We start from the raw sequence: 56,249 nt of genomic DNA on the forward strand, positions 1-56,249 counted from the left end.
AATTTGACCATCAAACCCGCCACCACGCCGCTGATCCGCTGGCTGGGCTTTCGCCGACTGCTGTTGATCAACGGTGCACTGAACGTCTGTTCACTGCTGGCCTGTGCGCTGCTCACGCCGCAGACGCCGGTCTGGGCCATCATGTTAATCCTTTATCTCGGCGGGGTATTTCGCTCGATCCAGTTTACGGGCGTAAGCACGCTGGCCTTTGCCGATGTCCCCGCCGCGCAGATGAGTGATGCCAATACGCTGTTCAGTACCGCGTCGCAGCTGGCGGTGGGGCTGGGGATCACGCTCGGGGCGATTGGCATTCGCCTGGGCGAGCAGGTCGGCGACTGGCTGCACCTTTCCACGCTGCCGGGGATCAGCTTTCGTCTGTCGTTTGTCTTTATCGCGGTGATCTGTCTGGTAGGGATGATCGACAGCCTGCATCTGGCCAAAACGGCCGGCAGCAGCGTGTCGGAGAAGAAGAAATAATGATGGAAGGGCCAGCGGCGCTGGCCCTGATGACTGTTAACCGACGATCTGGCGAACGAAGGCTTCGATGGCTTTATCCTGACAGTTTTCGAAGAAGCACTGCTGGAAGCGTGGGCCGGATACCGCGGTTTTCACCAGCTCCGGATCGATGGCGCGCAGGGTGTCGAGATAGTTTTCTTTTACCACTGCCGCTTTAACCTGGTTGAGGATCCCGGCATTTCGCACCTGCGGCTCTTTGCGCTCCGGCGGATAACCTTCGCCGTTGCGGCCGGTAAACGCTTTTTCAAAGATAAAGCGTACATTCAGCTCCGCGCCCCAGCCGAAACCTTTGGCAAACGGTAGGGACAGCGCATTACCATTGTTGATCTGAGCAAACAGGAACGCGTCCGCCGGATCGATACAGTAGCCGCAGACCACGCCCGGGTGAATATTCAGCGACATCAGCGCCCCCTGACCGGTACCGCAGCCGGTGACCACGAAGTCGACCGCTTTCGAATTCAGCAGGATGCTGGCCATGATCCCGAGGTGAATGTAGGTCAGATGATGATCGTGCTCATCGCTCATGCCGACGTTGAACACCGGGAATCCTTTTTCGTCAGCAACGGCGCTAAGCTCCTTAAGGATGATGGCGTTTTTGTTCGCCTGGCTGTTCTCCATCATCAGTGCAATCTTCATGGTTTACTCTCCTGAATGCTGTGCGGGCCTGCCCGCAGAATGTCATTGGCGTTGACTGCACTCTACTACCTGGAAAACAAACTTTCAAATTTTATGAAAAGTTGTTTTAAAAATTACGCAGCGCTTCACACTTTCGCCCTCTCCGCCAGTCCAGTCGCCAGGTCCCCGCCCCCAGGCATGCCCCCCTCACCTCGCGCGCTCTACCTCGCAGCCCGTTGGCCGGTCATACCATTTTCCACCACAATTAATAATAAATTAAAACCATTCTCATTTATTATTAAATTGCCAATGCGTGTTATTCCCATTAGCATTTTAAATAAAACATTTTTAAATTTACTTTTTGCAAATAATTAAATAACAAATTATAGTGGCAGCCGATAACATCTATTTTTTAATTCCAGGAGCGCGACAATGCTGAAAACGGAAATGATCGACAAACTGAATGAACAGATGAATCTTGAACTTTATTCTTCTCTTCTTTATCAGCAGATGAGCGCCTGGTGCAGTTACCACAGTTTTGAAGGGGCTGCGGCCTTCCTGCGTCGCCATGCCCAGGAAGAGATGACCCATATGCAGCGCCTGTTCGACTACCTGACCGACACCGGTAGCCTGCCGCGCATCAACGCGATCGCCTCCCCGTTTGCCGAATATGCCTCACTGGACGAGCTGTTCCGCCAGACCTATGAGCACGAGCAGCTGATCACGCAAAAAATTAATGAACTGGCGCACGCCGCCATGACCAGTCAGGATTACCCGACCTTTAATTTCCTGCAGTGGTATGTCGCTGAACAGCACGAAGAAGAGAAATTATTTAAATCGGTGATTGATAAACTGACCCTCGTTGGAAAAAGTGGCGAAGGTCTGTACTTTATCGATAAAGAACTGGCGACCCTCGACACACAGAATTAATCTTCCGCGCCGCGACACCCCCGTGTCGCGGCCATTTTAATGCCGGCAAATCTTATTTTCTGCGGTAGTAAAACCTTCCTCTCTGGCAATAAATTTGCCTTTTTTCTCTAAAAACGCCACCAGCTCTGCGGCGCTTAGATGCTCTGCTGAACAGGTGTGAAACCGCGCCTCTTCGCCAAAGCGGCGGCGAATGGCGGCCTCCAGCGAGGCGACCGTCCAGGACTCACCCGAGGCGAGCATCATCTGTAAAACTTCATGACCATGAATAGAAGACATAACCCCTCCTGAAAACCACCAGCTTAGGCCAGCCATGCCATCGGCGCCTTGCGCCAGCGCAGGCTTTCGCACCCTTAAATGCGTAAAGATAAAATTACAGTACTTGTAACCCTCATTTGACGAATGCTGTAATATCCCCTACTCTGCGCGGCATAATTTATTGTTATTAGCTGTAGGGATAGCGAAAAGCGTGAAAAACCGCACTCTGGGCAGTATTTTAATCGTAGCTGGCACCACTATCGGTGCAGGAATGTTGGCGATGCCCTTGGCCGCCGCCGGCGTCGGGTTTGCCGTCACGCTGGGTTTACTTTTCACCTTGTGGGCGTTGATGTGCTATACCGCCCTGTTGCTGCTGGAAGTCTACCAGCACGTGCCTGCCGACATGGGGCTCGGTTCCCTGGCCGCACGCTATCTGGGCCGTTACGGGCAGTGGGTTACCGGGTTCTGCATGCTGTTTCTGCTGTATGCCCTCACGGCGGCCTATATCAGTGGCGCCGGTGAATTGCTCGCCTCCAGCCTCAACCAGTGGCTGGACTGGCAGCTGCCGCCGGCGGCCGGCGTACTTTTGTTTACGGCGCTGGGCGGGGCGGTGGTGTGCATCGGTACCTCGCTGGTCGACTTATTCAATCGCTTCCTGTTCAGCGCCAAAATCATCTTTCTGGTGATTATGCTGGCGCTACTGATGCCGCATATTCATCAGGTCAATCTGTTGACGCTGCCGGTTGAGCAAGGCCTGGCCCTGTCCGCCATTCCGGTGATCTTTACCTCCTTTGGTTTTCACGGCAGTGTGCCGAGCATCGTCAGCTATCTTGGCGGCGATATCCGTAAACTGCGCCGGGTATTTATTATCGGCAGCTTTATTCCGCTGGTGGCTTATATTTTCTGGCAGCTGGCGACGCTGGGGAGTATCAACCCTCCCGCTTTTACCGCGCTGCTGGCCAAAAACGCCGGTCTGAACGGTCTGCTGGAGGCGATCCGCGAAGTGGTGGCGTCGCCGCACGTGGAGCTGGCCGTACACCTGTTTGCCGACCTCGCGCTGGCGACCTCATTCCTCGGCGTCTCGCTCGGCTTGTTTGATTACCTGGCCGATGTGTTTCAACGCAAAAACAGCGTCAGCGGACGTCTGCAGAGCGGCGCGATCACCTTCCTGCCGCCGGTGGCGTTCGCCCTGTTCTATCCCCGCGGTTTTGTTATGGCCCTGGGCTACGCCGGGGTGGCACTCGCCGTGCTGGCCCTGATGTTGCCTGCCCTGCTGGCAATGAAGAGCCGCCGACAACATCCGCAGGCTGCCTGGCGGGTGGTCGGCGGCGCGCCGGCGCTGTGGCTGGTTCTGCTGTGCGGGATCGGTATTGTGGCGATTCAGTTCAGTATCGTCGCCGGACTGCTGCCTGCGGTGGGATAAAAAAGGGGCCGGCTGGCCCCCAGGTTTTATTTTGCTAAGCAGCACTGCTTATACTTTTTTCCGCTCCCGCACGGGCAGGGATCGTTGCGTCCGACCTTCGCCTCATTTCTGACCGGCTGCGGAACCACCACCGGCTGGGGATTCGCCATCCAGTACTGGTAAAGCGCCAGCGCCGCCGGCGTGATACGCTCGATGCTGTCGATAAACTCATCCGCCGTCAGATTATCCAGCGCGGTAAACTGCGCTTCGCTGCCGTGGAGCGCGATAGCGTCCAGCGCCGGCTGAAGTTCAGCGGGCAGCATCGACCAGTCGCTCAGCGCTACGCCGCGCAGGTAGCCAAAGCACCACTCTTCGACGATCGTCAGCTCCTGACCTTCCGCTTCGCGGGTGCCAAACAGCGGTTCGAACTGATCGGGATAGGACTCCAGGCGTTCAGCGATGTCGCTCATATGCTGCAGCGTCAGATCGACAAAGCGATCGCGCTCGCGGTCGTTGGCCCAGCGCGGCACATTATCCGCCCCGCCCCAGATCGCCACCAGCCACTGAGCTGGTTCGATATCGGTCGGCGCAGAGAGAATAGCCGTCAGCAGGCCATCCAGTTCAGACACATCCAGAATAGCGCCTTCGGTGGCGTATTTCGCCAGCGTCTCGTCCAGCCATTCCAGTTCGTTTTCGTTTAAAGGTCCGGTATTCATTCACAGGCTCGCATGGTAAAAATCGGGCCTACAGTAGCCGAATTGCCGACAGAAAGCCACCAGGCGCTGCACGGCCCATGCCCATCAGGCCAGGCCGTGCAGCGCCGCCGCCACGTCGCGAATGGCCTCCTCCCCTAACGGCAGCAAGGGGCGGGGAAGGCAGTCAGGGTCGCACAGCCCCAGAATGGCCGCCGCGCTGGCGATTACCCGCAGGCTGCCGCCATAGCGGTCAAAGCATCGCCAGAGAGGGGCCAGCTGCGCATTCAGCGCCGCAACCCGTGCCGCGTCACCAGAACGAATCGCCCTTACCAGCGCCCCTGAAAGCTGGGGAAAGAGCCCGCCGCAAACCGAGTACCAGACTTGGCAACAGGCCTGCAATCCCGCCGTCGCCAGGGCATCGCCGCTGGCGCCAAGCGTAACGCGGGCAGGAAGATGACGGCGTAGCGTTGCCACCCGCTCACTCGCCTGCGGCTCAGGCAAGCCGGGAATTTTAATCGAGGCGATGGCCGGCAAGGCAGCGATGCGCCCCTGCAGCTCATCCGCCAGCGTGACGTGAGTGGTGCGGGGATTGTCATACAGGCAAACCGGAACCGAGACGTGCCGACAGACCTCTTCGTAGAAGGCAAAGATCTCCTCCGCAGAAAGCGGCTGATAGGACATCATCGGCAGTAATAACGCATCCGCCCCGGCCTGCTGGGCATCCTCCACCAGGCGCAGCACCTCGCTGGTAGCGATGGCGCCGACGCCAACCATCATCGGGATCGACCCAACATGCGCTTTCGCCACCTGCACCACCCGCTTGCGCTGCTCACGATTCAGATACGCGTAGCTGCCGGTCGAGCCTAAGATGCCCAGAGAGTCGACTCCGGTATCGGTAAGACGAGAGAGAATACGGATAAACGCCTTTTCATCAAGATGCTGCTGATGCAGCGGCGTCAACGGAAATGCGCAAAGCCCTGTGAACATGATGCCTCCGGCAGGCTGGGATAAAAGTCCGGTTGATAGTAGCAAGGAGAGATCGTTTTGTCCTGGGACAAATGAACGATCGCCGCTGAGCGTGATGTATTCATTCGCCTGCGTGCGATGCTCTCCTCCGGGATATTTTCCCTGTCAGTTCAGGCATCAGGATCCGTAGATTCTGGCGAGCGTCTTCAATAACCGCGTCCTCTGTAGCCGCCCGTATTTCCTCGATTGCCAATATCCTGTCTATTTGACATAATCCCATACAATTTGTATGCCTACCTGTTTTAGCAGCAATAAAATAAAGAAAGACTACAGCTTCAATTGGATAAAAAATGAGATATGACATTAAAGAAAAATACCTAAAAATACATCTAATAAAAACAACCTATAAAATGCTACTCGGTCGACCGGCAGATAGCGATGGTCTGAAAAACTACCTCAACGCCATTGCTAATAAGTCACTTGCAGAATCAGCAGAACTTCTTAACTCATCGCTGATGCATAGCGACGAGTTTATTGCTTTCACGAAATCCAGAATGTCATCTGATAAATTCAGTTACACACCACAAGCGTTAACAGAGAGTGCTCCTGATGATTCAATGCACGTCAAACATATTGTCTCCCTGGGCAGCCATTGTTTAACTTCATGGACATTGAAAAAATTCAACCTGAAAAAGATATCACTGCCTTTTGACTGGCTATTTTCCTGTCCGGCGATGATTATCGACTGCCTGAGGGATGATTTTACCTCATTTTTAGATAAAAATGAGTACAGCTCATTACGTCGCCAGTCGCGAGAACCCGGAGCACACCACAATAAATACAAAGAAAAATATCGTCTGAATGATATATTCACGCATCGCGACCCAAATACTCCTGCTGATTATGAGTATTACGTCCGCGCGGTTAAAAGATTCAGAAACATATTAAAAAGCAAAGAAGGGAAGCTTTTTGTGATTTGCTGTAGAGAGGAAATAGATATAGCAAAGCAACTCCCTGAATTAGTCACTGAACTTTCTCACCACACGACTAATTTCTATCTGTTGGCTTTTGCCTTGCAGAAACCCGCCTATCTTCAACTGGAGCGTATATCTTCGGGTGAAAATTATTCACTATATAGTTTGACACCTGAGTCTGAAGAAAGATTTACCGGAAAATTCTCCTCGCTTACGGATGAGATGGTAATTATATCTAAAGTCCTTTCGTTCAACCTCGAACTCTAGAGACGGTTTCACCTCCGGCCTCTGGCACGCAGAGTATCGATTTGCCTCCCCCTGCCGGTTTGGGGGAGCGAAATCATCCCAACGACATTATTCCACGAGGCGCGACGGTTTAGCCGGGTGCGGTTATCCTGGGGGAAGAGCAAGGTGGACAAGAAAACTAGTATGAAGTGATATTATGAAATGGGTGGTTTTGAAACAAAAAAACCACCCGTAGGTGGTTTCACGACACTGCTTATTGCTTTGATTATTCTGCTTTTATCCCAATGGTACCCGGAGTGGGACTTGAACCCACACAGCGCGAACGCCGAGGGATTTTAAATCCCTTGTGTCTACCGATTCCACCATCCGGGCTCGGGATAGAAAGTGGAGGCGCGTTCCGGAGTCGAACCGGACTAGACGGATTTGCAATCCGCTACATAACCGCTTTGCTAACGCGCCTTTAATACTGAAGCACCCGCTACTGCCGATGCTGTTAATCTGGAGCGGGAAACGAGACTCGAACTCGCGACCCCGACCTTGGCAAGGTCGTGCTCTACCAACTGAGCTATTCCCGCATTATCAAGTTATTTGCTAATCACTTGATTTTGTTATCGTCTGGAAGACTGTGCCGCCGTTCGATGCGTTGCATTCTACTTATCTCTCGCGGTGAGTCAACGGTATTTTTCGCAACTTTGCATCGTTTGCTGAAAATAACGGCGAAACGATCACTGATCAAGCAAATCGCCGCGCGCCGCGTTCAGATACTGCAGCATCGACCACAGCGTCAGCACCGCCGCCACGAGGAAAAGCGCGATCCCGGCCCACTCTACCCATGGATAAGGACGCCACAGCATCCATACCAGGGCGGCCATCTGTGCGGTCGTTTTAACTTTGCCAATCCACGAGACCGCCACGCTGCTGCGTTTCCCCAGCTCAGCCATCCATTCGCGCAGTGCCGAAATAATAATTTCACGCGCGATCATGGTCGCCGCCGGCAGCGTGACCCACCAGGTGTGATAGTGCTCGGCAACCAGCACCATGGCGATAGCCACCATGACTTTATCCGCCACCGGGTCCAGGAAGGCGCCAAACCGGGTGCTCTGATTCCAGCGACGAGCCAGAAAACCATCAAACCAGTCGGTCACGGCGGCGACAAAGAAAATTAACGCGCAGGCAAACGGCGCCCAGCTAAAGGGGAGATAAAACGCCAGCACAAAGAACGGGATGAGGATGACGCGAAACAGAGTAAGCAACGTAGGGATATTAAATTGCATAGTGACGGGTAACTATCTGTTGTAAGTAAAAATTAGCCCTATGTTGCTACAGAGCCCCTAATGTTTCAACGAGTAGAAGATCTTTTCTGCCAGACCGTGAGAGATGCCCGGTACTTTAGCAATTTCCTCGACGCTGGCCTGCTGCAGCCCCTGCAGCCCACCCATATACTTCAGCAGCATCTGGCGACGCTTCGGCCCTACTCCCTCGATAGTCTCAAGCGAGCTGGTGCTCTTCACTTTCGCCCGTTTTTTACGATGTCCGGAAATCGCATGATCGTGCGATTCATCGCGGATGTGCTGGATTACGTGCAGAGCGGGCGAATCCGGCGGCAGGCTAAACCCCTCGCCTTCCGGTTCAAAGAATAACGTTTCCAGGCCGGCTTTACGATCGCTGCCTTTCGCCACGCCCAACAGCAGCGGATGATGTTTATCCCAGGGAACATCCAGTTCGGCAAACACCGCTTTCGCCTGCGCCAGCTGCCCCTTTCCGCCATCTATCAGGATCACATCCGGAATTTTATTATCATCAATCGCTTTACCATAGCGACGGCGCAGGACCTGATTCATCGCCGCATAGTCATCGCCCGGGGTGATGCCGGTGATATTATAGCGCCGGTACTCCGCACGCAGCGGACCATTGCTGTCAAACACCACGCAGGACGCCACGGTCTGCTCGCCCATGGTGTGGCTGATGTCAAAGCACTCCATTCGCTTCACGGCCGGCAGTTCCAGCACGGTGGCCAGCGCCTGCAGGCGCTGATGAATGGTCGACTGCTGAGCCAACTTAGTGGTTAACGCCGTCGCGGCGTTGGTGCGCGCCAGCTTAAGGTAACGCGCTCTGTCGCCGCGCGGTTTAGTCTGTACATTGATTCGACGTCCCGCCAGCTCCGACAGCGACTCGGCCAGCAGCGTCTTATCACCAAGGCTGAAGTCGAGCAAAATCTCCCCCGGCAGGGTACGCATCTGGCTACCCTGCAGGTAGAACTGACCGACAAACGTCTCTACGACCTCTCCCAGCTCAGTGCCGCCCGGCACTTTCGGGAAGTAGCTCCGGCTGCCCAGCACTTTGCCCTGGCGGATAAACAGCACATGGACGCAGGCCATTCCGGCCTCAAAGGCGACGCCGATAACGTCAAGATCGTCGCCGGTATTAGAAACAAACTGTTTCTCCGTCACCCGGCGGACCGCCTGAATCTGGTCGCGAATGCGCGCGGCCTCTTCAAACTCCAGACTTTGGCTCGCTTTCTCCATTCTGGCGATGAGCTGGGTCAGGACCTGATCGTCCTTGCCGGCAAGGAACAGCCGTACATACTCAACCTGCTGAGCATACTCTTCTTCGCTGACCAGCCCCGCCACGCACGGCCCCAGACAGCGGCCAATCTGATACTGCAGGCAGGGACGCGAGCGGTTGCGATAGACGCTATTTTCGCACTGGCGAACAGGAAAAATTTTCTGCAGCAGCGCCAGGGTCTCCCGCACGGCATAGCCGTTGGGGAAAGGACCAAAGTACTCGCCTTTCGCATGTTTGGCGCCGCGATGCATCGCCAGACGTGGATGAGTATCACCGCTGAGGAAAATAAAAGGATAAGACTTATCATCGCGCAACAGCACGTTGTAACGCGGCTGGTACAGCTTGATATAGTTGTGCTCCAGCAGCAGCGCTTCCGTCTCGGTGTGAGTGACGGTCACGTCAATCTGCGCAATCAGCGCCACCAGCGCTTCGGTTTTACGCGACGCGAGATTGCTGCGGAAATAGCTGCTGAGCCGCTTTTTCAGATCTTTGGCTTTGCCAACATAGATGACGGTCCCGCCAGCATCATACATCCGATACACACCGGGCTGGCTGGTCACCGTTTTCAGGAAAGCTTTTGCGTCAAAAACATCACTCACTGGCTTGCTAACGACTCCGCATTACACAGGCCATGGCGAATTGCCAGGTGGGTCAGCTCCACATCGCCATGAATGTTTAATTTGCTGAACATTCGGTAGCGATAGCTGTTAACCGTTTTGGGACTCAGATTGAGCTGCTCTGAGATCTCATTCACCTTCTGACCTTTGGTGATCATCAGCATAATCTGCAATTCGCGTTCAGACAAACTGGCAAACGGCGATTCCGTTTTTTCCGGTTCAATCTGACTTAGCGCCATTTGCTGAGCAATATCGGAAGCAATGTAACGTTGTCCGGACGCCACGCAGCGGATCGCATTCACCACTTCCTGCGGTGCAGCACCCTTGCTAAGATAGCCCGCCGCCCCCGCCTGCATGACCTTGGCAGGTAGAGGATTCTCGGTATGCACGGTGAGCATGATCACTTTCGTGCCCGCCACGGAGCGCGCGATTTTGCGCGTGGCTTCAAGACCACCGATCCCGGGCATGTTCATGTCCATCAGGACGACATCTGCGGAATTAGCCCGGCACCACTTCACGGCGTCCTCGCCGCAACAGGCTTCGCCAGCGACTTTAATCCCTTTTATATCTTCCAGAATGCGTCGTATCCCTGCGCGCACCAGTTCGTGGTCATCAACAAGAAGAACGTTGATCAAAGGAATAATCTCCAGAATGAGGGATAACGCTACTGATACTTTATCTCCCACATATTACCGGGTTTTATTGCTAATTTAAAAGGCAAAAAAATGCCCTCACCTCGATTTGCCGCTCATTTATGGCAATGTCTGTGCACACATAGTGGAAAGTCATTGAGAACAGTCAGTTGCCGTCGTCTTATTTTTTAACAATCCTCATACAGAAAGCACAAAAAACACAACAGATTACGTAGCGCATAAATACGCAGCAAAATATGTAACAAATATTAACGTGCTAAATAGATGGAATAAATTAATGGCGGCCTGGCGGCTATTACGTATTATCCGAAGCACTGAATCATTCACAGCTCAGATGAGAGAACAGAAATTAAGCACTCCTTTTTTTCCCGTCGCTTGTGGTATACTGCGCGGCCTTCACATTGGGTAAGGCGCATTAGCGCAGCGAGTAAACGAGGATATCGATGAGCACACCAGATTTTTCCACTGCAGAAAATAATCAAGAACTGGCGCAGGAAGTCTCCTGCCTGAAAGCGATGATAACGCTGATGCTGCAGGCGATGGGCCAGGCGGATGCGGGTCGCGTGATTATTAAAATGGAAAAGCAGATCGCGCAGATGGAAGATGAGGCTCAGGCTGCCGTATTCTCCAGCACCGTTAAGCAAATTAAACAAGCTTACCGTCAGTAATCCTGTACCGGCTGAAAGTATCCCTGACAGCCGGTGTCACGTCTGGCACGCAGAACGACAGGCGCTCTCAGATTAACCCTGTCGCCACCGCGTAACAGGCTATCTGCGTTTTGTTCGGCGCATTGAATTTCCGTTGCATATTCTTCTGGTGGAAATTCACCGTATTTTCCGAAATAGAAAGAATCATCGCCACCTCCGCCGAGGTCTTCCCTTCCGCGGTCCATTTCAGAATTTCCAGTTCACGGCGGCTGAACTTCATCTCCGGCGGCATGACCATCTCATCTTCCAGACGCAGGAGCGCCAACAAGCTTAGCTCCGTCAGCATGCGCAGGCGCATCTCCAGTTCATCATCAGGATAAGAGCCCGGTAAACGGTTATTCGCGGAGACGGAGAGAAAACCCTGCGCATGGTTGGGCAACGTCAGGCACTGGGTCACCCCTTTTTTCAGACCATGATCGCGGGCGCCGTCCCATAATGCCGCCGCATCGCGAAACAGCCCATCCTCCCATGGCAGATGGCCACGCATAAAATTCTCCGGGCGTAATACCGGATCTATCGCGAAATAATTCTCGGCCTGGTAGTGCGACATCCATGCGCGGGGATAAGTCGACTGGAAGGTGACGCGGGGGCGAGTGAAAGGCACCGGGTGGCGTACACAAAGCGTGTAGTAATCATATTCCAGCGCTTCGGTTTCTCGTTGCAGGAGATTATAAACCTCCTCACCAGCGGCCACGGACTGAAATTGATGCAGCATATCCCGCCGCCAGCTGAAAAAATCATTGTCCCTCATAGCTGTGCAAATAACTCCTGATTGATAATCATTATTATAAATACAGAAAACTAACACATAAATCTTATTTATATGTATAAAATATTGTCGGTGTCGCATTTATTAGTCTGAAGGCTTGCCTTTTTCCCGTTCTCAGCGCAGAACCTCGTGCTCACTTTCCCGTCATTTTCTACACCCTACAAGGGGGGATGGGAAGCGGTGTATACGGCCACAGGGAGAAATAGCACAAAGAGGTGACGAGGAGCGTGGCGCGCCGCAGGGAAGACAGGCTGTACGCGGCGGCCCTCCCCCGGGAAAGCCGCCACGTCAGCGCATGGTTTACTGCATCAGAAATTTTTCGAGGAACTGGCGAGTACGCGGCTGCTGCGGGGAGGCGAACAATGCTTTCGCTTCTCCCTGCTCGACAATGCGTCCTTGATCCATAAAGATGGCCCGATCGGCAACGTCGCGGGCGAAACTCATTTCATGGGTCACGATAACCATCGTGCGTTTTTCCTGCGCCAGCTGGCGGATGGTGTTGAGCACTTCCCCCACCAGCTCAGGATCGAGGGCCGAGGTTGGCTCATCAAACAGGATCACGTCCGGACGCATGGCCAGCGCGCGAGCAATAGCCACCCGCTGCTGCTGACCGCCGGAGAGGCGACGAGGATAGCTATTCTCTTTACCGCTGAGACCCACTTTCGCCAGCAGATCGCGCGCCCGCACAATCGACTCCTGCTTATCTTCACCTTTTACGATGACCGGCCCCTCAATAATGTTCTCCAGCACCGTACGGTGGGGAAACAGATTAAAGTTCTGGAAGACAAAGCCGACATGCTGGCGCAGCTGGCGAATGAGTCCTTTCTGCGGCCCCAGGCTGCGACCGGCGTCGATGGTCACATCGCCAACGCGGATGGTGCCGCTCTCCGGTTGCTCCAGCAAGTTGATGCTGCGCAGCAGAGTGGTTTTACCCGAGCCGCTGGGGCCGATGATCGCCACGACTTCCCCTTTCTGTACCTCCAGGTCGATACCGTGGAGCACCGTCTGGCCATGGAATTTCTTCACCAGGCTTTTCACTTCTATCGCACTCATTTCGGATCACGCTCCTGGCGGTTCAGCTGGTTTTCAAAATAGTTCTGCAGCGAGGAGAGGACGGTCGCCATCACCCAGTAGATCAACGAGGCCGCGAGATACATGGTGAAGACCTCAAGGGTTCGCGAGGTGATAAGCTGCGCCTGACGGAACAGCTCTGGCACTTGGATCGTCGCCGCCAGCGAGGTATCTTTAACCAGGCTGATAAAACTGTTGGACAGCGGCGGCAAAGCGACCCGTGCCGCCTGGGGTAAGATGGCCCGGCGCATCGTCTGCCACGGCGTCATGCCGATACTGGCCGCCGCTTCCCATTGCCCTTTGTCGATCGAGGCGATGGCCGCGCGCAGGGTTTCCGCCGCGTAGGCCGCCGTATTGAGCGACAGGCCGATCATCGCCGCCGGAATCGGGTCAAGCTCGATGCCAAACTGCGGCAAGCCGTAGTAGATCATAAACAGCTGGGCGATAAGCGGCGTGCCGCGAAAAATGGAAATATACATGCGCGCCAGCCATTTTACCGGCCAGAGGGGCGACATGCGCATCAGCGCCAGGATAAAGCCCAGCACCAGGCCGAAAAACATCCCGCCAATGCTCAGCTGCAGCGTAAAGACGGCCCCTTTGAGCAGAAAAGGAGCGGAATCGATGACCAGTTGGATACTTTCTTGCATGCTGTCGTTTCTGTATTAAAGGTGAGGATGATAGGCAAACAGCGCCGGCGCCCCGCCGGTATGGACGAACAAAATCGGTCCTTCATCCTTAAAACGCTTCTGCGTAATGCCGTCGATAAGCCCGGCCATCGCTTTGCCGGTATAGACCGGATCGAGCAAAATACCTTCCAGTTGCGCCAGTAGCTTCACGGCGGCCATGCCTTCCTCGTTCGGCGTACCGTAGCCCGGGGCTAAGTAATCATCCCAGAGGGTGATGTCGGCTTTCGCCTGCAGCTCGAGGCTGTTGGCCACGGCCTGCTGCAGCGCCACCACTTTTGGCAGCTGGTCAGCGACGGAGCGCGATACCGTCACGCCAATCAGTTCCGCCTGCGGCATCAGCTGTTCGAGTCCCACTGCCAGCCCGGCATGCGTACCGGCGCTACCGGAAGCCACCACCACCGATGAGATCTCCACCGCGCCTTCACACTGCTGGGCGATTTCCAGCGCGCTTTCCACATAGCCTAACGCCCCGAGCGCATTGGATCCGCCGACCGGGATGACGTAGGGGCGATAGCCCTGCGCCTCGATGCGGGTCGCCAGCTCGTCGAGCTGTTCGGCAGGATTGGTCAGGGCATCGCACATCTCAACCTGGGTATTAAACAGATCCAGCAGCAGGCGGTTGCCATTGCTCAGATAGTTCTCCGCCTCGGTGCCAATGGGGTTTTCCAGTAGCGCCACGCAGTGCAGCCCCAGCTTCGCGGCGACCGCCGCCGTCTGACGCACATGGTTGGATTGGATCGCGCCGGCGGTGATTAAGGTATCTGCCCCTTCCCGCAGCGCATCGGCGGCGAGAAACTCCAGCTTGCGCAGTTTATTGCCTCCCATCGCCAGCGGCGTTGTATCATCGCGTTTGATAAAAATCTCGCGCCCAAGGTGATCGGACAAACGCGGCAGATACTCCAGCGGCGTCGGCGCGCCAATCAATTCCAGACGCGGAAAGCGGGTTAAATTTTGCAGTGACATGGCCCCTCCTGACTCAGTTATGCTTCATTATGCACACAGTTACGCGCTAAATAAAAAAAGGCGCTTCCAGGAGCGCCTTTTTTCACCACTGACCGTTATTTCGTCACGTCAGCGCCAAACCATTTCTCTGACAGCGCCTTCAGGGTGCCATCTTTCTGCATATCCGCGATCGCGGCGTCAATCGCTTTCAGCAGATCGTCGTTGCCTTTGCGCAGCGCCACGCCGGCCTCCTGACGGGAGAATGCTTCACCGGTTACCGCCAGCGTATTGTTAGTTTTCTTCACCAGATCCAGCGCGGCCAGACGGTCAACCAGAATGGCGTCAATACGGCCTACACGCAGATCCTGGTATTTAGTCGGATCATCATCATAGGTGCGGACATCAACGCCCTGGACGTTCTGACGCAGCCACTCTTCATAGTTAGTGCCCAGCCCGACGCCGACTTTCTTGCCTTTCAGATCCGCTGCGGTTTTAATCGCGCCTTCGTTACCTTTCTTCACCAGCGCCTGCACACCGGAGATAGTGTACGGGGTTGAGAAATCGTATTTCTTCTTACGCTCATCGGAGATAGTGACCTGGTTAATCACCACGTCAATGCGTTTGGAGTCCAGCGAGGCCAGCATACCGTCCCATTTGGTCGGTTTGAGATCGGCTTTCACGCCAAGATGTTTCGCCAGCTCGTTGGCAAACTCCACTTCAAATCCGGTCAGCTTGCCGTCATCGCCCTGGAAGCTGAAAGGAGGATAGGTGCCTTCGAGGCCCACGCGCAGGGTACCGCGCTCTTTAACCTGATTGAGCAGGTTTTCCGCTGCAAAAGTTTTCACGCTAACGCCAGCCATCAAAACAACGGCCATCGCGCCCATCAGCGCCTGACGACCCAGAAGTGCTAATTTCATAGATACCCCGAAGGTTAGGATTTTCCTGTAGTGTAAGGCGCTTAACGGCCCGGCACCAACATCGTTACGCTACATCTTATGCCAATTTATTATATATGATCCCGATTAGGGTATAGCGAAAATCAGGGCTTTCCTCTCCCGTTTTGCGGGATATCTCCCATACTGCAAAGGTCAGCCTGTTGACGTCTGGAGCATGGAAGATGAAAAACCCCACTTTGTTGCAATGTTTTCACTGGTACTACCCCGCCGGCGGCGAGCTATGGCGTGAAGTCGAAGCGCTGGCCCCCAGCCTGAATGAAATCGGCATCAATATGGTCTGGTTGCCGCCCGCCTATAAAGGCGCCTCGGGCGGTTATTCCGTCGGCTATGACACCTATGATCTCTTCGACCTTGGTGAGTTTGATCAAAAGGGTTCAGTCGCCACCAAATATGGCGATAAAGCGCAGCTGCTGGCGGCGATGAAGGCTCTGAAAGAGCATGATATCGCCGTGCTGCTGGATGTGGTGGTGAACCACAAAATGGGCGCCGATGAAAAAGAAACTCTGCAGGTGCAGCGCGTCGATGAGCACGATCGCACCCAGATTGCCGAGGAGATCATTGAGTGTGAGGCATGGACTCGCTATACCTTTCCGGTGCGGGCCGGGCAGTATTCGCAATTTGTCTGGGACTACAAATGCTTTAGCGGTATCGACCACATTGAGAATCCGACGGAAGACGGTGTGTTTAAAATCGTCAACGATTACACCGGTGAAGGCTGGAACGAGCAGGTCGACGATGAGCTTGGTAACTTCGACTACCTGATGGGCGCCAACATTGATTTTCGTAATCACGCCGTTACCGAGGAGATCAAATACTGGGCGCGCTGGGTCATGGAGCAGACCGGCTGCGATGGTTTTCGTCTTGACGCCGTGAAGCATATCCCCGCCTGGTTTTACAAAGCGTGGATCGAGCACGTCCAGGAGGTGGCACCGCAGCCGCTGTTTATTGTCGCGGAGTATTGGTCCCATGAGGTGGAAAAGCTCCAGCAGTATATCGACCTGGTCGAGGGCAAGACGATGCTGTTCGATGCCCCGCTGCAGATGAAATTTCATGAAGCCTCACGCCAGGGGCGCGATTATGACATGAGCCAGATATTCAGCGGCACGCTGGTGGAAGCAGACCCTTTTCACGCCGTGACGCTGGTGACAAACCACGATACGCAGCCGCTGCAGGCCCTCGAGGCGCCGGTTGAACCCTGGTTCAAGCCGCTGGCCTATGCGCTGATCCTGCTGCGTGAAAATGGTGTGCCGTCGGTCTTTTATGCCGATCTTTTCGGCGCATCCTATGAAGATACCGGCGGCGATGGACAAACCTACGCCATTGAGATGCCCGTTATCGAACAACTGCATGAACTGATCGACGCCCGTCAGCGCTTTGCCCATGGCGTGCAAACGCTGTGGTTCGATCACCCCAACTGTATTGCCTTCAGCCGTAGCGGCACCGACGAGGATCCCGGCTGCGTGGTGGTGATGTCCAATGGCGATGAGGGAGAAAAAACCCTGACGCTGGGCGAGAACTATGGCAATAAACGCTGGCGGGATTTTCTCGGCAACCGGGAAGAGATTGTCGAAACCGACGCTGAGGGTAGCGCGATCTTTACCTGCAACGGGGGTAGCGTGAGCGTGTGGGTGATGGAAGCCGTGCTGTAGTCAGCTGGCGATGTACCTGGCGGGCCGGAACGGGCCCGCCGGAACCTCAGCGCACGGAAGCCCGCGCGCTGACGGCCCCTGTCGTACGCGCTTTGGCCCACGCCTTTTCGCACTCAGGGGTGAGGCGTTCAACGCGAGTCAACGTCATACGATCGTAGGAGAGGGTATTGCCCTCACGCTCGATTGGATAGATATCCAGGGAAGCGGTAACGTTGTAGATCTGGTTATCGCGGTTCATCAGTTTACCCGGCTGCGCGATCACGCGCTGCCACTGGCGGCAGTCGAAGGTATCCCCTTCTTTAGTGACGATCAGGCTGGCGATCGCGTCAGGGCTCATCATTTCACTCTGCGGCCCTTTCGATTGCCAGTAGCCCTCAAGGCCAGCCGGCGCCGGTGCTTTAACGACGTCATCGTAATGATCAACCTGCACACATCCGGCCAGCGCCACCACCATGCCCGCAAAAACTAACTGTTTCATCATTCATCCCACAAGCCGATAAAAAAGTATTGTGGCATTAAAGCGTTAAGCCTTCCACCCCCGCTCCCGGCGGAAAAACCGGGCAAAACAGGAACGGGCAGCACCGCCTTCATTTGAAATAAGGAAATTCCGAAAATAAAATAATGTTTGGGGCGTAACCATAGCATCTATGGGCACTTTTTGTTTTTAATCCGCTCACACTACCGGTTCTCGACTTTACTTTAAGAGTTTTCCTGGCAAATTATATGCATAGATGCGGAATAGTTTAACGGAACTAATAGGTTCTTTCGTAAACCTACTATTACTGCTCGCAAGGACTGCTTCGCACAATGCGTGTGAAGAGAATATCGTTACGTGTTGATTGAGGATGGGTCATGTCAACGATGATTATGGATTTGTGCAGTTATACCCGGTTAGGCTTAACGGGTTATCTGACCAGTCGGGGAATAAAAAAACAGGAAATCGTTGAGGTCCATTGCGCGACAGATTTGCAAAAACATTGCGCGTCGTGTTGTCCGGCAGTGGTGTTTCTTAATGAAGACTGCTTCGTGCATGATGATGAAAGTAATGGCATTATTCGCCAGATCATTACGCAAAACCCGGCGACGCTGTTTGTTATCTTTATGTCGCTGGCAAACATTCATTTTGACCGCTATTTGCGGGTACGGAAAAACCTGCTGATCAGTTCGAAATCGATAACGCCAAAAGACCTTGATGTTATTCTGGTTAATTATCTAAAATACAAAAACAGTAGCCTGGGGCAATTAAATTTACCGACGTTGTCGCTGAGTAAAACAGAATCAAATATGCTGCAAATGTGGATGGCCGGGCACGGCACGTCACAAATTTCAACGCAAATGAACATCAAAGCGAAGACGGTATCATCGCATAAAGGCAATATTAAAAAGAAAATACAAACGCACAATAAGCAGGTGATTTACCATATCGTTCGGCTGACCGAAAACGTAACTTCAGGTATTCAGGTGAATCTGCGTTGAAACAGACTGGCGGTGGTACCGCCAGTCCCGTTTTATGAGGCTTCTTTTTCGACGAAGATCCCATCCGGATGCTCTATTTCGTTGAAAAACCAGATCCCTAAAGGATAGTCTTCCAGCGAAACCAGATACATCGTCCCTTCACTAAACGACTCAATTGCCAGCACTACCCCCGATCGACGTGGGCCACCGTCGGTCTTCACCGTGACACGATCGTTCACCTGCATATTCACTCTCCTCTATTTTTCAGCCAGTGTAGAACAAAACCACGCAACTCGCAGCGTCGCGGCCCATGACTGGTGTTTTTTTAGACCGACTATACTTAAAGAGGCTTGAGCGACGCTCAGCGAGGGGGTAATGATGAAGAATCGATTGACTGGCCAGGCCGGAAATGACGTTGATGTCAACGTGGATGCGCTACTGGCAGCGATTAATGAGATTAGCGAAAGTGAAATCCATCGCACTCTGGACGACCCACAGCGCGCCAGCATTGATGGCCGCGGGTCACATACCTGGCGCGAACTGGCGGAGGCATTTGAGCTCGACATTCACGATTTCAGCGCCAGTGAAGTTAACCGCTAACGGCAGGCGAAAAAAATCCCGACTCGCAGGAGTCGGGATCAAACTTGCTAATGCAAGAAGCACTTGAAAATTCGTTACACCGGGAAATCCGATGCGTTAAAACATTATCCTCAATTATTTTGCATGACAAGCGATATTCATGACGCAAATTATTGAGAATGTTAGCGCTTTGCTTTGAGCAGGGCTGCAGGGCTGATGCGAGAAGGCTTCGCCGCAAACCGGTTTCATTCGATAGCGCGATCCCCGTCGAACACTTTAAGAAAAATCTCATTTTGCCTGATTCGGGCGAAACGTTTTGCTCACGCTTCGCTGCGAAAACAGACCTGATTGCGGCCGTTCTGCTTTGCCAGATAGAGACGACGATCGGCCACCGACTGTAAGGCTTCAAACTGATACTCCCCCTGCTCTTCGCTGGTACTGACCCCCAGTGAGGCACTGACCCGCAGCGTCACATTGTTATGTAAAAAGACCTCCCGGCCCTGAATTCGCTGGCGTAGCCGCTCTGCCACCGCCACCGCGTCCTGTAGTGTGGTATTCGGCAGCACGACACAAAACTCCTCCCCGCCCACGCGGCCCAGCAAGTCACCCTCACGAACGGTGCTGGCAAGGGTACTGGCCACCGTCGACAGCACTCTGTCACCCGCCTGATGGCCATAGCGATCGTTGATGCGCTTGAAGTGATCCAGATCGAGCTGGATCACCGACAGCGGCCGTCCACTGCGCTGGCAGGCGCTGGCTACCGCCATCGCCTGTTCAAACAGCGCCCCGCGATTGAGCAGACGGGTTAAGGCATCATGCCATGCCTGCCATTCAAGGGAGGTTTGCAGGACGCTCATATTGCGGACCATGCGGCGGATCACCAGCCAGGAGAGCAACAGCATCAAGGTGAAGAGGACCCACATCAGGGTCAGGGCGATGGTGATGGTGCCAAAATTGCCCCGCACGCCTTCCCGCAGGGTGTGGATCCGCAGCAACACGCCGTCAAAATTGCGCAGTTTGGCCCAGCTGATATAGCGCGTCAGCAAGCGCAGCCCCCCCTGGTTATCATGGACAAACGCGCGGCTGAGCAGTTCCTGTTCCCTGGGGGACAATAGCGTCAGGACATTCCCCGGCGCGGAAGAGGCCAGCAGGTTCAAATGGCTATCATAAAGCTGGTACTCCCCCTCCTGCCCGCCCTGCATGGCGCTGACCAAAAACGCTTTTATTTCACTGACCGAGAAATCCATCGCCAGCACCCCGCGCCAGTAACCGGCGAAATCCAGCGGTATCGAAGCGGTGACCACCTGCTCTTCCAGCTGCGGGTCATCGTCAGGAAAGGTTTGCCAGATAACGCCCCGCCCCGGATTATTCCGCTGGCTCTGTCGGGTAAACCAGAGGGCGCTGATGGCTTGCGAATAGTGGGTCATCACCTGCGACTCGTCCCGCAGCGGCAGGGTCGAGGTGAAAAAGCCGCTGCGAGAGATATACTGCATCCGCTCGGCGAAATCGCGGTCATGTTGCGTCAGATTCAACAGATACCCCAGCTCCAGCGTCGCCATCAACTCATCAGCCGCGAGCGGATCGTCCTTCAGCAGTATAGGGTTGTTACCGACGACGCTCCCCGAGACGCCAAACACCGGCAGCGTACGACGATTCGGCAGCGCTACTCGCCAGGCCTCCTGGTGACGCTGGCTCAGATAGCGCTGACTGGCGCTACGCAATACGTCGATATCGAGCGGCTGCTCAAGGGCAGACTGCATGCCGTGGCGAAAAAACATCATCCGGTCAATATTGAACTGCAGCAACCCATCCATTTCATGGGCGACATTAGCCAGATTATTGCGCTGGTTGGCCACATAGGCCTCTTCCAGAACGTTGATTTCACGCCAGATCAGTAACGTGGAGAAAAAAAGCACCACAATAAAACAAACGTTAACCACATGCGCCGGGCGAGTCAGGTGGCGGAGCTTGTTTATCTTCAACCGAAGTGGCTTATCCATCATTATCTCGCAGTACGTTGCGCAAACCTGACGACATCAGCGCCCCGGCTGGTGTCGACGCCGGGCGCGCTTTTAGCGTAGACGACGCAGCGCCGTCACACTGCGTGCAGCCACTCTACTTCACTGACCGGCGCAGACTGCTCACCACTTTCACGCCCGCCAGCACCACTGCGCCAATGATAAAACCCAGCACCAGGTTGGCAATGACCGGCAGCAGGGAAGCCAATATCCCGCCCAGCCCCGCGCTCCAGTGCTCAATGGCATGATGCAGTGGCGCAATGCCGTGAACCACAATTCCGCCGCCGACAAGGAACATCGCCAGCGTCCCAACGATGGAGAGCACTTTCATCAGCCAGGGGGCTACCACTAACAATCCTTTGCCCAGCCATTGCGCCAGCGCAGCGCGTTTCTCTGCCAGCCAGTAGCCCATGTCGTCCAGCTTAACGATCACCCCCACCAGGCCATAGACCCCGATGGTGACCAGAATCGCGATCCCCGAGAGGATCAGGATCTGATTGAGCAGCGGCGCTTCCGCCACAATGCCGAGGGTGATGGCGACAATTTCCGCGGACAAAATAAAATCGGTGCGAATCGCCCCTTTCACTTTGTCACGCTCAAAGGCCAGCGGGTCACGTTCCGCCAGCGCCTGAAGACGCTGCTGCCGTTGCGCAGGGTCTTCCTTGTGCTTACGCGCCTCCAGGCTGTGAAGGACCTTCTCCACCCCTTCAAAACAGAGGAATGCGCCTCCCAGCATCAGCAACGGCGTAATCGCCCAGGGGATAAAAGCACTGATCAATAGCGCCAGCGGCACGAGGATCACTTTATTAATGAACGAACCTTTCGCCACGCCCCAGACGACCGGCAGTTCACGATTCGCTCGCACGCCGGTCACCTGCTGAGCATTGAGCGACAGATCGTCGCCCAATACCCCGGCTGTTTTTTTCGCCGCCAGCTTGCCCATCACGGAAATATCGTCCAGCAGCGTGGCGATATCATCGAGTAATGTTAAAAGACTACTTCCTGCCAAAATAATTTCCTTCTCTTTTCATCAATGTCTCCCTCGAGTATGCGTTAAAAAACGGCCGGTGCCCAAGGTACAATTAGTCAATATAAATTTAACAAACTCGCGCAAATTAAGCGCTCGCCAGCGCGATAGTTTTCACGTTTACTATATGTCCCCTTTCTATCTCTGCACCGTCGTGAGGAAGTATGTCTACCCGTCAGCTGTTACCGCTTATCGGGGCGCTGTTTGCGCTGTATATCATTTGGGGCTCTACCTATTTTGCCATCGCCGTCGGCGTCGCCAGCTGGCCGCCGCTGATGATGGCCGGTATTCGCTTTCTCTCTGCCGGCGTGCTACTGCTGGGCTGGCTGCTGGCCACCGGCCATAAGCTGCCAGCCCGCCGGCCGCTGCTTAACGCTGCGCTGATCGGGGTCTTGCTGCTTGCCGTCGGCAACGGCTTCGTCACTCTCGCCGAACATCAGCACGTTCCGTCAGGGATCGCGGCGGTGATGGTCGCCACCGTGCCGCTGTTCACGCTATGTTTCAGCCGCTTTTTCGGCATCGCCACCCGTAAACTGGAGTGGCTGGGCATTGCCATTGGCCTGGCAGGTATCGTCATGCTCAACAGCGGTGGCAACCTGAACGGCAACCCCTGGGGCGCGCTGCTGATCCTGATTGGTTCGCTAAGCTGGGCGTTCGGCTCGGTTTACGGGTCGCGGATTGAGCTGCCGACCGGCATGATGGCGGGAGCTATCGAGATGCTCGCCGCCGGGATCGTCCTGCTGGTCTCGTCATGGCTGACCGGTGAGACGTTAACCCATGTCCCCTCGTGGTCCGGGATCGCCGCCCTGGCCTACCTGGCTATCTTTGGCTCGCTAATCGCCATCAACGCCTACATGTTTTTGATCCGCAACGTCACCCCGGCGGTAGCCACCAGCTATGCCTATGTTAACCCGGTGGTGGCCGTCTTGCTCGGCACCGGGTTTGGCGGTGAAAGCCTGTCGCTCATTGAATGGCTGGCGCTGGCAGTGATTATTTTCGCCGTAGTGCTGGTGACGCTGGGAAAATATCTCTTCCCCGCCCGCAGCGAGGCTACTCCTTGTAAGGCGGCGAAGTAAACGCCAGCTCGCGGATCCCCTGCGTATCGATCTGCGCGTCGTGCCCGGCGCCGCAGATCCACTCTTCCAGACGCTCGGTGAGCGCCTCATCATTTAGTTTCAACCGGCCGCGCAGGGCGCATTCCCAGATGATAAGCACCCGCCAGCCCTGCTCAGCCAGCTGTTGCCGGTCGCGGGCGTCACGCGCCACGTTGCCGGCGATTTTATCCAGCCAGAAAGCCGTCCGGGTGGCCGGCACCTTAAACAGATAACAGTCATGGTGATGCCAGAAACAGCCGTGAGTAAAGATAACGCAGCGGTAGTCGGGTAAGGCGAAATCGGGGCGTCCCGGCAGCGCGCGATCCTGGGCGACAAAGGTTAATCCCGCCCCGGTCAGCAGCGCCGCTATCCGCTTTTCAATCGCCGTATCGCGCGTGGCGATAGCCCGCATATTTTTACTGCGCGTGGCTTTATCGTGAACATCCGCCATCGTTATCATCCGCTTCGCGACGCGCCACCGCCTGGGCGATACGCGGCGCCAGGAGCTTCGCCACCGCGGCGAAGACCGGAACCACCACCGAGTTGCCGAACTGACGATAGGCCTGGGTATCCGACACTGGAATGCGGAACCGTGAACCCTGGGGCGATTCAAAGCCCATCAGCCGGGCGCATTCGCGCGGCGTCAACCGGCGAGGCCGCCGCTGTTGGTTCTGTGGATCGTCAAAATGCTGCTCGCCCAACGGCCGGTCCCAGCCGCGGTCGACGAGAATTTCGGCACCGTCTTTATAGTAGCGGGCAGAGAGTGTTCGAGCCACGCTGTGGGGATTATCGGGGTCTACCAGGCCATAACCAAAGCCATTACCCCGCGCCTGATGCTTGCGGGCATAACGATAGAGATATTTCCACAACACCGGCGTAAGGATAAATTTGGCATCCACCGTCGGCTCCAGCAGCTCGCCAAACGTCGGCCGCACCGCCGGATAGAGCGCAGCGATATCGCGCAGCGTAAATCCTTCATGCAGCTGCAGGTCGCGGCGGAAACCCACCAGCACGATGCGCTCCCGGTGCTGTGGTAAGAAATGGCGCCCGTCGATGACCTTAGGGTCATCCGGCCCGGTATGCCCGGCATCGGCCACCTCATACCCTAGCTCATCCAGCGTCTGCATGATGATGCGGAAGGTGCGTCCCTGATCGTGGCTTTTGAGGTTTTTGACATTCTCCAGCACAAAAATCGCCGGCTGACGCGCTGCGATAATTCTCACGACATCAAAAAACAGCGTCCCCTGGGTTTCGCAGGCAAAGCCGTGCGCGCGCCCCATGGCATTTTTTTTGGAGACGCCGGCGAGTGAGAAAGGCTGGCAGGGAAAGCCGGCCAGTAAGACATCATGCTGAGGAATCGTCTCGCGGATATGCTGCGCCGCTTCTTCATCGCTGACATCGGGGCGGTGGCTGAGCGTGACATCGCGGATATCTTCATTAAAACGATGCTGTTGCGGATCACAGTACCAGTTGGCCTTGTAGGTACGCACCGCGTGCTTGTTCCACTCGCTGGTAAAGACGCACTGCCCGCCGATGGCTTCAAAACCGTTGCGGATCCCGCCGATACCGGCAAACAAATCGACAAAGCGGAACGCATAATGCGGGTGATGAGCTGGCGGCGCCGGCAGCAGCGTCGCCAGATGGGCGATCTCCTGCGGACGCAAACGCCCCGCCGCGCGGGAGAGCGCCGCCACGCGCTTGAGGATCGCCGCGCTCCAGTGCTGTTCGCCGACGCTTACCAGTTCGGCGACCAGCGTTTTCACATCATAGATCGTCATCAGCTGACGCAGCAGCGCCTGAGCCTCTTCCCCGGCCTGCTCAGCCAGCGGCAACGACCTGTTTTCCTTAATTAACTTTTGCGGCATATCCTCAACCAGCGCGGACGATTTTTGCAGAGAGTACCATAAATCACCGGTCGGTTGACGCCTGCGGTGCAAAGCGGCGTAAAACCGCTTCATCCAGCGCCAGCGGCTCCCCCTGCAGCTCCGCGCTAAGCTTGGCCATAAATTCGACGAGGAAGCGGGCATTGTGCTGCGCCATCTCTTTTCCTCTGGTCGTCTGCATGGTCTCCGGCAGGCGCAGGAGTTTGCACTGGAAATGGTCAAGGGCATATCTGCGGTCATCCAGCGCCCGCCGGTCAGCAAACGGATCTTCAGCATCAAACAAGATGGTATTCAGGGCGCCGGCGACGGCGAAGACCCGCGCCAGGCCAATCGCCCCCAGCGACTCAAGACGGTCGGCATCCTGGACGATTTTCGCCTCCAGCGTGCGCGGCGGGATCGCCGCGCTGAAGCTGTGTGCCTCGATGGCATGACTGACCGCCGGATAACGCTCCGCGGGAAAATCGGCAAATGACGACTGTAGAATAGCGAGGGTTTTCTCGGCGGCCATCATCGAGGAACGGCTTCGCTCCGGATGATTCTTCGGCAAGCTGACGATGTCATGAAAATAGCAGGCCGTGAGGAGTACCAGTCGGTCGACCTCCTCCCCGGCGGCCAGCTGGGTAGCCGTGGCCCAGACGCGACGAAAATGGGACAGATCGTGTGCGGCATCATCCTGCGCGTGGTGCGTCAGTATCCAGTGCTCATATCGTTGCTGCCAGTCAACCAGGTTCATAGGCTTTCCTTTATGTGAAGGTCAGCCTCGAGCATAGCAACTTTACCGCTGATGATCCCGCTCGCCGCGAGACGGCCGGGTATACCAGACAACCGCCCCGAGGATCGCGCCAATGCCCGCAAGGACTAATATCCCCAACAGCGCGCCAAGCCATTTTCCCGCTGTGGTTCCCAAATCGCCCTCCACGCTGGCGCCGGGAACGCTGTGAATTTTTCCGACCACCCACCAGTAACGCACGATGACCCAGACACAATATCCGCAAAAAGCATACAACGCCCATAACGCGAGCTTCCCTCCGGGGCTACGTTTTGCCTGCTCTTCCATCTCATTCCTCTCCGTGACACAACACACTACCGCCACTCAAAACGTGACAAGCATCACATTATACCGCCAACCTGCGCAGCAGGCAGCAGTTTCATCCCCATCTTCTGCGTCAACCTGCGACTTATGCTGCCGGTGAGCGGGCGCTGGAGTGTTTTATTTATTCTTCTCCCCATGCGAAAAGTTTATTCCGGCGCGGGAGATCGCGTGTTGTATTGATAATCTATTGACTATTTTTGCCGGCCAAAAAGCAATTTTCGTGATGAATGATGTCTTGATGTTAATTCATACAACTCATTTCATTAAGTTAACAAAATCAATCAAACCAAGTCATATCCCATTGCTATATAACAAAATAATACTCCACCAAAAATTATTCATAAAAAATATAAAGAACCAAATTGAAATAAATTGAAATGTTTTATATTATTTATTTACATATTTTATTTTAAATAAAAATGAACTTAGTCGTTAGTATCTGATAGTCATTCCGGAGGGATTGTCATAATTCATAGAAATTATTATTAAAAGGGAATATATAATGAAAAGAAAAGTACTGGCACTCATGGTACCGGCATTATTAATGGCCAATGCCGTTAATGCCGCGGAAATCTATAACAACAATGGCAACAAACTGGACCTTTACGGAAAAGTCGACGGCCTGCACTACTTCTCTGACGACACTTCAGAGGATGGCGATCAGACCTATGCTCGCTTTGGTATAAAAGGCGAAACGCAGATCGCTTCCGAGTTAACCGGCTACGGTCAGTGGGAATACAACATTCAGGCAAATACCACTGAAAAAGAAGGCGCAAACTCCTGGACCCGTCTGGCCTTCGCTGGTCTGAAGTTTGCCGACTACGGCTCACTGGACTACGGTCGTAACTACGGCGTGGTGTACGACATTGAATCCTGGACCGATATGCTGCCGGAATTCGGCGGCGATACCTACACCCAGACCGACGTTTACATGACCGGCCGTACCAACGGCGTGGCAACCTACCGTAACAGCGACTTCTTCGGCCTCGTCGACGGTCTGCATTTCGCTCTGCAGTATCAGGGTAATAATGAAAACGCCGGTTCTGGCGAAGGCACTAATAACGGCGGCAAACGTAAACTGGCGCGGGAAAATGGCGACGGTTTCGGTATCTCCAGCTACTACGATCTTGATATGGGGATCAGCGTAGGGGCAGCGTATTCGTCTTCTGACCGTACCCATAACCAGCTGGCAGAGGCTCGTAGCAGCCAGCGCTACGCCAATGGCGATAAAGCTGACGCCTGGACCGTCGGCGCGAAATATGACGCCAACAACATCTATCTGGCCGCCATGTATGCTGAAACCCGCAACATGACCTTCTACGGCAACGATAGTTTTGGTGGGATTGCCAACAAAACGCAGAACTTCGAAGTGGTCGCGCAGTATCAGTTTGACGACTTTAATTTACCGCTGCGTCCGTCTGTCGCCTATCTGCAGTCGAAGGGTAAAGATCTCTACACCTATTCTCGCTACGGCGACAAGGATCTGGTCAAGTATGTCGACGTGGGCATGACCTACTACTTCAACAAAAATATGTCCACCTATGTGGATTACAAAATCAACCTGCTGGATGAAGACGACCGCTTCTACAAAAACAGCGGTATCGCGACCGATGACATCGTCGCCCTCGGCCTGGTCTATCAGTTCTGATCCCCGTCAAAGCCCGCGTTCAGCGGGCTTTTTTATGTTCCCGCTCCGTTGAGATCACTCTTTTCGACATTGCCGCTTTCCAGGCGTACCTTCCCTCTTTATGATGCGTTTAAGCTCGTTCGGGCAAAAAGCGGCGATAAGGTCCTAAAAGGATAAAGCGCGCTACCGCGTCTCTACGCTGAAACCAGGACGATGATGATGGCGATACCCCAGCGCAGGCGTTATACCTGAAGCTAACGGTGTGATTGAAAGGGAATGGTCATTAAGAGAAAAGTGGCGGAGAGAGGGGGATTTGAACCCCCGGTAGAGTTGCCCCTACTCCGGTTTTCGAGACCGGTCCGTTCAGCCGCTCCGGCATCTCTCCGCTGTTGTGGTTGCTATAATGCCAGGATCTTTGGCATTTTAATAGCTCCCGTTTCGGTAATCGTGTTCAAGTGACGACTTTGCGAGCAATATGATGTTTAAATGGCCCTGGAAAGCAGATGATGAGTCCGGCAACGCAGAGATGCCTTGGGAGCAAGCGCTTGCCATTCCGGTTTTAGCCCATCTTTCTCCCACTGAGCAGCGCAAGCTTACTCCGTTGGCTGCCCGTTTCTTACAGCAAAAACGTCTGGTGGCGCTGCAGGGGCTGGAGCTCACCCCGCTGCATCAGGCACGCATTGCCCTGCTCTTTTGTCTGCCAGTGCTTGAGCTGGGAATAGAGTGGCTGGACGGTTTCCATGAAGTGCTGATCTACCCAGCCCCGTTCGTCGTAGATGATGAATGGGAAGATGATATTGGTCTGGTCCATAACCAGCGGGTGGTGCAATCGGGACAAAGCTGGCAGCAGGGGCCTGTAGTGCTGAACTGGCTGGATATTCAGGACTCCTTTGATGCGTCAGGCTTTAACCTCGTGGTGCACGAGGTGGCGCATAAGCTGGATGCGAGGAATGGCGATCGGGCCAGCGGCGTGCCGCTTATCCCGCTACGCGAGGTCGCCGGCTGGGAGCACGATCTCCACGCGGCAATGAACAATATTCAGGATGAGATAGACCTGGTGGGGGAAAGCGCCGCCAGCATTGACGCCTATGCCGCCACCGACCCCGCGGAGTGCTTTGCCGTCCTCTCGGAATATTTTTTCAGCGCGCCCGAGTTGTTCGCGCCCCGCTTCCCCGCCCTGTGGCAGCGTTTTTGCCACTTCTACCAGCAGGATCCGCTGCAGCGGATACGTGAGAATGGCCTGCAGGATGAAGACAATCGGCGCATTGTTCACTAAAACAACGCCTTGGGCTAAATTTAGCCAGTTGAATCAGCAAGTTAATTTTAGTGTTGACACAAAAATGCGAGGCCAGTAGTATGCGCCTCGTTCACACGATTCCTCTGTAGTTCAGTCGGTAGAACGGCGGACTGTTAATCCGTATGTCACTGGTTCGAGTCCAGTCAGAGGAGCCAAATTTAAAAAAGCCTGCTTTCGAGCAGGCTTTTTGCTTTTTAGCTTCCGTCAGGTCTGCCTCAGTTCTGTCCGGCCCAGCCGCATAAGAGCTAGCGGCGCATCAGCGCCTCCTGCCAGCGTCGCGTCAGATAGTTATGTTCATCCATCACCGAATTCCATACCGCAATATGTCCCATCCGCTGCTCGTAGCTTCCACCATCCCGACGCTCACCCGCAGGAATAAGCGGCGCGCCAGAGGCATCGAGGAGTAATTCAGCTGCCGGTTTTCCTGCATACCAATAGTCCCATTCGGCCTGAGACAGAAAAGCGCGGCTTCGCTGAGGGTTGGAAATATAATACCCCTGCCGGGCCATTACTGCGCCGGGCCAACCAGACTGCCACCAGTTAAGGTAATCATAGGCCGCTTCTTTTACCTTCCCAGTCACGCAGCGAGACAGCGACATGCCGCCATACCACGCCCGATAGCCTTCACGTGGGCGCGCCATTTTATAGCCTCGCTGATGGAAATGGTGCCGGAAATAGATGGGAGCCCATAAGCTCTGGACCTCAACGCATCGATTATCGATTAAATCGCATGCCTGCTCCTGGGACGACCAGAATGCGGCAAAGTGTCCCTGGCGATTAAGATGGGCTAATCCTTGTGTCAAAACATCGATCTCTTCCAACGTCAAATTGCCAATATCGGCAAACTGCGCCATCCCCGCGCCCTGCATGGCCAGAGCGGCATCGATCCCTCCCATAGCTGCATCCTCTTGCAGGGCGACCGCGCCAGTAAGCGCGCTATGCAGCAACCATCCCCAACTCTCTTCTTCCTGCTGAAGCGCCTCGGGAAGACGGTCGACATGATAAGCAAAGCTATCGGCATTATGCGTCAATGGCAGCATGCTGATGAGATCGCTCGGCTGGCTGCTTAAATGGCGATCCCGTTGAACGTACAAGCGCTGGGACGGTACGCTGCCATCGGCCACAACGCCGTTCAGGGTGCCCTGCTTCGCCAGTTCGTTCACCTCGTCCCAATATTTCAGCCGCTTCACCTCCAGCGGCTGAATAGCACGGGCCGGCCAGACAAAATCGATATTATGAAACCACTGGTCATAGAGATCGTAACTGTCAGGTTGCATAACCGCGATGCGCTGGGCATCTTCCACGCTATGCAGCAGGTATTCGATCTTAATCCCCAGCTCCTGCTCAGCGCGAACACGCAATATCTCCAGTAATGTCACCGACGTGCCCAACACCCGAAGCGTTAATGGAGGAGAAATAATCGCCGCAGAACTCATCCCTTCAGGACTCCTGTAATACTTGCATAAAGCGGCTAAAGGCCTGCTGCAAGCGATGCGCCTCCAGTCCACGTAAGATAAATACCAACGTTGAATGGCTTAAGGCTCCTGGCCAGTCATCCAAATGCACCGGAGGATGCAACGTGTGCTGTACACCATGAATAACCACCGGAGCCTCACTGTCGCTTACACGCAAAATGCCTTTCATTCTCAGCACCGCGTTACCATGGCAATGTAATAGCATGGATAACCAGATAGCAAAAGCGGGCCAGTTTAACGACTGCTCAAGCGAAATCACGCATGTTTCTGTCGTGGGATGCGCCCCGCCATCGCGCTTTGGCACCAACGAAAACGTGTTGTCAGCACATGACCCTAACCAGCGGAAACGCTGTTCATAAGAGCCGCGAAATACTTCACTTCGGAACAGCCAGTCCGGGGTATCCTGCGCCAGCCGCGTAGTGCTCACTTCCGCCAGCGGATTAAGCTGACGCAGCCACTGCTCGAGCGTCACCGTCTCCTCGGGGGCAATGCGATCGCTTTTACTCACCAGCAGTTTGTCCGCCGCCGTCACCTGCGCAAGCCACTCGGGCTGAAGATCGGCTTGACGGTGGGCATGTTCCGCATCGACGAGTGTGACCAGCGTCCCTGGCGTGAAATGGCTCTGCAACTGACGATCGTGGAGAAGTGTCGATAAGATGGGAGCCGGATCGGCCAGCCCGCTGGTTTCCAGAACAACGTAGCGAAACGCCGGGATCAGGCCGCGCGCCCGCCGTTCATAAAGCGCCAGCAGAGCGGCCTGCAATTCCCCACGAATCTGACAGCATACGCAACCGCTCGGCAATAACACAGTATCCGGCGCGACTGCGTGAAGCAGGTGATGGTCGATCCCCACCTCGCCAAACTCATTCACCAGCAGAGCAATATCGTTCACGTTCTGCCGGGCGAGCCAGTTTTTCAGCAGCGTTGTTTTACCGCTACCCAGGAACCCGCTCAGCACATGGAGGGGTAATTTCTCTTCAGCAGGCATCGTTTTCCCCTTTGGCCTCAAGCGAGGCTAACCAGGCATCATCGAGCGGATCAATCGCCTGATGCAGCATGTTCTCGGCTTCTTTCCACAACCGATCCAGGGAGTGGACCAGCACCTGTTGTCCCGTCGGGCTGGCCAGTAGCCATTGACCATGAAACTCCGTCAGCGAGAGGCGCCAGGGCTTCAGCGTACGGTTTAGTAATGCCAGCTGCCGCAGACGCAGCTGGCGTAGGGGAATATCCTGCCGCAGCGGATCGCTCCACTGCGGCCCGTTATCAAGCAGGCCGCACACTCCGCACATCATCCACTCCTCAAGGCATCACATCACCCGAATTTGGCCCCAGCGTCTGGCCAACGAACAGGTTACCCCCAGGCTCGCTGGCCAGCAGCAGCGCCACCGGCGCCACTTCTTCTGCTCGCCCAAAGCGCCCCAGCGGCAGCTCCGCCGTTTTGGCCGTTTTCCACGCCTGGTGAATACCCTCAATAAGCGGGGTTTCAATCGGTCCTGGGGCGATAGCGTTAACCAGCACATTTCGGCTGGAGACTTCCAGCGCCAGAGATTTCGTCAGGCCGATCACGCCAGCCTTAGCGGCCGCATAGTGACACAGCTCTGCCCCACCTTTGATGCCCAGTTGGGAAGCGATATTGATAATGCGTCCCCAGCGTTGGCTTAACATCACTGGCAGAGCTCGCTGGCAGGCCAGAAACACGCTGCGCAGATCGACGGCCATCATGGTTTCCCACATATCCAGAGTGATATCGGTGCAGGGAGCCTGGGTAAGCATGCCTGCGTTGTTGACCAGCACATCAATCCCTTCATAGTGCCCCAGGCTGGCATCCACGCCAGCCGTTGCCCCGTCGACCTCGCCGACATCAGCCACCACGCCATAGCAATGCGCCCCAATTAACCGACAACGCTGTACCACCTCTTCCAGTTTATTACGGTCCCGGTCGGTGAGTATCAGTCGTGCCCCTTCGCCGGCAAAAAGCAGTGCGATAGCCTCGCCGATACCACTTGCCGCGCCCGTCACAACACAACGTCTGTTTTGCAACTGCATAGTGGCTCCTTAATCCGGCCAGCGGACGGTCAAACCACCGTCGACAATAAGGCTTTGCCCGGTCAGATAGCGGCTTTCGTCGCTGGTGAGAAAAGCCACTACGCGAGCGATATCATCCGGACAGCCAACCCGTCCCAGTGGAATCGATCTGGCTGCTTTTGCCAGCCCCTCCGGCCCCAGAGAGTTCTGCTTATCCAACGACTGTGGGGTTTCAATCAATCCGGGGATCACGGCGTTGCAGCGAATACCTCGCGGTGCAAGCTCAACGGCCAGTGAGCGACAAATCCCTGGGACTGCGGCTTTCGCCGCCGCGTAGTGGGCGTGCTCCTGCCAGCCATAGACGCCCCCGGCAATCGATGAGATTGCGACCAAACTCCCACCGCTGATCAGTCGTGGCGTAGCCGCCCGGAAACACCGCATCACACCGGTGAGGTCCACATTAAGCATTTCGTTCCAGCGGTCGTCGTTCATCTCTTCAATAGACGCGCAGCGTAAGATCCCCGCATTGGCGATGACATAATCAAGACGGCCATAATGAGCGACGCCTTGCGCTATAAACGTATCAACCGACGCCGTATCGGCGACATTCAGCGGCAGCCAGAGTGCATCGCCACCAGCCTCCTCAACCTGTGCAGCAGCGACAGTAGGGTCATGCGGATCGTCCGGGTAGTAACCGGCGATCACCCGTATTCCGCGGCGGGCATACAGGGTGGCCAGCGCCAGACCAATGCCGCTTGCCGCACCACTGATTGCCGCTACTCGCTGACTGATGTTTGTGGTTTCCATCATCGCTCCTTACGCCTGAGGTTGTGTGTTAACGGTCTTGTTCATCCCTGACGCGCGCTGGACATCGCCACGCGCCAGCCACATCACCACACCTGAGATAAAGCAGGGTATGGCGCCAAACCACAGCGCAGCATCCTGCCAGTGCCCTCCATGGCTTAACACTGCGGTGGTACCAACGCTGGCGATGATCGCCCCGACCGGTCCCATCGCGCCAATCAACGCCCCTGCCGTAGCACGGATGGCGGTAGGAAAGCTTTCACTAATGAAAAACAGCGCTGCAGCGTAGGGACCAATCAGGAAGAACAAACCAATACTGTAGAGCGTGACGATAGTGGCAAAGTTGTCCGGGCAGTAGAGCATGCCAGCAAACGCCACCCCCCCCAGCATCCAGCCGACCGCGATAGTATTACGACGCCCAATCCGGTCACCCAGCCAGCCATGGGCCAGGTAACCGCAATAGCCCACCAGATTGGACAGGATTAAGATAAGCAACGAGTTGTTAAAAGAAACATCATGGGTTTTGGTGATGACCGTCGTACCGAGCACGCTAAAAATCTGAATGGCAAACCAGTTGATCAGTACCGCCGCCCCCAGTACCAGGGTGGCGCGCAGCGATGTGCCTCGAAACGCTGCGGCAATCCCACCGCGGTGATGTTCCTCCCATGAAATCTGATAATCCTGGGCTACCTGACGGGCTTCGGCGATCTGCCCTTGTTCACGCAAATGTTGGATTTTCTTTTGTACCTGGAATTGAGGTGTTTCTTTAAGTTTTAGCGCCAGCACAGCGATAACCAGTGAGGGTAATGCTGCAAAAATGAAGCTGCCCTGCCAGCCGATGATGGGCATTAAAATGGCGGTCAGCGCTGAAGCGACTAGTGCACCGACCGGCCAACCACCTTGCACAAGACTGTAGACAAACCCTTTACGTTTATTGAGTTTTGGATCGTCGAGCGCGGTATACAGTTCTGATAAATAGGTAGCGTTCACCGTTTGTTCCGCGTAGCCCAACCCCGCGACAGAGCGAATGGCCGTCAGCGCCCCTTTCCCCCATGCACCGCCCACAGCGGTCAATAATGAGCACAACGCGGCACCGCCAACGGTAATGACAATCCCCATCCGGCGTCCCAGACGATCGACCAGCGGACCAATCGCCAGTGCAATCACTGCGCCGCCAACCGCCACCCAGGTGGCGATTTCCGCTTGCTCTACCTCATCCCAGCCAAAATGGAGACCGATTTCCGGCAATAATGTGCCAAAAAGGATGAAATCGTAGACAGCGAAAACCCAGGCAAAAAAGGCAATCCAGGTGGCAAATTTCACATCCTTGATGGTTAACTGCTGCGGCTGCCAGCCGTTTACGGAAGTTTTGTTAAAAATGCTCATAGCGTAATCCCTCTGTCAGGGGGTAAATGACATTATGCCGAGCGCGGTTTGCGCGCTTTAAAATCATCTGCAATTTCGTCAAAGGTCACGAAGCGAACGCCATCGTGGCTACGGATGTACTGAATCAGGCGTTCAAGCATTAACAACACCTGAGGACGGCCGGAAACATCGGGATGGATAGTCATGGTGAAGACGGCGTACTCATTTTCGCGATAGACCCAGTCGAACTGGTCGCGCCACATCTCCTCCAGATGACGAGGGTTAACGAAGCCATGGCTATTAGGGGATTTTTTGATAAACATCATCGGTGGTAGATCGTCGAGGTACCAGTTGGCTGGAATTTCAACCAGATCCGTCTCCTGTCCGCGCTGCAATGGTTTCATCCACGCATCGGGATGCTTGCTGTAGTCGATTTTTGTCCAGCTGTCGCCAACCCTGACATAGTACGGATGGAAGTCGTTGTGCATCAGACTGTGGTCGTATTTAATGCCCTTTTTTAACAGCAGCTCGTTAGTCACATTGCTAAACTCCCACCACGGCGCCACATACCCGGTTGGGCGTTTACCGGCTAACTGCGTCACCAGTTCGATGCTACGATCCAGCACCGCTTCCTCCTGGGCAGGTGTCATGGCAATCGGGTTCTCATGGCTATAACCATGGATCCCCACCTCATGTCCTGCCTCCACAACCGCTTTCATCTGCTCCGGAAAGGTTTCTATCGAATGCCCGGGAATAAACCACGTCGTACGTAATTGCTGCTCCGCGAACAGTTTCAGCAGCCGCGGCGCGCCCACTTCCCCGGCAAACAAGCCGCGTGAAATATCATCCGGAGAATCTTCGCCACCGTATGACCCCAGCCAGCCGGCAACGGCATCAACGTCCACACCAAATGCGCAAAGGATTTCTTTGGCCATGTTTATTTTCCTTTTGAGTTGAGGGATAACGAATTAGCGCCATCACCTTTGGAAGGCGCCAGCAGATGCGCTACCGCACAGGCAGCGCTTAAAAGCGAGCGATCTTCACCGTTTGGTGAAGAGAAAAGCAGACTGGTATACAGGCCGTTCGCGGTCGTACCGCTTGGCACAGCGAGACCGGGCATATCCAGTAAACTGCCTGGCATGGTTAAGCGCAGCGTGGCGCTATTGGCGAAGGCAAATGCCTCGGCATCCGCCTGCAAGGGCGCCAGCCGCGGCGCGGTATGCGCGACCGTTGGTGTCACCAAAATCGCGCCATTGAGTTCTTCAGCCAGTGCCTGCTGCCAGATCGGACGTAGACGCAAAAAGGTGGTGAGCACCGCCGGATCAATCGTGCCGGAGGCCAGCAGTCGGCGGCGAATGAGGGGATCCATCGCTGTTGCTGCCGGTGACGCCAGCAGAGAGGCATGTAACTGAAAGGCTTCAATCGCCCCTGGCCAGCCATGGTGAGCAATCCAGTTAAGTGCTTCATATAAGGCTGGCAGGCGCCGATATTCAACAACGACGCCTGACGCCGCTAATCGGGACAGCAACGAAGCACTGTTGTCACGGACGCTAATATCAGCGGCATTGAGAATTTCCGGATCGACAATTAACCGTGACACCGTCGACGACGACGTCTCCTCGCCACAGAGAATGACATCAAGGGCGTAAGCATCACGGACGCTGCGACAAAGAGGCCCGAGCGTATCGAGAGACGCCGCCAGGGGAAACACTCCGCTCGCGTCATAGCGATGACGGCTGGCGCGAAAACCGATCACTCCGCTAAACGCAGCAGGGATGCGCACGGAACCCGCGGTGTCCGTTCCTATTGCAATGCAGGCCACCCCTTGAGCAACCGCTCGCGCCGCGCCGCTGGAAGAGCCGCCAGGAACATGTTCCTCGCCATCGGTTGCCAGTAATGCCGGCGTGGTAAACGTTGGGTTAATACCCAGACCGGAAAAGGCAAACTCACTCAGATTGGTTTTGCCGATAGTCACCATTCCCGCCTGCGTCAGGCGCGCCACCATTCCGGCATCGTGTGTCGCGAGAGGCGCATCCAGGCGGGTTGCGGATCCTGCAGTGGTTCGGGTCCCGGCGATATCGAATAAATCTTTCCAGCAGACCGGAATACCATCCAATGGGCTCAGCGGCGCGCCCTCGCGCCAGCGCTGCGTCGAGGCGGCAGCCTCCTGACGGGCGCGTTCGGGAGTCAGCGTAATAAAAATCCCCTGGCTCTCTTTGGCCGCCGTCAGGCAGGCTTCCGTAAACGCAAGTGGCGAAAGCTGACCTCTGGCAAACAACGCCGCAATGGCACAGGCATCAATCTGGCCCCGCTGAAATTGCAGGCGAATCGTATTCGCGTTCATATCACCCTTAAATGTATATTTAAATAAAAATCCATTTAAACATAGCAAAACAAGTGCCAGAAGAATGACAACAAAGTGTCCAAAATGTGATCATATCGTATTAATTTTGTTTTATTGCATTAATTTCAAGAAGATATAAGTGGGTAGGGTAATGAGATAACAAGTGTAGAAGAGCATCATGAACAGGAGTTATAAATGTATATTTTATGTAATGATCCATTAATGGGCGGCCTGCACTACCGCGGTGCTAATGATGGGGGTTGGTATGACACCGCTCAGGATGTGATAAGGTAAGTTTGATGAGGTAAGGATCGAAAATATGGTCATGCAGACAAACCCTTCGCATGCGGCAACGGAAGATACCGCCGCTGCGCGCTATGAAGTTATTCGTCAGTTTTTACGTCATATTCTGGTTGCCCAGCGAGTGCCAAAGGGGCTGGTACTTCTGGAGGGTCCGTTAGCACAACTATTCGGTACCAGCCGGGTGCCGGTGCGTCGGGCGCTCAGCCTGTTACATGAAGAAGGGTTAATTACCCGCTTCGAGGGGCGTGGCTTTATCGTGGCACAGCCTGACGAAGAGGTCGAGCCATTGCGCCTCGCCCTGACCAGGGAGCTCTTCGGCCTTGATGAACAGCAGCCATTGGTGGATACCCGCACCAGTGGTGAAAAGGTGCTGGAGAACCTGCAGGTTGTACTCTCAACAGCCATGGTATTTGGCTGTTACTCGGTGAATGAGCAAAAAGCGGCACAATATTATAATGTTAGCCGCTCGGTAATCCGTGAAAGTCTAATGCGTTTGCGCGACAAGGGACTGGTAGAAAAAGAGCCTTACTCACAGTGGTTGACCGGCCCGCTTACCGCGCGCGAAATCGCCGATCACTTCGAGATCCGCGCCAGCCTCGAACCCGCAGCGTTGTGCAAGGCTGGACCTCACCTTTCGTCGGCGTGGCTGGCGTCCATGCTGCAAAAGACGCAAGGTTATAAAGGTCGACAATTGACTGCCGCGGAACTGGAGTTACTGGAAGAAGATCTTCACATCCGCTGCCTCGAGCCCGCAGGTAATAAGCTGATGATGCAGATCCTGCGCCAGCATCAGTCTCCTTTCATCATCACGCGTATCTTCTATGATTTACTGGCCATTCCGGTAGAAACCGCCACCCTGGAAGAACACGCTCTGGTGTATGACATGTTGCTGAAAGGAAACTGGGCGCTGGCGGCCGCCTGCCTGAAAGATCACCTTGAACGCGCGCAATCCCGGACCCTTCAGCGCTTAAAAGTGCTTTCCGTGCTGCCTGTCCCCGACTTACCCAACTTTATGGAAGCGAACTAAGCAGAGGGCGGTCAGCCCGCCAGGGACAGCCAGTCGTTCGACACTTACAAACTCCCCTGCACCGCTGCAGCGCTGATATTCACCGGCATGCCGGAGCGGCGCTGCAGGGTTTGCTCGGCCTGCGAAGGACTCACTCCCGGCCCCTGAGTAAACTCGCGCAGCGCCGAGGTCATCGGTAGCGGGACCTTTCGGTCGGATTCAAATTCCGCCCGGTTGCGCGACAGCGGCTCGTGCACCTCCAGCCAATGGCTGCCGTCCGGCTCCACGGTGTACTTCACCGGCTGATCGATTAGCTGGACGCGCGTCCCCACCGGTACGTTATCAAACAGGAATTTAATATCATCATTGCGCAGGCGAATGCATCCCTGGCTGACGCGCAGCCCAATGCCAAAGTTAGCGTTGGTGCCGTGGATGGCGTACAGCCTGCCGATGTAGATCGCATACAGCCCCATCGGATTATCAGGCCCGGGCGGCACCAGCGCCGGCAGGGTTTTGCCCTCTTTCGCATACTCGCGCCGGGTATTGGCGGTCGGAACCCAGGTCGGTCCCTCCTGCTTGCGCTCTACCGCCGTCACCCAGTTACGCGGGGTTTCGCGTCCGGCCTGGCCAATGCCGATTGGCAGCACTTCCACACTATTGCCCAGCGGCGGGTAATAATAGAGACGCATTTCGGCGACGTTGATGACGATCCCTTCGCGCACGGTGTCAGGCAGGATCAACTGTTGCGGAATAATCAGCGTCGAACCGGAGTGCGGCAAATAGACATCGACGCCGGGGTTGGCCTCCAGCATATTGCTCAACCCCTGGCCGTACTGGGCAGCAAAACTTTCCAGCGGTTGGGTGTTGTTCTCCGGCACGGCGATGGTAAATGCGCTGCCCACCAGACGACTTCCCTCCGGCGGCAGCGGATAACTGACGGCCAGCGCGCCGTGGCTGGCGAGCAGCATCAGCGCAGAACAAAGTAATTTCACACGCCGCATCGTCATTTTCCCTTCCTCAGTCGCGACTCTCGTGTGTGAATTATAGCGTTATTTCCTCGCCTCGATCCGCTGACCACGATGGCTTAAATCTGATAGTCGATAGCGGCCTCTTCCGGCTCCATCGCCTGACGCTTAATTTCATCCAGCGACAGTCCGGCATTGCACAGTTCGATAAAGCGCCAGACGTAGTTACGCTGGAGCTGGCCCCGCTTCAACCCCAGCCACACGGTATTGGCATCGAACAGATGACGAGTATCGAGACGCGTAAAGGTGTCCGCTTCCCTGGCATCTCCGGACTGCTCGGCAACCAGCCCGACGCCCAGCCCCAGCTCGACATAGGTCTTGATGACATCGGAATCCTGCGCGCTCAGCACGATATCCGGCATCAACCCCTTGCGGTTGAAGGCCTCATCGATTCGCGAACGGCCAGTGATCCCCTGGCGGTAGGTGATTAACGGCCAGCGGGCGATCGCCTCCAGCGTCAGAGGAGACACCTGCGTCAAAGGATGATCCTTCGGCACCAGCAGGCTGTGATGCCAGCGGAACCAGGGGAAAGCCGCCAGCGTCGGGTCGTTGCTCAGGCGCTCGCTGGCGATACCGATATCCGCCCCGCCGTTATGCAGCAGCGCTTCGATTTCCTGCGGGGTGCCCTGCACCAGCTCGACGCGAACATCTGAGAACAGCTCGCGGAAGGCTTTAATCACCGGCGGCAGGCTGTAGCGCGCCTGGGTGTGGGTGGTGGCGATGGTTAAGACACCGGAGGCATCATTGGTAAAGAGATCCGCCAGCCGCCGGACGTTGCTGGCTTCATTGAGGATGCGCTCGGCAATGGATAACAGCGCTTTACCCGGCTCGGTCATGCCTAACAGGCGCTTACCGCGACGGATAAAGATCTCAATCCCCAGCTCCTCTTCCAGTTCCCGGATATGGCGGCTGACGCCTGACTGCGAGGTATAGAGCATATTCGCGACTTCCGTCAGGTTGTAATCCTGACGGGCCGCCTCACGGATAATTTTCAGTTGCTGGAAGTTCACCCTTTCCTCCGGGCCAATGGACTTAACGTATCTGCTATTGTTAAAGTCTGTTGTCCCAGGTAACAAATAATAAAAACCAGCAACTTATTCCTTAAGAGAATATAGCCTAACTAACCAGCTGCAGTTCACGGTTCTCCAGCGACGGGCGGCTCACCAGAGACAGCAGGATCTCTTTCACCGCCTGCGCCTGCGGCGACAGACTGCCGCGTGCCGACATATTCAGCGACAGCGACAGGCTCATCGACGGCGTGCTAATCCGCGCCATCCAGCCGTTTGCCGCGCCGCACAGGGAGCGGGCAGCGGATTCCGGCAGGACCGTCGCCCCCATGCCGCTGGCGATAGCCGCGGTCAGAGTGGTAATGGATTCGATCTCGCCGATAATTTTCGCCGACAGACGACGCAGGGTGAACGCCTCGGTGACCCGCGCCCGTACCGCGCTGTAATCCCGCGGCAGGAACAGGTTCATCTCCGCCACCGCCGTGAGATCCACGCTCTGTCCCGGGCAGTCGCGGGTACCCACCAGGTAGAGATCCTCTTTCAGCAGCGGCTGGCTGACGATACCGGCCACTGGCGAACGCTCATACAGCACCGCCATATCCAGCTGACCCGCCAGCAGCTTGTCATTCAGCGCAGTGCCGCTGCTCTCCTGCAGATAGACCATCACCTCGGGCAACTCATTACGCACCGTCTGCAGCAACGGCATGGTAATGGCAGAAGCTGCCGTGCCCGGCGCCAGGCCAATCGAGACCTGACCACGCAGCGTCTGGCCGACGTTATTGACCGCCAGCTGCGCCTGCTCACACTGGCGCAGGATGGTTCGCGCATGGGTGTAGAGTATTTTACCGGCTTCCGTTGGCGTGACCCCTCGCTTGGTGCGTATCAGCAACTGCTGGTCCATTTCACCTTCCAGGGTCGCGACCTGCTGGCTCAGGGCCGGTTGTGCGATGTGCAAGACTTCAGCGGCCTGGGTCAGACTGCCGATATCGACGATTTTCACAAAATATTTCAGTCGTCTTAAGTTCATTTTGCCTCCTGTAAGGAACGCCAGCGTCAACGCTGGAAGTATGATGCAACTGGTTCTGCAATTTGCTTGCCAGCTTTTCAATTGCGCTGCCGCTGCCCGCCAGAGGCCGTGTTATAAGGGATAGTGATAACAATCCAGCTTTTATTTGCCCGGTAAGCAGATTGTGGTATGCCCCATTAGGGGTATTTTTGCACCGCAACGGTGCGTAATGGTGAAAAAAGCACCACCCAGCCAGGGGTTGTTGAAATTGTCAGCAGTTGAACGCAATTCTTTGAATCAGGCTTTGACAAGGCCGGATGGCATCGTTAATATGCGCCCCGTTCACACGATTCCTCTGTAGTTCAGTCGGTAGAACGGCGGACTGTTAATCCGTATGTCACTGGTTCGAGTCCAGTCAGAGGAGCCAAATTTAAAAAAGCCTGCTTTCGAGCAGGCTTTTTGCTTTTCGGTTTTCATGCGGCCTTACGCGGTTTACGGCGTCATTGCCGCGCGGCAAATCGGGCAACCTGTTCGGCGAGAAAATCGATTTCCTGCGGCGTGTTATAAAAAGCCAGCGAAGGCCGGACGGTACTCTCATAGCCCAAACGACGCAGGATCGGTTGCGCACAGTGATGCCCGGACCGCACAGCGATGCCAACCTGACTGAGATAGCGCCCCACGGCTTCATTTTCATGCCCCGCCAGCACAAAAGACAAGACGCTGGTTTTGTTCGCCGCGGTGCCGACCAACGTCAGGCCCGGAATAGCCGACAGCTTCGCTATCCCATACTCCAGTAAGGCATGCTCATACTGCGCAATATTTTCGATCCCCAGTGAGGTCACATAGTCGATGGCCGCCCCCAGCCCGACGGCATCGGCAATATTGCCCGTTCCCGCTTCAAATTTATTCGGCGAAGGCTGATAGCGCGTCAGCTCAAAGGTCACGTCGGCAATCATGTTCCCGCCGCCCTGATACGGGCGCGCCGCTTCCAGTACCTCCTGCTTGCCATAGACGACGCCGATCCCGGTAGGTCCAAAAATTTTATGCCCGGAGAAGACAAAGAAATCGGCATCCAGCGCCGTGACGTTGGTCGGGATATGTGAGATAGACTGCGCGCCGTCGATGGCGATACGCACGCCAAAACGATGGGCGATCTGCACCAGTTCCTGAACCGGCGTCACGGTCCCCAGGGCGTTGGAAACGTGAGTGGCGGACACAAAACGGGTTTTATCGTTGAATAACCGAATATACTCCTCGACGATCAGCTGTCCGTGCTCATCAACCGGCGCAACGCGGATCGTCGCGCCCGTCTCCTGCGCAATAAGTTGCCACGGCACAATGTTGGCGTGATGCTCAAGCTGCGTGAGGATAATTTCATCCCCAGGGCGTAGCAGCGGCTTCACGTAGCTGTGAGCGATAAGATTGAGTCCCTCCGTGGTGCCGCGCACAAAGATAATATTCTCCGGGCCGCGGGCGCCAATAAAACGCGATACTTTCTCTCGCGCGGCTTCATAAGCATCGGTGGAACGAGCGGCAAGCGTATGCGCCGCCCGATGAACGTTCGAGTTTTCGTGCAAATAATAATGGCTGATGCGATCGATAACCTGCTTCGGGCGCTGGGTCGTCGCGGCATTATCCAGCCACACCAGCGGATGCCCCTCCACCTGTTCGGCAAGGATCGGAAAATCTGCACGGATCCGCTCAACCGGGATCTGCCCAACCCGCGCCGCTGGCGCAGGCCGGGAGCCGAAAGCAGGCAATGTTGCAAACCCGCGAGGGGTGATATCCGCCCTGCTCTCCTGGCCCAGTGGCACCACCCGCGGCGCGTAGGCCGTCTCCACTCCGCGCGGACGGGCGGGCGTATCGCTCAGCAACCCTTGCAGATCCCGCGCGTCGGGCAGACCATAATCGCGTGCAGAGGGGACGTCATCCGCCTCGCCGGGCCATCCGCCCGGCGCAAAGGGAAGCGTGAATAAATTACTCGTAGTCATAATATTCACCCACTTCAACATCTTCCAGCACAGCAATGGCATCATCGGCCAGGATCGCGGCGGAGCAATAAAGTGAGAGTAAATAAGAGGCCACGCCGTTATCATCGATCCCGCGGAAGCGCACCGACAGCCCGCGAGACTGCTCGTTTGGCAGCCCTTCCTGATAAAGCCCCAGCACGCCGCGTTTACTTTCCCCGGAGCGAATCAGCAGAATATTGGTTTTCCCGCCCTGGCTTTTTGGGTTCTTCAGTCCGTCGACAAACAGTTTATCGGAAGGGATCAGCGGAATACCGCGCCACAGAATAAAAGTCCCGCCATGCAGGTTCACGGTGACCGGCGGCACACCGCGTCGCGTGGCTTCACGCTGAAAGGCGGCAATGGCCCGCGGATGGGCGAGGAAGAAGGAAGGCTCTTTCCACACTTTTGACAACAACTCATCCAGATCATCCGGCGTCGGGCGGCCGTTGCGGGTCTGAATGCGCTGCGAGTCATCAATATTTTTCAGCAGTCCATATTCATCATTATTAATAAGCTGGCTTTCCTGGCGTTCACGCAGGCTTTCGATCGCCAGCGCAATTTGCTCTGACGCCTGGTCATAGGGCGAACTGTAGAGATCGGCAATTTTGGTATCAACGTTAATAATGGTCGAGATCGAATCCAGCTGATATTCACGCGGTGTGGTCTGATACTCAATATAGCCCTGCGGTATCTCTACGCGCGAAGGATCCTGGCTGCATAATACGTCCAGCGGCGTCTCCCCCTCCACGACCTTGTTGACGCGATAAATGCCCGACTCCAGCCCTTTATAATCGAGAAAACGACTGACCCAGCGCGGAGTAATTGCCGCAAATTGCGGCGCCGTTTTGGTCACATTCGCTAACTGATACGCGGCTTCACGCCCCAGTGCATTAATGCTTTTTTGTTCTGCCATGATAAGTCCTTAGTGTTTGAAAGAGTGGAGCTGAAGGTTAGTACTGCGGTAAACGGGTATCGACATCCCGCGCCCAGGCGTTTAGGCCATCTTTTAAATTCATCACGCGCCCCTGATAACCTGCGCGCTGGAGTGCCCGAATGGCGAAAATACTGCGCTGCCCTATCTTGCACAGAAACACCGCATCGACCGTCGGATCGAATTCATCGATACGTCTGACTATCTGGCCCAGCGGCATCACTTTGGCCTGCGGAAATTTTGCGATCGCTCTTTCGTGGGGCTCACGAATGTCGATCAGTTGCAGGGGTTTTCCCTCCTCTATCCACGCATGAAGCTCAAGCGCCGTGACGCTTTCAATGGGTGCTTCTGACTCATCAGGTTTCAGCCCGCAAAACTCCTCATAGTCGATGAGCGCATGGATCGACGGATGCTCACCGCAGACCGGACAGCCGGGGTCCCTCTCCAGCCGCAGTTCACGTTGCTTCATCTGCCACACATCGAAGAGCAGCAGACGGCCGATCAGGCTCTCGCTGCCGCCGACGATAAGCTTGATGGCTTCCGCGGCCTGAATAGTGCCAATAATGCCCGGCAACACACCGACCACGCCGCCTTCCGCGCAAGAGGGCACCAGCCCCGGCGGCGGTGGCTCGGGATAAAGGCAGCGGTAGCAGGGCCCTTGCCCGGCATAAAAAACGCTGGCCTGCCCTTCAAACTGGAAGATGGAGCCGTAGACCAGCGGCTTACCCAGTAACACGCAGGCATCGTTGATCAGATACCGGGTGGGATAATTGTCCGTGCCGTCGACCACCAGGTCGTATTCGCGGATGATCTCGAGCGCGTTTTTACTACTCAGGGTGGTGTTATAGGTTTCCACCTGAATCTCGGGGTTAATTGCTTTAATCTTGTCTTTCGCCGAAGCGACTTTGGGGCGGTTAATATCTTTGGTGCTGTGAATAATCTGCCTTTGCAGGTTGGAGATATCGACAAAATCAAAGTCGACAATCCCCAGCTTACCAACCCCCGCCGCGGCCAGATAAAGCGCCACTGGCGCCCCCAACCCGCCGGTGCCAATAAGTAACACGCGGGCGGCCTTCAGACGCTTTTGCCCCTCAAGCCCGACTTCCGGCAGCAGCAAGTGGCGGCTGTAGCGGGCAATCTCAGCATGCGTCAGCGCCGACAGACGGTCGTCCGGGATAATGCTCGGTCTGCTCATATCGCCTTCCCGACGCCACCGGCAATGGCGGGAACCAGCAACACTTCCGCCCCATCGCTAACCGGCGTCTCCAGCCCACCGGTAGTTTTAATATTGTGTTCGCCCACATACAGATTGATAAAGCTGCGCAACGCGCCTGCGTCGTCATACAGATGCGGCTGAATGTCCGGATATCGCGCCGCCAGCGCCGCGACCAGTTGCCCAACGGTGTGACCTTCGAGGGTCACCTTCCCCTGACCGTCGGTGAACGCGCGTAGCGCAGTGGGGATCAGTAATGTCGATGCCATAGTGATAATCTCTCCGTGTTTTGCTCTGGTTTCCGGCAACGTTGTGCCTGTTATTCACGTCATGAAACGATGTGCACTTCCTCCTGCAAAAAGCGCAGGCGGTCCTGCGTGAGCCGCCAGCTGGTCAGCGCCCCCGCCTGCCGCTGCGCGACCGCCACGATGATGTAGGCGTAAAACGGCAGGGCATGTTCACGGTCAAATTCCGATGGAATGGCCGGATGATCGGGGTGCGAATGGTAATAGCCGATGACATCCACACCTTCCCCCAGCGCAGCACGCTCCGCCCGCAAGGCGTCGTCGGCGGTGATAACAAAGCGGTGGTACTGCTCTTCCGATTCCCGCGCGTTGACGATGGGGAAAATCGCCGTCACACGGCCATCGCCCTGCGCAGATAAATGACCAAAAAGCGCACCACAGCATTCATTGGGATAGGTCTTTTCCCCTTCAGCGCCAATCTGTCTGGCGATTTCACGAGTCAATTCAATCATGGGTTTCATTCCAGAAAGGGTCGGTCAAATAGCGGGAGCCCACATCGCACAGCAGCGTGACCACCACCGAACCAGCCGGCAGCGTGCGGGCCAGCCGTGCGGCGGCGGCAACATTGGCGCCAGATGAAATACCGACAAAAATGCCGTCCCGCCGGGCGAGGCGTCGCGCGCTCGCATAGGCCTCCTCGGTGGTGACGGAAATCACATCATCAAACAGGGTTTCGTCGAGAATGCCGGGTTTAATACTGCTGCCCATATGCTTAGTCCCTTCAATGCCATGGAATGGCGAAGCGGGCTGAACGGCGAGGGTTTTCACCCGCGGATCCTCAAACTTCAGCCGCCGGGCGGTGCCGACAAAGCTGCCTGACGTGCCCATCCCGGCGACAAAATGGGTGACTTGCTTTCCGCTTTGCTCCCAGATCTCTTTCCCGGTGGTCGCGAAATGCGTTTGCGGATTAACGGGGTTGTTATACTGGTCGGGATAAAAATAGCGCTCCGGGTGTGCGGCGACCTGGGCCTGGACTTCAAGATAAGCGCCATCGGAACCTTCAAGCGGATCAGTCTCCACAATCGTGGCGCCATACTGACGAATTATTTTTTTACGCTCCGGGCTGGTATTCTGCGGGAGATACAGCCGAACGTGATACCCCAGCGCGGCGCCGATCATCGCGTAAGCAATTCCGGTATTACCGCTGGTCGCATCAATAATAGTTTTATCCGGCGTCAATAACCCCCGCGCAATTCCGTCCAGTACCATCGCTTTTGCCGCGCGGTCTTTCACCGAGCCGCTGGGATTCATAAATTCAGCTTTCGCCAGCAGCGTGACACCCGATAATTCTGCAGAAAAAGAGGGCAAGGCTATTAAAGGCGTCTCGCCAATCGTTTCAAGTAAATTCATAATAATGATCACGCTGCTATTTTAATGGTACGGGAACGATAGGTTTATTTATTCTTGTAATGATTAAATGCCGTCGCCGTCGCTGAAATGTCTCTGCTGTATTCGCGCCTGTTGAACATTACTGTCCGGTGGCACATCACGGGTTAGCCAGATATTTCCTCCGATGCTGGAGCGCGCCCCAATGGTAATTCTCCCGAGGATTGTCGCGCCGGCATAAATCACAACGTCATCTTCAATAATAGGGTGGCGAGGATAATTTTTTTGCAATTGTCCGTCCTCACCGACGAGGAAACGTTTGGCCCCCAGGGTGACGGCTTGATAAATACGCACTCGTTTACCGACGATGGCGGTTTCACCAATGACCACACCGGTTCCGTGATCGATAAAGAATCCGTCATCAATCTGCGCACCGGGATGAATATCGATTCCGGTCTGGCTATGCGCCTTTTCCGTGATGATGCGCGCCAGCAGCGGAAGGTCTAGCTGATGCAGCTCATGGGCCAGCCGATAGTGCATTACCGCATGAATTCCCGGGTAGCAGAGCAGCACATCATCCATGCTGCGCGCGGAAGGATCGCCCTGATAAGCGGCGAGGATATCACCGTCAAGACGCTGACGAATCACCGGTAAACGGTTGGCAAACTGCTGAACGCGTCTGACCGCCTCCTGCAACAGGACCTCATTTTCCGCCTGCTCATCCGACTGATAATAGAGTTCCAGAAGCGCTTCTTCGGTGAGCCTGTCCAGCGCCGTGCCGAGCAAATGGCCGACGTAATAATCTTCCCCCTCTTTGCGTAAGTCCACGTCGCCTAAGCGCATCGGATAAAGCACTTTTATTAATGTATCCGCAACGGAATTAACGCTTTCCCGGGAAGGTAAACTCCGTTTATTACGATAATTATTCTTCGCGTGCTCATCGCGCCACGCCTGGCGAACGCGACGCAATTCATTGACGACATTATTTAAATGCCAGTTATTTTCTCTTTTCGGCAAGAGATACAATTCACCCGCTTCCGGCATAATAATATCCTTCATAAAAGCACATCGATAAAATTCTTTTTGGCGTTACCTCACTTTTATGCATTACCCACATTAAAAACAAATAACCTTATTGACTTTAAATAGCTGAAAAGAATAAATAGTTAAAAATCAAGGTATTCTTCCCCCCTCACCTCGCTCAGTCGTGACATCGCGTCCCGCCTGGTCAAGCATTGCAGGCGTCAAACCCCAGTGAGATGGGGAAAAGCAGGTTCCTTGCAATAAGTAGAGCCAGAGGTTTGCTTTCAGAGCAACTCGCCCCATCTGCCACTGTTCGCCAGTCCAGGCCGCCAACATAAAAAAAGCCTGCTTTTCCAGCAGGCTTTGTTTTATACCGCGGCAGAACACCTCTTCCGGAAGGCGAACCAGCCCCTTTCAGCGCTTACGCCCCGGCCCTCCGGCCATGTTTGTTAGCGCAAGCTTTCTTCCTTGAGGTCTATCTCCCGCAGCACTTCATAAAAGGTCGTATCACTGATGTTATGGGCGCGCCGCAGCCGGAACAGCTCCTGGCGCTGAGCGATAATGACCTCCCTTTGCATATACTTCTCCAGCCTGGCGCGCTTCGCCAGCTCCAGCCCGACGTCCTGCTCCTCGTCACTGTCGTTATAGTGCAGCCGCCGCTGGTACGTTTCCAGCAGCATATTGCCCGCATCGACCCGCAAAGCCTGCTCATTCGGATCGTCCACCGACTCGTCCAGCAGCGCATTCAGGCGGTTAATCGCCACTTCGGTCATCACCGCACCGATATTGTCCTTTCCGGTGTCATGGGGTAAATCATCGGCAAGATACTGGGTCATGTACGGCAGGCCAACAGCCGCCACGATGAGCGACATCAGGATCACCGCCATTGAGAGAAAGATCAGCAGTTCCCGCCCCGGAAACGGCGAGCCATCCGCCAGCAATACCGGTAGTGTCAGGATACCGGCAAGGGTCACGGAACCTTTTACCCCCGCCAGCGCCATGACGGCCATAATGCTGAATCGCGGACGGATAGTGATAGCCTTGCCCCGGCGCTTACGGCGGAAAATCGTCAGGGTCATCGACAGCCATACCCATGCAAAGCGCATCAGGCCAAGCGCCAGGGTGATGGCCACCGCGTACAGCAGCAGATACCAGGGAGACGAGACGCCGGCCTGACTGGCCACCGCAGGAAGCGTATTTAGCATGCGCGGCAGCTGCTCGCCCAGCATGAGAAAAATCATGCCGTTGAGGGTGGTCTGCAGCATGGTCCACACCGCGCTGCTTTTCATGCGCGTCGCCGGCAGTCGGGGACCCGACAGCTGCTCATAGTGCATCGCAATGCCGGCGGCCACCGCGGCAAGAATGCCTGAGACATGGAACGCCTCGGCCAGCAGATAGGCAGCGAAGGGGATAAGCAGGCTTATCAGGATCTGGATTGCCGGCTCCTCGCGGGTGCGCCGCACGAGAAAGTTATTGCATTTGCCGGTGACCCACACCACCACGAGGCCACTGAGGATCCCCCCAAACGCCATCAGGAAAAACTTCACCACCGCGTCTCCCGGGGAGAAGCTGCCGGTCAGCACCGCGGCGATGGCGAAGTTAAAGGCGACAAGGCCTGAAGCATCGTTTAACAGCGACTCCCCTTCGAGAATATGCGCCATCCTTGAGGGAAGCGGTGAGCTGGCGGTCATTGCCGATACCGCCACCGGATCGGTGGGTGACAGAATAGCCGCGAGGGCGAACCCCGCGGCCACGGTGATAGCCGGGATCAGCCAGTGTATAAACAGACCAATGCCGAGGATCGTCACCATCACCAGGCCTATCGCCAGCGACAGAATCGGCTTCATATCCCTGAAAAAGGCGTCTTTGGGGATCCGCCAGCCATCGAGGAAAAGCAGCGGCGGAATAAACAGCAGCAAAAAGATATGCGGATCGAAATCGACCTGAAATCCGCCGGCGGCCAGCGCAGCGCCTGCGGCGATCTGGATCAGCGGCAGCGGCACCTTAACGGGCAGAAGATGAGACACGAACACGGTCACGACGATGGCCATCATAAAGACCAACACAATAGTAATTAGCGACATTCGCCCCCTCCTCTGACGGCAATACTCATTCTGTACATCACGCTTTTATTCCTTTCCTTGCAGGTGTTGTTTCATCGCCGGTTTATTGCTTCAGACGCCGATAATAGAGGTCAGCAATCTCGGTATGATGGCGATGTTATTTAAACTACGGTGCGCCTCATGCCGAACCAGGGGTGACAATGTGTTTTATCGTACCGCCTTTGTCAATCCGCCATCGTCTGCAAATAATTGACAATCCGCGTCTGCGACAGCGCAATGCAGGTATCTCTGGCGCTCGTCTATCCCACCTGATGGTAATCACGGATCAATACATTTTTATATTATTAGTTCTTCTTATCGTATTTCGAATACGGATATTACCAGGCAACATAATAGAATTCGCAGAGTAATATTTCACTGCCGAAAACAACGGTTATCGCCGTACAGTGCCAGAACATGCTTGTGCCAGGCCGCCTTCCTGACCCTGGTTTTCGACATCCCTCTCCTCCGCCACGCTGCGCTTGCCCCATCCCGGGTTTGGGCGTACCCTGACCGACAATTAAACCACACGGTCTAAATGATGAATCCCGATACCTCCGCCGTCCTGAAGCCCCGCCGCGGCCGTCCACCCAAGGTCGATCGCCAGTTTGACGATACGCGCCAGGCGCTGATTCGCTCAGGCCTTGAAGTGCTGACCGAAACGGGCTATCTCGCGGCAGGTATCGAGGCCGTTATCAGGAATATCGATGTGCCCAAGGGATCGTTTTATCACTGCTTTAAAAGCAAAGAGGCTTTTGGCCTGGCCGTGCTTAGCGCCTATGGCGACTTTTTTGCGCATAAATTAGATAAATTCCTGCTGGACGACGCCGTGCCGCCGCTGGAACGGATGGCGGCTTTTGTGCGTCATGCCGGCCAGGGGATGGAGAAATACCAGTTTCGCCGCGGCTGCCTGGTGGGCAACCTCCTGCAGGAAGCCCCGCTGTTACCCGACACCTTTCCCGGGCGATTAAAAGCGATTCTGGCGGCATGGGAGTCGCGCGTGGCCCGCTGCCTGCACGAGGCGCAGGCTGTCGGAGCGATCGCCCGCGACGCCTCACCGGACGCGCTGGCCCAGGTCTTCTGGATCGGCTGGGAAGGCGCGGTGATGCGCGCCAGGCTGTGCCAGTCTGCCGCACCGCTTCACCAGTACTGGGAATTTTTTGCGCACAGTATGACACCAAAAACACCTGCACAGGACGGCGTTAGCGCCGATAACCCCCTTCCGACGAGGAATACTCTGTCATGAAAGCATTAGTTCTGGACCAGATCGACAACCGCACCGTCGCCGCCGTCAAAGCGATCGACCTGCCCGCCCTTGCCGAAGGCGACGTTCGGGTCGCTATCGACTGGTCGAGTCTCAACTATAAAGATGCCCTGGCGATCACCGGCAAAGGCAAAATCATCCGTCAGTTCCCGATGGTGCCTGGCATCGATTTTGCGGGACGGGTGAGTGAAAGCCGCGATCCGCGCTTTGTTCCCGGTCAGGACGTGATCCTGACCGGTTGGGGCGTAGGCGAAAACCACTGGGGTGGCCTGGCCACCGAAGCCTGCGTCAAAGGCGACTGGCTGGTTGCCCAGCCGGCGGCGCTCAGCGCGCGCCAGGCGATGATCATCGGCACCGCCGGCTTTACCGCAATGCTGTGCGTTGATGCCCTCGTCAATGCGGGCGTCACTCCGGAAAGCGGGGATATCCTGGTTACCGGCGCCAGCGGCGGGGTCGGCAGCACCGCCGTGGTGTTGCTGAAAGCGCTGGGCTACCGGGTGACGGCGGTATCGGGCCGGGAATCGACGCACGATTACCTGCGTCAGCTGGGCGCCGATGCGATCCTGCCGCGCAGCGACTTCGCGGAGACCCGTCCGCTGGAGAAACAGCTGTGGGCGGGCGCGGTGGATACCGTTGGCGGCACGATGCTGGCCAAAGTGCTGGCGCAGACGCAATACCGCGGCTGCGTCGCCGCCTGCGGTCTGGCCGGGGGCTTCGATCTGCCGACCACCGTGATGCCGTTTATTCTGCGCAACGTGCGCCTGCAGGGGGTGGACTCGGTGATGGTGCCGACCGCTGAACGCGACGCCGTCTGGCAGCGTCTGGCCCTGCTTCTGCCGGAGAGCTACTACCAGCAGGCGGCCACCGAAATCACGCTGGAGCAGGCGCCAGCGTATGCCGCAGATTTCCTCAGCAACACGATTCACGGCCGGACGCTGGTCAATATCGGCCAGTAATCCTCTTCTCCCGGCGCCCGTGGGGCGCCGGACTTCGAGAGGATCAAGGCATATCATTTCCTTCCCCACGGGATTATGATGACGCGAACCGATGCCTTTGCGAGTGGTAAAAAGTAAATGGATGTCATAAGCATCATTATGGCGGCGGGTAAATCATCCGTTGACGTTGCACTGTATACGCTGTTGCCGATTATGGTGATCATGCTGATCATCATGAAATATCTGGAGGTCCGCGGCATCCTCGATGTGATTGTTCGCTGGGTTGCCCCGCTGCTGAAGCCCTTCGGCTTAACCGGGATGAGCGCCTTCGCCCTGATCCAGATTAACTTTGTCAGCTTTGCCGCCCCGCTTGCGACGTTGTCGATTATGGACAAACGCGGCGTCTCGGACCGGCAAATGGCCGCCACGCTGGCCATGGTGTTCGCCATGGGGCAAGGCAACGTCTTTTATCCCCTCACCCCTTTTGGTCTGCACTGGCTGGCCTCGATCGTTATCTCGGTGATCGGCGGGCTGTGCGCGGCCGCCGTCGCCTGGCACGTCACCGGACGGCGCTTATCGGTCGCCGAAAATCCTCGCGCGGAAGCGTTACCTAACGCCGAGCAAAACAGCCAGGGCATACTGGCGGTGATCAACAGCGCCGGCTCCGACGCCATCCGCCTGGCGCTCGGCGCAGTCCCGATGCTGATCCTGTCGTTAACCATCGTCGGACTGCTGCAGGGCGCCGGGGCCATTGACCTGCTACAGCAGGCGCTGAAGCCGGTACTTGGCTGGCTGCATATCCCGCAGAACTTTGTGCTGCCGGCGCTGGTGAAGTGCGTCGCCGGGGGCACCGCCTACTTTGGCGTCATTTCTGAGCTGATCCAGCAGGGCAAAGTCACCGTCAGCCAGGTCAACGCCTCGGCCGGCCTGCTGATCCAGACCTTTGACCTCCCCGGTATCGGTATTTTTCTCGGCATCAGCTCACGGTTTGTGCGCCTGTTTCGCTTTGTCGTTCCCGCGGCGATCGTCGGCATCCTGCTGCGTACCGTTCTGCACCTGATCCTGTTTTAACGCCTCTGCTCTGGCCTGCGCTTTCAGGCAGGCCGCCACCGCCGCCTGTTCGCCGCAGGTGATGTGCTCATCGACGCGCGCCAGCATCCACGGAAAGAAAGGATTGGAGGTGACGCGCATTAACGTCTCCAGCCCCACGCTCAGCGTTCCGGTTTCCCCACGCAGTGAAATGGTGCCCAGGCTGATGCCGTAGCGGTTCCTCTCGTCCGGCTCGCGACCATACAGCGAGTCGCTCAGGGGAAACGGCACCGCCACATGCGACAGAGAGTACATATCCGCCGGCCAGGCGAGATGCAACGGATAACGATGCTCATCCCGCTCCTGCGCCAGCGTGGTACGGGCGATGGTCTGCAGCGTGTGCGCCGTCGCGTTGGTCACCACCGTGGTGGTATAGGCCCGCGGCGCCGGGGGCAGCAGCGTATTGACTGCCGCATAGAGCGCGGGACGGAACAGGACCCGGAGATCCGCCGCCTGGTTAATGTCGAACACCACCAGCTCGCTGCCGTTGTCCGGCAGGTAGCGATACAGGGACTCCACCACCGCCCGGGTGCTGACCGTGGAATCCATCACTGACTGAAAGGTCAGGACCGGCGGCAGCGCTTTCAGCTCGCCCTGACGGGACGCGCGGATAATCTGCTGCTGCAGCGCCTGGCTCAATAACCAGGACTGTCTTGCCGCCTTGACCGGAAAGGAGTTGTACTTGAAGGGATTAAACTCAGGCGCCACGTTCAGCCAGGCCGCGCGGGCGAACGCCGGGAAGATGGACGGCAGCCCGGCTAGGCCAGCGAAACGGGCAAACGCGGTCACACCGATCATCGGCGACAGCAGGATAATCTGCTGCGGCTGGCGCAAGTGATTGTCTTCCAGGCTATCAAGAGCATACTTGAGCGCCAGCGCGCCGCCGTTAGAGTAGCCGACCAGATGCAGCGGCACGTCCGCCCCGGCCAGGCGCGTCGCTTCGCGCACTGCCAGACGCGTCGCCGCCAGCCAGGTCTCCCAGTCCACCGCCGTTAACGCCCCCGGCGCGGTGCCGTGTCCCGGCAAACGCGGCACCACCGCCACATAACCCCGCTGCTGCCAGAGTTGCGCCAGATAGCGCACGCTGTAGGGCGAATCGGTCAGGCCATGGAGCAGCACCACGCTGCCGCGCGGCTTGCCCTGCGGCAACAGCACAAAAGAACGATTCCAGTCCTGCTTAAACTGCCCCGGCCAGACCCGGCTGTGACGATAAAAGCGGTTGACCGGGGTTTTATCTTCCTCCGGCAAAGCCTCTGTCACCTCGCGCTGGAGATCGGCGAAAATCGTCTTCTCCCGCGCCAGATACTGGGCAAAGGTCGCCTGGTCGATCTCTTCGGCCGACATCTCGTTGGCGCTCCAGGTATGCCAGCGATGCAGGGCCGGGCCACGCTGGGACTCATAGATCCGCCCGGCGAGAAAGACCACCAGCAGCACCAGTACCGCAATGATCCCTTTTTTTAGCAGTGAGCCAATCACGGCGCCCGACGTTCGCCAGTGGCGTAAAACATGCTTCATGACGCTCCCTCTTATATTTTTCGCGTAGCCGAACTCATCTGCCCTATTCCTGACAGGCTATTTTCACTGTCTGCTTCTCAGCATAGTCATCGGTTCCGGCAAATTAAACCCGGCAGATCATTCATGTTCGGTGAAAAAAAGCCTACCGATGAGATCAACGTTCGGTCGCGTATTTTTAAACACTGTATAAACCAAGGGGATAATCTTATTGTCAGACCTTGAGGAAACATGAATTATCGGCAGGGACGCGATCAGGACAGGAAGATATAGATGGAGTGGTGGGTAAAAAAAGTACGAAAAAATTCAATGACCAGCTCCTGCTGCGTCGTGCTGCAGAGCGGTGCGCTGGAGATGATTGCGGAAATTGAAGCTTGTCGCCTCCACCTGCAGGAAGGCGATAAACTCACTCCGCTGGCCAATGCTCGTTATTGTCTGAATAATAACCCGGCGCAGACGTTGAAGATCCTCAAAGCCACTCATTATAGCAGTGAGCGCTGGGCCAAACTCGGCGGATAAAAAGCACGTCCGGCCCTTAGCCAGTTATAGTCTCAGTATCTTCGCATCCAATATATAAATTCCCCTTCGTCCTTTTCACGCTGTGACATACTATCGGGAATGTCAGCAGACCTGAAACAAGGAGCGAATAATGAATCACAAGGCCGCCAGTCTGACCCCGGAACAAGCGCTTGCCGAGCTGGAAGCGCGCTATGAAGCCTCGGTCACGGCGTTACGCAAGGCCATCGGCGACTATATCGACCATAATACGCTCCCTGATACCGAAGCCCGTGCGGAAGGCCTTTTTGTCTACCCGCAGCTGTCGGTCTCCTGGGACGGCGCCGACCATAAGGCCCTCAAAACGCGCGCCTGGGGGCGTTTTACCCATGCCGGTT

General features: G+C 55.8%; 56 protein-coding genes, 6 tRNA genes and 2 pseudogenes (2 of these 64 cut by a window edge). 20 read left to right on the plus strand and 44 right to left on the minus strand.

Going from position 1 to position 56,249, the window contains the following annotated elements; translation table 11 throughout:
- Window positions 1-477: the 3' end of an MFS transporter gene (locus A1WC_RS09325; protein ID WP_012541236.1), read on the plus strand. It extends 945 nt beyond the left edge of the window; the window shows 477 of its 1,422 coding nt (coding positions 946-1,422); the start codon falls outside the window, past its left edge; the stop codon is at window positions 475-477.
- A 36-nt stretch (window positions 478-513) separates the two neighbouring features.
- Here the strand turns inward: A1WC_RS09325 and A1WC_RS09320 are convergent, their stop codons facing one another.
- The gene (locus tag A1WC_RS09320; protein ID WP_012967669.1) at window positions 514-1,152 is read right to left on the minus strand and encodes an RpiB/LacA/LacB family sugar-phosphate isomerase; all 639 of its coding nucleotides are present in this window, start codon (window positions 1,150-1,152) and stop codon (window positions 514-516) included.
- A 243-nt stretch (window positions 1,153-1,395) separates the two neighbouring features.
- Between A1WC_RS09320 and A1WC_RS28330 the strand changes: the two are divergent.
- Together A1WC_RS28330 and ftnA are read left to right on the plus strand one after the other, a co-directional pair.
- Window positions 1,396-1,506 (plus strand): annotated as a pseudogene (locus A1WC_RS28330) (hypothetical protein); the annotation flags it as partial.
- 57 nt (window positions 1,507-1,563) lie between these two features.
- Window positions 1,564-2,061 carry a non-heme ferritin gene (gene ftnA / locus A1WC_RS09315; RefSeq protein WP_008804225.1) on the plus strand — a complete coding sequence of 166 codons (498 nt, stop codon included), beginning with the start codon at window positions 1,564-1,566 and terminating at the stop codon, window positions 2,059-2,061.
- Between the two features lie 36 nt (window positions 2,062-2,097).
- Here the strand turns inward: ftnA and A1WC_RS09310 are convergent, their stop codons facing one another.
- Window positions 2,098-2,337, minus strand: a complete 240-nt coding sequence (locus tag A1WC_RS09310; RefSeq protein WP_016161398.1) for a YecH family metal-binding protein — start codon at window positions 2,335-2,337, stop codon at window positions 2,098-2,100.
- A 190-nt stretch (window positions 2,338-2,527) separates the two neighbouring features.
- Between A1WC_RS09310 and tyrP the strand changes: the two genes are divergently transcribed.
- Window positions 2,528-3,739 (plus strand): tyrosine transporter TyrP, encoded by a 1,212-nt coding sequence (tyrP, locus tag A1WC_RS09305; RefSeq protein WP_012541234.1) that lies wholly within the window; start codon window positions 2,528-2,530, stop codon window positions 3,737-3,739.
- Window positions 3,740-3,765: 26 nt separating this feature from the next.
- On the opposite strand, the gene A1WC_RS09300 is transcribed toward tyrP, so the two are convergent.
- Together A1WC_RS09300 and A1WC_RS09295 are read right to left on the minus strand one after the other, a co-directional pair.
- Window positions 3,766-4,434: a YecA family protein gene (locus A1WC_RS09300; RefSeq protein ID WP_016161400.1), complete on the minus strand. Its 669-nt coding sequence runs from the start codon at window positions 4,432-4,434 to the stop codon at window positions 3,766-3,768.
- An 84-nt stretch (window positions 4,435-4,518) separates the two neighbouring features.
- On the minus strand, window positions 4,519-5,400 hold the full coding sequence (locus tag A1WC_RS09295; RefSeq protein WP_016161401.1) for a dihydrodipicolinate synthase family protein: 882 nt from the start codon (window positions 5,398-5,400) through the stop codon (window positions 4,519-4,521).
- Between the two features lie 329 nt (window positions 5,401-5,729).
- Here A1WC_RS09295 and A1WC_RS09290 point away from each other — a divergent pair, with 329 nt between their 5' ends.
- Window positions 5,730-6,620 (plus strand): DUF1796 family putative cysteine peptidase, encoded by an 891-nt coding sequence (locus A1WC_RS09290; RefSeq protein ID WP_012967666.1) that lies wholly within the window; start codon window positions 5,730-5,732, stop codon window positions 6,618-6,620.
- 264 nt (window positions 6,621-6,884) lie between these two features.
- On the opposite strand, the gene A1WC_RS09285 is transcribed toward A1WC_RS09290, so the two are convergent.
- The 6 genes from A1WC_RS09285 to uvrY all read right to left on the minus strand — a co-directional run bounded on the left by A1WC_RS09285 (window position 6,885) and on the right by uvrY (window position 10,416).
- Window positions 6,885-6,971: transfer RNA gene (locus tag A1WC_RS09285), tRNA-Leu, on the minus strand.
- Window positions 6,972-6,984: 13 nt separating this feature from the next.
- Window positions 6,985-7,058, minus strand: a tRNA-Cys gene (locus tag A1WC_RS09280).
- 40 nt (window positions 7,059-7,098) lie between these two features.
- Window positions 7,099-7,174, minus strand: a tRNA-Gly gene (locus A1WC_RS09275).
- Window positions 7,175-7,324: 150 nt separating this feature from the next.
- Window positions 7,325-7,873, minus strand: coding sequence for a CDP-diacylglycerol--glycerol-3-phosphate 3-phosphatidyltransferase (gene pgsA / locus A1WC_RS09270; protein WP_008804219.1), 549 nt, complete (start codon window positions 7,871-7,873; stop codon window positions 7,325-7,327).
- A 57-nt stretch (window positions 7,874-7,930) separates the two neighbouring features.
- Window positions 7,931-9,763 (minus strand): excinuclease ABC subunit UvrC, encoded by a 1,833-nt coding sequence (gene uvrC, locus A1WC_RS09265; protein WP_016161402.1) that lies wholly within the window; start codon window positions 9,761-9,763, stop codon window positions 7,931-7,933.
- Window positions 9,760-10,416 (minus strand): UvrY/SirA/GacA family response regulator transcription factor, encoded by a 657-nt coding sequence (uvrY, locus tag A1WC_RS09260; RefSeq protein WP_002911539.1) that lies wholly within the window; start codon window positions 10,414-10,416, stop codon window positions 9,760-9,762. Before uvrY ends, uvrC begins: the two co-directional genes overlap by 4 nt.
- A gap of 461 nt (window positions 10,417-10,877) precedes the next feature.
- Between uvrY and A1WC_RS09255 the strand changes: the two genes are divergently transcribed.
- Entirely contained in the window at window positions 10,878-11,102 is a 225-nt protein-coding gene (locus tag A1WC_RS09255; protein WP_004122104.1) for a DUF2594 family protein, read from the plus strand.
- 67 nt (window positions 11,103-11,169) lie between these two features.
- On the opposite strand, the gene sdiA is transcribed toward A1WC_RS09255, so the two are convergent.
- The 5 genes from sdiA to tcyJ all read right to left on the minus strand — a co-directional run bounded on the left by sdiA (window position 11,170) and on the right by tcyJ (window position 15,526).
- Window positions 11,170-11,892 (minus strand): transcriptional regulator SdiA, encoded by a 723-nt coding sequence (sdiA, locus tag A1WC_RS09250; protein ID WP_008804217.1) that lies wholly within the window; start codon window positions 11,890-11,892, stop codon window positions 11,170-11,172.
- Between the two features lie 318 nt (window positions 11,893-12,210).
- Window positions 12,211-12,963 carry an L-cystine ABC transporter ATP-binding protein TcyN gene (gene tcyN / locus A1WC_RS09245; protein ID WP_008804216.1) on the minus strand — a complete coding sequence of 251 codons (753 nt, stop codon included), beginning with the start codon at window positions 12,961-12,963 and terminating at the stop codon, window positions 12,211-12,213.
- The gene (gene tcyL / locus A1WC_RS09240) at window positions 12,960-13,628 is read right to left on the minus strand and encodes a cystine ABC transporter permease (RefSeq protein ID WP_008804215.1); all 669 of its coding nucleotides are present in this window, start codon (window positions 13,626-13,628) and stop codon (window positions 12,960-12,962) included. Before tcyL ends, tcyN begins: the two co-directional genes overlap by 4 nt.
- Window positions 13,629-13,643: 15 nt before the next feature.
- Complete coding sequence (gene dcyD / locus A1WC_RS09235) at window positions 13,644-14,630, minus strand: D-cysteine desulfhydrase (protein ID WP_016161403.1); 987 nt, start codon at window positions 14,628-14,630, stop codon at window positions 13,644-13,646.
- A 95-nt stretch (window positions 14,631-14,725) separates the two neighbouring features.
- On the minus strand, window positions 14,726-15,526 hold the full coding sequence (gene tcyJ / locus A1WC_RS09230) for a cystine ABC transporter substrate-binding protein (RefSeq protein ID WP_008804213.1): 801 nt from the start codon (window positions 15,524-15,526) through the stop codon (window positions 14,726-14,728).
- A gap of 200 nt (window positions 15,527-15,726) precedes the next feature.
- On the opposite strand from tcyJ, the gene amyA reads away from it, so the two are divergent.
- A complete protein-coding gene (gene amyA, locus A1WC_RS09225) occupies window positions 15,727-17,214 on the plus strand; it encodes an alpha-amylase (protein ID WP_008804212.1) in 1,488 nt (495 codons plus the stop codon).
- A gap of 46 nt (window positions 17,215-17,260) precedes the next feature.
- Here amyA and yedD read toward each other — a convergent pair whose 3' ends face one another.
- Window positions 17,261-17,695 (minus strand): lipoprotein YedD, encoded by a 435-nt coding sequence (gene yedD, locus A1WC_RS09220; RefSeq protein WP_162493239.1) that lies wholly within the window; start codon window positions 17,693-17,695, stop codon window positions 17,261-17,263.
- A gap of 371 nt (window positions 17,696-18,066) precedes the next feature.
- Here yedD and rcsA point away from each other — a divergent pair, with 371 nt between their 5' ends.
- Window positions 18,067-18,690: a transcriptional regulator RcsA gene (gene rcsA, locus A1WC_RS09215; RefSeq protein ID WP_008804210.1), complete on the plus strand. Its 624-nt coding sequence runs from the start codon at window positions 18,067-18,069 to the stop codon at window positions 18,688-18,690.
- A gap of 32 nt (window positions 18,691-18,722) precedes the next feature.
- On the opposite strand, the gene dsrB is transcribed toward rcsA, so the two are convergent.
- Window positions 18,723-18,914, minus strand: coding sequence for a protein DsrB (gene dsrB, locus A1WC_RS09210; RefSeq protein WP_016161405.1), 192 nt, complete (start codon window positions 18,912-18,914; stop codon window positions 18,723-18,725).
- A 133-nt stretch (window positions 18,915-19,047) separates the two neighbouring features.
- Here dsrB and A1WC_RS09205 point away from each other — a divergent pair, with 133 nt between their 5' ends.
- On the plus strand, window positions 19,048-19,269 hold the full coding sequence (locus A1WC_RS09205; RefSeq protein ID WP_032691215.1) for a YodD family protein: 222 nt from the start codon (window positions 19,048-19,050) through the stop codon (window positions 19,267-19,269).
- A 299-nt stretch (window positions 19,270-19,568) separates the two neighbouring features.
- Here the strand turns inward: A1WC_RS09205 and dgcQ are convergent, their stop codons facing one another.
- Both dgcQ and A1WC_RS09195 read right to left on the minus strand, forming a co-directional pair.
- The gene (dgcQ, locus tag A1WC_RS09200; protein WP_016161406.1) at window positions 19,569-21,248 is read right to left on the minus strand and encodes a cellulose biosynthesis regulator diguanylate cyclase DgcQ; all 1,680 of its coding nucleotides are present in this window, start codon (window positions 21,246-21,248) and stop codon (window positions 19,569-19,571) included.
- Window positions 21,249-21,363: 115 nt separating this feature from the next.
- Window positions 21,364-22,275 carry a DUF808 domain-containing protein gene (locus A1WC_RS09195; RefSeq protein ID WP_008804206.1) on the minus strand — a complete coding sequence of 304 codons (912 nt, stop codon included), beginning with the start codon at window positions 22,273-22,275 and terminating at the stop codon, window positions 21,364-21,366.
- 182 nt (window positions 22,276-22,457) lie between these two features.
- Between A1WC_RS09195 and yedA the strand changes: the two genes are divergently transcribed.
- Entirely contained in the window at window positions 22,458-23,369 is a 912-nt protein-coding gene (gene yedA / locus A1WC_RS09190) for a drug/metabolite exporter YedA (protein WP_008804205.1), read from the plus strand.
- On the opposite strand, the gene A1WC_RS09185 is transcribed toward yedA, so the two are convergent.
- The 4 genes from A1WC_RS09185 to drpB form a co-directional block, all read right to left on the minus strand.
- Window positions 23,344-23,838 carry a very short patch repair endonuclease gene (locus A1WC_RS09185; protein ID WP_016161407.1) on the minus strand — a complete coding sequence of 165 codons (495 nt, stop codon included), beginning with the start codon at window positions 23,836-23,838 and terminating at the stop codon, window positions 23,344-23,346. The two genes, yedA and A1WC_RS09185, sit on opposite strands and share 26 nt — an antisense overlap.
- Entirely contained in the window at window positions 23,819-25,219 is a 1,401-nt protein-coding gene (locus A1WC_RS09180) for a DNA cytosine methyltransferase (RefSeq protein ID WP_016161408.1), read from the minus strand. Before A1WC_RS09180 ends, A1WC_RS09185 begins: the two co-directional genes overlap by 20 nt.
- Window positions 25,220-25,295: 76 nt before the next feature.
- Window positions 25,296-26,003, minus strand: coding sequence for a phosphohydrolase (locus A1WC_RS09175; protein WP_016161409.1), 708 nt, complete (start codon window positions 26,001-26,003; stop codon window positions 25,296-25,298).
- A 42-nt stretch (window positions 26,004-26,045) separates the two neighbouring features.
- Window positions 26,046-26,327, minus strand: a complete 282-nt coding sequence (gene drpB / locus A1WC_RS09170; RefSeq protein WP_016161410.1) for a cell division protein DrpB — start codon at window positions 26,325-26,327, stop codon at window positions 26,046-26,048.
- 538 nt (window positions 26,328-26,865) lie between these two features.
- Between drpB and ompC the strand changes: the two genes are divergently transcribed.
- Entirely contained in the window at window positions 26,866-28,011 is a 1,146-nt protein-coding gene (gene ompC, locus A1WC_RS09165) for a porin OmpC (protein ID WP_008804200.1), read from the plus strand.
- A gap of 274 nt (window positions 28,012-28,285) precedes the next feature.
- Here the strand turns inward: ompC and A1WC_RS09160 are convergent.
- Window positions 28,286-28,375 (minus strand) — tRNA-Ser (locus A1WC_RS09160).
- A 90-nt stretch (window positions 28,376-28,465) separates the two neighbouring features.
- On the opposite strand from A1WC_RS09160, the gene mtfA reads away from it, so the two are divergent.
- Window positions 28,466-29,266 carry a DgsA anti-repressor MtfA gene (gene mtfA / locus A1WC_RS09155; protein WP_172437971.1) on the plus strand — a complete coding sequence of 267 codons (801 nt, stop codon included), beginning with the start codon at window positions 28,466-28,468 and terminating at the stop codon, window positions 29,264-29,266.
- Between the two features lie 100 nt (window positions 29,267-29,366).
- Window positions 29,367-29,442: transfer RNA gene (locus tag A1WC_RS09150), tRNA-Asn, on the plus strand.
- A gap of 90 nt (window positions 29,443-29,532) precedes the next feature.
- On the opposite strand, the gene A1WC_RS09145 is transcribed toward A1WC_RS09150, so the two are convergent.
- The 8 genes from A1WC_RS09145 to A1WC_RS09110 are packed head-to-tail and all read right to left on the minus strand — an operon-like array spanning window position 29,533 to window position 37,300.
- The gene (locus tag A1WC_RS09145; protein WP_016161412.1) at window positions 29,533-30,723 is read right to left on the minus strand and encodes an ABC transporter substrate-binding protein; all 1,191 of its coding nucleotides are present in this window, start codon (window positions 30,721-30,723) and stop codon (window positions 29,533-29,535) included.
- 4 nt (window positions 30,724-30,727) lie between these two features.
- A complete protein-coding gene (locus A1WC_RS09140; protein WP_016161413.1) occupies window positions 30,728-31,750 on the minus strand; it encodes a CobW family GTP-binding protein in 1,023 nt (340 codons plus the stop codon).
- Entirely contained in the window at window positions 31,740-32,051 is a 312-nt protein-coding gene (locus A1WC_RS09135) for a hypothetical protein (RefSeq protein WP_016161414.1), read from the minus strand. The genes A1WC_RS09140 and A1WC_RS09135 overlap by 11 nt, the downstream gene beginning before the upstream one ends.
- A 10-nt stretch (window positions 32,052-32,061) precedes the next feature.
- Window positions 32,062-32,808: an SDR family NAD(P)-dependent oxidoreductase gene (locus A1WC_RS09130; RefSeq protein ID WP_016161415.1), complete on the minus strand. Its 747-nt coding sequence runs from the start codon at window positions 32,806-32,808 to the stop codon at window positions 32,062-32,064.
- A 9-nt stretch (window positions 32,809-32,817) separates the two neighbouring features.
- Window positions 32,818-33,594: an SDR family NAD(P)-dependent oxidoreductase gene (locus A1WC_RS09125; RefSeq protein ID WP_016161416.1), complete on the minus strand. Its 777-nt coding sequence runs from the start codon at window positions 33,592-33,594 to the stop codon at window positions 32,818-32,820.
- Window positions 33,595-33,603: 9 nt separating this feature from the next.
- Entirely contained in the window at window positions 33,604-34,977 is a 1,374-nt protein-coding gene (locus tag A1WC_RS09120) for an MFS transporter (protein ID WP_016161417.1), read from the minus strand.
- Window positions 34,978-35,009: 32 nt separating this feature from the next.
- A complete protein-coding gene (locus A1WC_RS09115) occupies window positions 35,010-35,891 on the minus strand; it encodes a polysaccharide deacetylase family protein (RefSeq protein ID WP_016161418.1) in 882 nt (293 codons plus the stop codon).
- Between the two features lie 2 nt (window positions 35,892-35,893).
- Window positions 35,894-37,300 (minus strand): amidase family protein, encoded by a 1,407-nt coding sequence (locus tag A1WC_RS09110; RefSeq protein ID WP_016161419.1) that lies wholly within the window; start codon window positions 37,298-37,300, stop codon window positions 35,894-35,896.
- Between the two features lie 319 nt (window positions 37,301-37,619).
- Between A1WC_RS09110 and A1WC_RS09105 the strand changes: the two genes are divergently transcribed.
- On the plus strand, window positions 37,620-38,630 hold the full coding sequence (locus A1WC_RS09105; RefSeq protein WP_016161421.1) for a GntR family transcriptional regulator: 1,011 nt from the start codon (window positions 37,620-37,622) through the stop codon (window positions 38,628-38,630).
- 44 nt (window positions 38,631-38,674) lie between these two features.
- Here the strand turns inward: A1WC_RS09105 and ldtA are convergent, their stop codons facing one another.
- The 3 genes from ldtA to nac form a co-directional block, all read right to left on the minus strand.
- A complete protein-coding gene (ldtA, locus tag A1WC_RS09100; RefSeq protein ID WP_012967646.1) occupies window positions 38,675-39,616 on the minus strand; it encodes a L,D-transpeptidase in 942 nt (313 codons plus the stop codon).
- A gap of 77 nt (window positions 39,617-39,693) precedes the next feature.
- The gene (gene cbl / locus A1WC_RS09095; RefSeq protein WP_004180456.1) at window positions 39,694-40,644 is read right to left on the minus strand and encodes an HTH-type transcriptional regulator Cbl; all 951 of its coding nucleotides are present in this window, start codon (window positions 40,642-40,644) and stop codon (window positions 39,694-39,696) included.
- Between the two features lie 106 nt (window positions 40,645-40,750).
- Complete coding sequence (gene nac / locus A1WC_RS09090; RefSeq protein WP_002911729.1) at window positions 40,751-41,668, minus strand: nitrogen assimilation transcriptional regulator NAC; 918 nt, start codon at window positions 41,666-41,668, stop codon at window positions 40,751-40,753.
- 330 nt (window positions 41,669-41,998) lie between these two features.
- Between nac and A1WC_RS09085 the strand changes: the two genes are divergently transcribed.
- Window positions 41,999-42,074 (plus strand) — tRNA-Asn (locus A1WC_RS09085).
- Window positions 42,075-42,147: 73 nt separating this feature from the next.
- Here the strand turns inward: A1WC_RS09085 and A1WC_RS09080 are convergent.
- The 8 genes from A1WC_RS09080 to A1WC_RS09045 all read right to left on the minus strand — a co-directional run bounded on the left by A1WC_RS09080 (window position 42,148) and on the right by A1WC_RS09045 (window position 50,538).
- Window positions 42,148-43,638: a cysteine desulfurase gene (locus A1WC_RS09080; protein WP_032691217.1), complete on the minus strand. Its 1,491-nt coding sequence runs from the start codon at window positions 43,636-43,638 to the stop codon at window positions 42,148-42,150.
- On the minus strand, window positions 43,625-44,569 hold the full coding sequence (locus A1WC_RS09075; protein ID WP_008804182.1) for a family 2A encapsulin nanocompartment shell protein: 945 nt from the start codon (window positions 44,567-44,569) through the stop codon (window positions 43,625-43,627). The genes A1WC_RS09080 and A1WC_RS09075 overlap by 14 nt, the downstream gene beginning before the upstream one ends.
- 37 nt (window positions 44,570-44,606) lie before the next feature.
- Window positions 44,607-45,782: a molybdopterin-synthase adenylyltransferase MoeB gene (gene moeB, locus A1WC_RS09070; RefSeq protein ID WP_012541141.1), complete on the minus strand. Its 1,176-nt coding sequence runs from the start codon at window positions 45,780-45,782 to the stop codon at window positions 44,607-44,609.
- Window positions 45,779-46,069 carry a MoaD/ThiS family protein gene (locus A1WC_RS09065; protein WP_008804180.1) on the minus strand — a complete coding sequence of 97 codons (291 nt, stop codon included), beginning with the start codon at window positions 46,067-46,069 and terminating at the stop codon, window positions 45,779-45,781. Before A1WC_RS09065 ends, moeB begins: the two co-directional genes overlap by 4 nt.
- A 59-nt stretch (window positions 46,070-46,128) precedes the next feature.
- Window positions 46,129-46,557 carry a Mov34/MPN/PAD-1 family protein gene (locus tag A1WC_RS09060; protein ID WP_016161423.1) on the minus strand — a complete coding sequence of 143 codons (429 nt, stop codon included), beginning with the start codon at window positions 46,555-46,557 and terminating at the stop codon, window positions 46,129-46,131.
- Window positions 46,550-47,455 (minus strand): PLP-dependent cysteine synthase family protein, encoded by a 906-nt coding sequence (locus A1WC_RS09055; RefSeq protein ID WP_012967642.1) that lies wholly within the window; start codon window positions 47,453-47,455, stop codon window positions 46,550-46,552. The genes A1WC_RS09060 and A1WC_RS09055 overlap by 8 nt, the downstream gene beginning before the upstream one ends.
- A gap of 63 nt (window positions 47,456-47,518) precedes the next feature.
- Entirely contained in the window at window positions 47,519-48,448 is a 930-nt protein-coding gene (gene epsC / locus A1WC_RS09050) for a serine O-acetyltransferase EpsC (protein WP_008804177.1), read from the minus strand.
- 455 nt (window positions 48,449-48,903) lie between these two features.
- Complete coding sequence (locus A1WC_RS09045) at window positions 48,904-50,538, minus strand: Na+/H+ antiporter (RefSeq protein WP_016161424.1); 1,635 nt, start codon at window positions 50,536-50,538, stop codon at window positions 48,904-48,906.
- Between the two features lie 559 nt (window positions 50,539-51,097).
- Between A1WC_RS09045 and A1WC_RS09040 the strand changes: the two are divergent.
- The 3 genes and pseudogenes from A1WC_RS09040 (at window position 51,098) to A1WC_RS09030 (ending at window position 53,826) form a co-directional block, all read left to right on the plus strand.
- Window positions 51,098-51,923 (plus strand): annotated as a pseudogene (locus A1WC_RS09040) (TetR family transcriptional regulator C-terminal domain-containing protein).
- Entirely contained in the window at window positions 51,856-52,776 is a 921-nt protein-coding gene (locus tag A1WC_RS09035) for an MDR family oxidoreductase (protein ID WP_255986803.1), read from the plus strand. The pseudogene A1WC_RS09040 and the gene A1WC_RS09035 overlap by 68 nt, the downstream one beginning before the upstream one ends.
- A 117-nt stretch (window positions 52,777-52,893) precedes the next feature.
- Window positions 52,894-53,826 carry a nucleoside recognition domain-containing protein gene (locus tag A1WC_RS09030; protein WP_012967638.1) on the plus strand — a complete coding sequence of 311 codons (933 nt, stop codon included), beginning with the start codon at window positions 52,894-52,896 and terminating at the stop codon, window positions 53,824-53,826.
- Here A1WC_RS09030 and A1WC_RS09025 read toward each other — a convergent pair.
- Window positions 53,737-55,359, minus strand: a complete 1,623-nt coding sequence (locus tag A1WC_RS09025; protein WP_016161427.1) for an alpha/beta hydrolase — start codon at window positions 55,357-55,359, stop codon at window positions 53,737-53,739. The two genes, A1WC_RS09030 and A1WC_RS09025, sit on opposite strands and share 90 nt — an antisense overlap.
- A gap of 270 nt (window positions 55,360-55,629) precedes the next feature.
- Here A1WC_RS09025 and pmrD point away from each other — a divergent pair, with 270 nt between their 5' ends.
- The gene (pmrD, locus tag A1WC_RS09020; RefSeq protein ID WP_008804171.1) at window positions 55,630-55,875 is read left to right on the plus strand and encodes a signal transduction protein PmrD; all 246 of its coding nucleotides are present in this window, start codon (window positions 55,630-55,632) and stop codon (window positions 55,873-55,875) included.
- Between the two features lie 130 nt (window positions 55,876-56,005).
- Window positions 56,006-56,249, plus strand: the beginning of a protein-coding gene (locus A1WC_RS09015; RefSeq protein WP_016161428.1) for an AMP nucleosidase. It continues 1,211 nt past the right edge of the window; only the first 244 of its 1,455 coding nucleotides appear in the window; the start codon lies at window positions 56,006-56,008; the stop codon falls past the right edge of the window.

The organism is Klebsiella sp. KTE92 (genome assembly GCF_000398905.1).
GTDB lineage: Bacteria > Pseudomonadota > Gammaproteobacteria > Enterobacterales > Enterobacteriaceae > Klebsiella > Klebsiella variicola.

Coding starts and splice junctions, on each gene's coding strand:
- A1WC_RS09320 (WP_012967669.1), bottom strand. CDS start 1,152: ATGAAGATTGCACTGATGATGGAGAACAGCCAGGCGAACAAAAACGCC.
- ftnA (WP_008804225.1), top strand. CDS start 1,564: ATGCTGAAAACGGAAATGATCGACAAACTGAATGAACAGATGAATCTT.
- A1WC_RS09310 (WP_016161398.1), bottom strand. CDS start 2,337: ATGTCTTCTATTCATGGTCATGAAGTTTTACAGATGATGCTCGCCTCG.
- A1WC_RS09300 (WP_016161400.1), bottom strand. CDS start 4,434: ATGAATACCGGACCTTTAAACGAAAACGAACTGGAATGGCTGGACGAG.
- A1WC_RS09295 (WP_016161401.1), bottom strand. CDS start 5,400: ATGTTCACAGGGCTTTGCGCATTTCCGTTGACGCCGCTGCATCAGCAG.
- A1WC_RS09290 (WP_012967666.1), top strand. CDS start 5,730: ATGAGATATGACATTAAAGAAAAATACCTAAAAATACATCTAATAAAA.
- pgsA (WP_008804219.1), bottom strand. CDS start 7,873: ATGCAATTTAATATCCCTACGTTGCTTACTCTGTTTCGCGTCATCCTC.
- A1WC_RS09255 (WP_004122104.1), top strand. CDS start 10,878: ATGAGCACACCAGATTTTTCCACTGCAGAAAATAATCAAGAACTGGCG.
- sdiA (WP_008804217.1), bottom strand. CDS start 11,892: ATGAGGGACAATGATTTTTTCAGCTGGCGGCGGGATATGCTGCATCAA.
- tcyN (WP_008804216.1), bottom strand. CDS start 12,963: ATGAGTGCGATAGAAGTGAAAAGCCTGGTGAAGAAATTCCATGGCCAG.
- tcyL (WP_008804215.1), bottom strand. CDS start 13,628: ATGCAAGAAAGTATCCAACTGGTCATCGATTCCGCTCCTTTTCTGCTC.
- dcyD (WP_016161403.1), bottom strand. CDS start 14,630: ATGTCACTGCAAAATTTAACCCGCTTTCCGCGTCTGGAATTGATTGGC.
- tcyJ (WP_008804213.1), bottom strand. CDS start 15,526: ATGAAATTAGCACTTCTGGGTCGTCAGGCGCTGATGGGCGCGATGGCC.
- amyA (WP_008804212.1), top strand. CDS start 15,727: ATGAAAAACCCCACTTTGTTGCAATGTTTTCACTGGTACTACCCCGCC.
- yedD (WP_162493239.1), bottom strand. CDS start 17,695: ATGATGAAACAGTTAGTTTTTGCGGGCATGGTGGTGGCGCTGGCCGGA.
- rcsA (WP_008804210.1), top strand. CDS start 18,067: ATGTCAACGATGATTATGGATTTGTGCAGTTATACCCGGTTAGGCTTA.
- dsrB (WP_016161405.1), bottom strand. CDS start 18,914: ATGCAGGTGAACGATCGTGTCACGGTGAAGACCGACGGTGGCCCACGT.
- A1WC_RS09205 (WP_032691215.1), top strand. CDS start 19,048: ATGAAGAATCGATTGACTGGCCAGGCCGGAAATGACGTTGATGTCAAC.
- dgcQ (WP_016161406.1), bottom strand. CDS start 21,248: ATGGATAAGCCACTTCGGTTGAAGATAAACAAGCTCCGCCACCTGACT.
- yedA (WP_008804205.1), top strand. CDS start 22,458: ATGTCTACCCGTCAGCTGTTACCGCTTATCGGGGCGCTGTTTGCGCTG.
- A1WC_RS09185 (WP_016161407.1), bottom strand. CDS start 23,838: ATGGCGGATGTTCACGATAAAGCCACGCGCAGTAAAAATATGCGGGCT.
- A1WC_RS09175 (WP_016161409.1), bottom strand. CDS start 26,003: ATGAACCTGGTTGACTGGCAGCAACGATATGAGCACTGGATACTGACG.
- drpB (WP_016161410.1), bottom strand. CDS start 26,327: ATGGAAGAGCAGGCAAAACGTAGCCCCGGAGGGAAGCTCGCGTTATGG.
- ompC (WP_008804200.1), top strand. CDS start 26,866: ATGAAAAGAAAAGTACTGGCACTCATGGTACCGGCATTATTAATGGCC.
- mtfA (WP_172437971.1), top strand. CDS start 28,466: ATGATGTTTAAATGGCCCTGGAAAGCAGATGATGAGTCCGGCAACGCA.
- A1WC_RS09145 (WP_016161412.1), bottom strand. CDS start 30,723: ATGAGTTCTGCGGCGATTATTTCTCCTCCATTAACGCTTCGGGTGTTG.
- A1WC_RS09140 (WP_016161413.1), bottom strand. CDS start 31,750: ATGCCTGCTGAAGAGAAATTACCCCTCCATGTGCTGAGCGGGTTCCTG.
- A1WC_RS09135 (WP_016161414.1), bottom strand. CDS start 32,051: ATGTGCGGAGTGTGCGGCCTGCTTGATAACGGGCCGCAGTGGAGCGAT.
- A1WC_RS09130 (WP_016161415.1), bottom strand. CDS start 32,808: ATGCAGTTGCAAAACAGACGTTGTGTTGTGACGGGCGCGGCAAGTGGT.
- A1WC_RS09125 (WP_016161416.1), bottom strand. CDS start 33,594: ATGGAAACCACAAACATCAGTCAGCGAGTAGCGGCAATCAGTGGTGCG.
- A1WC_RS09120 (WP_016161417.1), bottom strand. CDS start 34,977: ATGAGCATTTTTAACAAAACTTCCGTAAACGGCTGGCAGCCGCAGCAG.
- A1WC_RS09115 (WP_016161418.1), bottom strand. CDS start 35,891: ATGGCCAAAGAAATCCTTTGCGCATTTGGTGTGGACGTTGATGCCGTT.
- A1WC_RS09110 (WP_016161419.1), bottom strand. CDS start 37,300: ATGAACGCGAATACGATTCGCCTGCAATTTCAGCGGGGCCAGATTGAT.
- A1WC_RS09105 (WP_016161421.1), top strand. CDS start 37,620: ATGGTCATGCAGACAAACCCTTCGCATGCGGCAACGGAAGATACCGCC.
- ldtA (WP_012967646.1), bottom strand. CDS start 39,616: ATGACGATGCGGCGTGTGAAATTACTTTGTTCTGCGCTGATGCTGCTC.
- nac (WP_002911729.1), bottom strand. CDS start 41,668: ATGAACTTAAGACGACTGAAATATTTTGTGAAAATCGTCGATATCGGC.
- A1WC_RS09080 (WP_032691217.1), bottom strand. CDS start 43,638: ATGACTACGAGTAATTTATTCACGCTTCCCTTTGCGCCGGGCGGATGG.
- A1WC_RS09075 (WP_008804182.1), bottom strand. CDS start 44,569: ATGGCAGAACAAAAAAGCATTAATGCACTGGGGCGTGAAGCCGCGTAT.
- moeB (WP_012541141.1), bottom strand. CDS start 45,782: ATGAGCAGACCGAGCATTATCCCGGACGACCGTCTGTCGGCGCTGACG.
- A1WC_RS09065 (WP_008804180.1), bottom strand. CDS start 46,069: ATGGCATCGACATTACTGATCCCCACTGCGCTACGCGCGTTCACCGAC.
- A1WC_RS09060 (WP_016161423.1), bottom strand. CDS start 46,557: ATGATTGAATTGACTCGTGAAATCGCCAGACAGATTGGCGCTGAAGGG.
- A1WC_RS09055 (WP_012967642.1), bottom strand. CDS start 47,455: ATGAATTTACTTGAAACGATTGGCGAGACGCCTTTAATAGCCTTGCCC.
- A1WC_RS09045 (WP_016161424.1), bottom strand. CDS start 50,538: ATGTCGCTAATTACTATTGTGTTGGTCTTTATGATGGCCATCGTCGTG.
- A1WC_RS09030 (WP_012967638.1), top strand. CDS start 52,894: ATGGATGTCATAAGCATCATTATGGCGGCGGGTAAATCATCCGTTGAC.
- A1WC_RS09025 (WP_016161427.1), bottom strand. CDS start 55,359: ATGAAGCATGTTTTACGCCACTGGCGAACGTCGGGCGCCGTGATTGGC.
- pmrD (WP_008804171.1), top strand. CDS start 55,630: ATGGAGTGGTGGGTAAAAAAAGTACGAAAAAATTCAATGACCAGCTCC.